We start from the raw sequence: 41622 nt of genomic DNA, 5'->3' as shown, positions 1-41622 counted from the left end.
CCGAGGCCGGGGATGTCAACATATCTGGCGTTGACTTTTGGCACGCTGTTGAGTTCTCAAGGAACGGACACTTCCTTCAGGCGGCTTTCACACCGACCCTCCGGGCGCTTCGTTCTTTCGTGTTTCCAGCTTACCAGACGTTTTCCGCTCCGTTTCCCGGAGTTTCATTCATCCGATTTCCCGAACTGGCCGGGTCCGCTTTTTGCGGCGACCTCCACATTAGCGCATTCCGAGTGTTGCTCGAAATTCACTCCCGCCTCGGCCGGCGGAAAAGCCGACCGACCCAATCGAAATGAGATTCGAGTGGGAGTGGGACTTGCTGAGTGGGGTGGCCGCTCCAGCGACTCGTTCAACACTAGGCCACCTGGAGGACATCGTCAAACATCGAGGGCGGGATCCGGCTGGATCCCGCCCTCGATGGTCGAAGCCGCAGCTCAGCGGCGTCGAGATTCAGTCACGAAGCGGTCAGCTCCGCCGCCGCCAGGTTCCGCTTGCCCCGACGCAGGACCAGCCACCGACCGTGCAGCAGATCGGCCTCGGTCGGGACCGCCTCCTCGTCCGTCACCTTGACGTTGTTGAGGTAGGCGCCGCCTTCCTTGATCGTCCGACGGGCCGCCGACCTGCTGGGCGCCAGACCGACGGCGACCAGCAGGTCGACGATCTGCTGAAGCTCACCGACCTGGGCCTTCGGGACCTCGGCCAGTGCCGCCGCCAGGGTCGGGGCCTCCAGGTCGGCAAGGTCGCCCTGGCCGAACAGCGCCTTGGACGCGGCCACCGCGCGCTCGTACTGCTCGGCACCGTGGACGAGGGTGGTCAGCTCCTCGGCGAGCGCGCGCTGGGCGAGGCGGGCGGCGGGGCGCTCGCCGGTCTCGCGCTCCAGTTCCTCGACCTCCTCCTTCGAGCGGAAGCTGAAGATCCGCAGGAAGTTGGAGACGTCCCGGTCGTCCGCGTTCAGCCAGAACTGGTAGAAGGCGTACGGAGTGGTCAGCTCCGGGTCGAGCCAGACCGTGCCGGACTCCGTCTTGCCGAACTTGGTGCCGTCCGCCTTGACGATCAGCGGCGTGGCCAGCGCGTGCACCGACTTGCCGTCGGCCTTGCGGACCAGGTCCGTGCCGGCGGTGAGGTTGCCCCACTGGTCGCTGCCGCCGGTCTGCAGCGCACAGCCGTAGCGGCGGTTCAGCTCCAGGTAGTCCATGCCCTGGAGGATCTGGTAGCTGAACTCGGTGTAGCTGATACCCGCGTCGGAGTTGAGCCGCCGGGAGACGGCCTCCTTGGCGATCATGTTGTTGACCCGGAAGTACTTGCCCACGTCGCGCAGCAGGCTGATCGCGGACATCCCGGAGGTCCAGTCGAGGTTGTTGACCATGCGCGCCGCGTACGGGCCCTCGAAGTCGAGGAAGCGCGAGATCTGGCCACGCAGGCGCTCCACCCAGCCGGCCACCGTCTCGGGGTCGTTGAGCACGCGCTCGGCGGTGGGCTTCGGGTCGCCGATCAGGCCGGTGGCACCGCCGACCAGGCCCAGCGGGAGGTTCCCCGCCTGCTGGATGCGGCGCATGGTGAGGATCTGCACCAGGTTGCCGAGGTGCAGGCTGGGGGCCGTCGGGTCGAAGCCGCAATAGAACGTGACCGGGCCGTCCGCGAACGCCTTGCGCAGTGCGTCCTCGTCGGTGGACAGGGCGATCAGCCCACGCCACCGCAGCTCGTCGACGATGTCCGTCACGGTCACGCTTCTCCTTCGGTCGGGCGTCCGCCCGGTGTGGGCCCGGTCCGGTCGGGCCCCGGTGCAGGACGGCTCCAGCGTGGTAGAGCCTACGCGGTCGGGGCCAGCGAGTTTCGCCCGGACCGACATGAACACGCTCCCGCCTCGGGCTTCGCGGGAACGGCCCCGGAAGGGCCCGGCCCCTCACCGCCACCGGAAATTCCGTTGTTCGACTGCCTTGAGCCCCTTCACAGTGGTCCCACCGCCGTGCGGCGGCAGTGACGTGTGTAGAGACGGTCGTGCCGCCGTGGCACGCCCGTTGAGAAGGGTGGCCGAGGTGCGCAGCACGCTGGTTCTGAACGCAAGCTACGAGCCGCTGACGACGGTGTCGCTCCAGCGCGCCGTGGTCCTGGTACTCCAGGACAAGGCCGTGGTGGAACAGGCGCATCCCCTGCGCACCATCCGCGGGACGGGGGTCTCCGTGCCGGTACCCCGGGTGATCAGACTCCAGCGGTACGTCCGGGTGCCGTTCCGACAACAGGCTCCGTGGTCACGGCGTGGGGTGCTCGTCCGGGACCAGTACCTGTGCGCCTACTGCGGGCGGCGGGCCACCACCGTGGACCACCTGCACCCCAAGTCGCGGGGTGGTGAGGACAGTTGGCTGAACACCGTGGCCGCCTGCGCCGAGGACAACCAGCGGAAGGCCGCCCGGACGCCCGAGCAGGCGGGGATGAAGCTGCTGCGCAAGCCGTTCGTGCCGACGCCGCAGGCCACCCTGATGATGGCGCTGGGGCTGCGTGGCTCGGACGTCCGGGAGCTGGCCGACTGGCTGCCCGCCCAGGTCGTCCCGGCCACCGTGCACTCCGCGGCCTGAGTCCGGAGCCCGGCCCGACCGCGCCACGCACGAGCGGTCGGGCCGGGCGGGTGAGCTGGCCGGGCGGGCGAACCGACCGGCCCGGTCAGCCCTTGGCCTGGTATCCGGTCGCGGTGCCGAAGTTGGTGGAGTGCTCGGGGACGGCGACGACCCGGCCGCCGCCGATCAGCACCCGGCCGGAGACCAGCAGGGAGCCCGTCCCCGGCGGGAAGTTGCCGCCGACCGTCTCCCGGCCGCCGTCCAGGGCGAAGCGGCTGAGGTGCGCGGGCTGGTCCAGGCGTTCGTCGAAGGCGAGCACCAGCGCGCCGCCGTCGATGCCGACCGCCCTGGCCGCGCCCTTGCCGGAGGCGACCGTCCTCCAGCGCTGCTTGCCGCTGTCCAGGTCGTAGCCGACCACCGCGGCCTGACCGCCGCCGTTCGGCACCGGTGTGACGGTGGTGACCATGGTGCGGTCCCGGAAGTACACCCCCGGGGTGGCCGAGAACGCGCCGTGGGCGACCTCCAACCGGCCCCCGGCGTCGGCGACCGGGATCTCGACCGCCGGGTCGCCGGCCTGGCCCCAGGCGAACACCCGGTCGTCCTCGGGCTTCTCCCCGGTGGTGAGGACGACAGCCGGCTCGGCGGAGAGCACCGTCGCCGTCCTCGGCCGGTTGTTCAGGCCGCGCCACCAGGCGACCGTGCCGTCGACGGTGTTCAGCGCGACGGCCTGGTCGACGGGAGTGGAGTCGGCGCAGGAGCTGGCCACCAGGACGGTCCGGCCGGCCACGCCACCGGACAGCGTGCAGAACTTGCCCTGCCCGGTGTACTGCCAGACGTCCTTGCCGTCGGCCGACTCCCACGCGACGACGTGGTCGTCGCCGACGGCTATCACCTTGTCCTCGGTGACGCCGATCCGGGAGTTGTAGGGGCCCTTGGCCTCGGAGAGCGTCTTGGTCCAGGCGGTCTTCCCGGCCTTGGTGTCGACGGCGGTCACCAGGGCGCAGGGGCTCTTCGGGTCGGCCTGGGCCCGGAACAGCACCGCTCCCACGCCCGCCGCGTTGACGTCCGGGGAGAGCCCGCAGGGCACCGCACCCGCGGCGGGCGGCTCGACCGACCAGACGGGCGTGCCGGCCTCCAGGTCGTACGCGTGCACGCCGGTCGCGTCGGCGCGCACCACCGAGTCGGCGAGCAGCCAGCTGCCGACCAGGGTGTCGTCACCGACCGGCCGGTCGGACCCGGACCGGGCGGACCACGTCTTGGCATGGGCGACGGTGAACCCCGGCTCCCCGCCGGCGGCGGCGCCGGCGGACGCGCGGCCGCCGCCCTCCGAGCCGACCGTCAGTCCGGCCGCGACCAGGACGCCGAGCGCGGCGACCCCGGCTCCGGTCCGGACGGCCAGGGCCCGCCTGCTCGGCGCGTGCTCGGCTGAGACGACGGCGCCGGTGGCGGCCCGGGCCCTGGCCGCGAGGCCGGTCCGGGTGGGCGACGCGGCGGCGGGACCGGCGGCCGGTACCGGCCGCTCCGCCTCCGGGTCGGCGTGGGGGGCCGGCTCGGGATCCGGCTCCGGTTCCGGTTCCGGTTCCCGATCGGGTTCCACGTGCACGTAGCCGTCGGCGGAGTACTCGGCACCGACGGGCGCGTACAGCTCCTCCCCCGCCGGCTGCGGCTGCTGCGGGACGGCGTACGGGGCGTACTGCTGCTGCTCGTGGTCGGTGTACTGGTAGTACGGCTGGTACTGCTGATAGGGCTGGTACGGCCGGTTCTGGTCGTACTGGCTCTGGCCGTACTGGCCGTAGGGCCCCTCGACGTACCCGCCCTGCCCGTAGGCGGCCTCGCCGTACCCCTGTTCCGGGTGCTGCGTGCCGGGACCGTACGCGTACCCGGGCTCGCCAGGCCGGCTCTGGTCGGCGTACTCGCCGTACCCGGCGGGCCACTCCTGCGGCGCGTGCTGCGTCTGCCACTGGTCCTGGTACTGCTGCGGCCGACCGTCACCGAGGGGGTCCTGAGCCATCCGTTCCGTCCCTCCCGACCGCCTGTACTACGGCAGTCAGCATCTCACGGCCCCGGAGCGGACGGTTCCGGTGTGCCCACAGGGGCATCGGACCGCCGGCCGGGGCAGCGGCAGGGGCAGGACCGGGCAGGACGGGACCGGGCTTCGCGCGCGCTAGCGGGCGGACTCCGTCCGCAGGATGGTGTCGATCCGGGCCGCGAGGGCGAGGTCGAGGGCGGTGAGCCCGCCGGCGCTGTGGGTGGAGAGGGCGAAGCGCAGCGTGCGCCAGCGGATGTCGATGTCGGGGTGGTGGTCCATCGCCTCGGCGGCCTCGGCGACGGCGGTCACGGCCCGGATCCCGGCCGGGAAGTCGGGCGCCTCGGCGGTGCGGACCAGGGAGTCCCCGTCGCGCGACCAGTCGGGCAGGCCGGCCAGTCCGGCCTCGATCTCGTCCTCGGTCAGCCGTGCTCGGCTCATCGGCCCGCTCCCATCACCAGAACCAGAAGGAGAAAAGGGGTGTCAGCTCCGCCGGCGCGGACGGGGCACCAGTTCGCCGCCGCAGTTGGGGCAGCCGGCGGCCGTCGCCTCGGTGCACGCCGGACAGAAGGTGCACTCGTAGGAACATATAGAGGCCGGGCCGTCCGGCGTCAGCGACACCTCGCAGCGCTCGCAGATCTCCCGCATCTCCAGGGCCATCGGGGTCCTTCCCGGCTCTAGGTCGCGAGCAGTTTGACGACCGCCACGAGGCCGACGACGACGATCACGGCGCGCAGGGCCTGCGGCGGCAGCTTCCGGCCGACCTTGGCGCCGACCAGGCCGCCGACGAGCGAGCCGACCGCGATCAGTCCGGCGGCCGCCCAGTTCACGGTCGACGTGAAGAGGAAGAACAGGGCGGCGACGCCGTTGACGATCATCGCGAGGGCGTTCTTCACCCCGTTGATCCGCTGCAGGTCATCCTGGAGCATCATCCCCATCAGGGCCAGCAGCAGGACGCCCTGGGCGGCGCCGAAGTAGCCGCCGTAGATGCCGGTGAGGAAGATACCGACGAGCAGCAGCGGGCCGCCGTGCGGGTCGCCGTCGGGCCGGCGGCGCGCGGCGACGGCCTTGGCCACCCTGGGCTGGACGATCACCAGGACCAGGGCGAGCAGGATCAGGACCGGGACGATCGCGTCGAAGGCGCTGCTGGGCAGCTCGATCAGCAGGTAGGCGCCGAGTACGCCGCCGAGCAGGGAGGCCGTGCCGAAGCGGGCGAGCCGGCGGCCCTGGCCCGCCAGCTCCCGGCGGTAGCCGATCACGCCGCTGAGCGAGCCGGGGACCAGACCGAAGGAGTTGGAGACGTTGGCGGTGACCGGGGGGAGCCCGACGGCGAGCAGGACGGGGAAGGTGATCAGGGTGCCCGAACCGACGATCACATTGATCATTCCGGCACCGACACCTGCCACCAGGACGGCGATCGCCTCCCAGGTCGTCATGAGCCACCTCCCGCGCTGGTCCTGTCCCGTCCGCGGCGATCATGCCGGACCACGGGGTGGGCGATCCAGCCTCGCCCACGATTCGGGATGTTCGACACACCCTCGCGGAAAGCGCCCGAGGGCCCGCCCCGTGCGGTACGGGAGGCGGGCCCTCGGGCCTCGGGCGGTCCCCCGGCCACCGGGGCCGGGGGGCGGGGGATCACTCCGGGTCGCTCTTGCGGTACTCGCGGAGCGGGTCGATCCGGGGCCGGGCGGAGCCCTTGGTGTCGGTGTCCAGCGGGCGCGGACCGGCCGCCGGGTCGAGCGGCACCTGGGTGGCGGCCGGCGGCGCGGCCGGGGCACTCGGGGCGGCGACCGCGGCGCCGTTGGCGCCGCCGCCGAGGCCGGACGCACCGGTGAACGCGCCGCCGATGCCCTTGAGCGCGTCGCCGATCTCGCTCGGGATGATCCAGAGCTTGTTGGCGTCGCCCTTGGCCAGCTCGGGCAGCGTCTGCAGGTACTGGTAGGCGAGCAGCTTCTGGTCGGCGTCGCCCTCGTGGATCGCCTCGAAGACGGTCCGGATGGCGGCAGCCTCACCGTCGGCGCGCAGCACCGCGGCCTGGGCCTCACCCTCGGCCTTGAGCACCTCGGCCTGCTTCTCACCCTCGGCGCGCAGGATCTGGGACTGCCGGTTGCCCTCGGCGGTGAGGATCGCGGCGCGCTTGTCACGCTCGGCGCGCATCTGCTTCTCCATCGAGTCCTGGATGGAGGTCGGCGGCTCGATCGCCTTCAGCTCGACGCGGTTGACGCGGATGCCCCACTTGCCGGTGGCCTCGTCCAGCACCCCGCGCAGGCCGGCGTTGATGACCTCGCGCGAGGTGAGGGTGGACTCCAGGTCCATGGAGCCGATGATGTTGCGCAGCGTGGTGACGGTGAGCTGCTCGATGGCCTGGATGTAGCTGGCGACCTCGTAGGTGGCCGCGCGGGCGTCGGTGACCTGGTAATAGATCACCGTGTCGATGTTGACCACCAGGTTGTCCTGGGTGATCACCGGCTGCGGCGGGAACGGCACGACCTGCTCACGCAGGTCGATCCGGTTGCGGACGCGGTCGATGAACGGGACGACAATGTTCAGCCCCGCGTTGAGCGTCCGGGTGTAGCGGCCGAAGCGCTCCACGATCGCGGCGCTGGCCTGCGGGATGACCTGAATCGTCTTGATCAGCGCGATGAAGGCCACCACGACCAGGACGACCAGGACGATAAGGACGGGTTCCACGGACTCTCCCCTAGACGACCAGGGCGGTCGCGCCCTGGATTTCGACGACGTCGACCTGCTGCCCCGGCTGGTAGACCTGCTCGGGGTGGAGCGCGCGGGCCGACCAGATCTCACCGTTGAGCTTGATCCGTCCGCCCTCCCCGTCGACCCTTTCCGCGACGACCGCGGTGGCGCCCTTCAGCGCCTCGATGCCCATTCTGATCTGCGGGCCCTTCCGCAGCGCCCGGTACGCGATGGGGCGGACGACGACCAGCTGCGCGACCGTGGCCGCGACGAAGGCCAGTACCTGCCAGACCGGGTCGGCGCCCAGACCGGCCACGCCGGCCGCGACGAGCGCGCCGACGGCGAACATGGCGAACTCCGGCATCACCGTGATCACCAGCGGTATACCGAGGCCGACGGCGACCAGAAGCCACCAGATCCAGCTGTCCACGTGTCCATCCTAGGGAGGGAAGGGCCTACCAGGCGGTCAGTTCCCGCAGGTGGAGGGGCGGAAACCGGTCGCACGTGCGACCGGTTCCAGTTCAGTGGAGTTCAGTGGGTCCGGTGCCTCCCCGGGGCTGCCCCGGCCCGGCCCCGGGAAACCGCCGTTCGCCGGCCCTTCCCGGACGCCGCCGACCGCCGCCGACCGCCGCCGGTCAGCCGAGCGGCAGGCCCTGGGCGGACCAGCGGTCGCCGTGCCGCTCCAGCATGAGCGGCAGGCCGAAGCACCTGGACAGGTTGCGCGCGGTCAGCTCGGTGTCGATCGGCCCGGCGGTGAGCACCTTGCCCTGGCGGATCATCAGCACGTGGGTGAAGCCCGGGGCGATCTCCTCGACGTGGTGGGTGACCATGGCCATGGCCGGCGCGAACTCGTCCTGGGCCAGGGCGCCGAGGCGGCGGACGAGGTCCTCCCGGCCGCCGAGGTCGAGGCCGGCGGCGGGCTCGTCCAGCAGCAGCAGCTCGGGGTCGGTCATCAGGGCGCGGGCGATCAGGGTGCGCTTGCGCTCGCCCTCGGAGAGGGTGCCGAACTTGCGGCCGGTCAGGGCGGACATGCCGAGGCGGTCGAGCAGCGCCAGCGCCCGGGACTCGTCGGACTGCTCGTAGGTCTCCCGCCAGCTGACCGTCATGCCGTAGGCGGCGGTGAGGACGGTCTGCAGCACGGTCTGCTCGGCGGGCAGCTTGTCGAACATGGCGGCGCCGGCCAGGCCGACCCGGGAGCGCAGCTCGAAGACGTCGACCTCGCCGAGCTTCTCGCCGAGCACGGTGACCTTGCCGGAGGTCGGGAAGAGGTACGTGGAGGCGATCTGCAACAGGGTGGTCTTGCCGGCGCCGTTCGGGCCGAGGATGACCCAGCGCTCGCCCTCGGAGATGGACCACGAGACCTGGTCGACCAGCGCGCGCTCCTCCCGGACCACGGATACGTCCACCAGCTCCAGCACGTCGCTCATGACCTACGCCTTCCCCAAAACAGAAATACGGCCGTCGGTGCGGGCGGGCAGCCTACTCCGGCGGCCGGTGGGCACGGAGGTGGGTGCGCCGCACGCGCATGGGCAAACCTACGCCACGCGGATGACCGCCGATTCCGTAGGCTGGCCGGATGCTCGCGACTCCTGCCGACAATCCGTACGAAGAGCCCCGTTCGGGACGGCTGGCCGCCTGGGGCAACGCCCTGCTGGCCGGTCTGGTGCCGCCCGACAACGCCGCCGCGGCGGTCCTGGGGGACGACGAGAGCCACCGGGTGGCCGGTCTGCCCGGGGACGGCCCGGGCGAGCGGCACGGGCTCACCTGGGCCCTGGGCCGGCTGCGCGTCCTCGGTGTGAAGGGGCTGCGGCTGGCGCTGCCGTCGGCCGGGCACCCGCTGGGCCTGACCGGACCGGCCCCGTTCAACGCGAGCGCGCTGGCCGCCGGCGAGGCGGTGCTGGCCGTCGGGGTGCCGCTGGGGCTGGTGCCCGAGGTCGAGGTGTTCGGCCCGCCCGGGGACCGCTCGGCGACCGTGCTCTGGCGCTGCCTCGACGTGAACGACGCCCCGCCGGCCGACGTGCCGTCGCTGCACGAGGCCGAGTTCGAGCTGACCGACGGGCTGCGCCAGGCGACGCTGCTGCTGACCCGGCTGGACGTGGCCGGAGCGGGGCCGGAGGCGCTGCGGGCGCTGGAGGCGTACCGCCGGCGCGGGCACGCCGAGCTGCTCGCACCGGGTTACCCGCCGCGCGCCGTCCGGGTGCTGGAGTCCGCGCGCCAGGTCGCGGCGTTGTTGTCGATCGCCTCCGGCAGCCACGGCGCGGCGGTCAGCGCCTCCGAGATCGCGGCCCGGCAGGCGGTACTGGCGCCGCTCTGGCGGACCGCCCGCCGTGCGCAGGTGGCGGCGTACAACGCGCTGGTGGACGAGCGCCCGTAGGAGCGGTGCGGCCCCGGGACCGACCCCGCCGAGATCGGCCGGAATCGGTCGGGTCGGTCGGTCGGCCCGGGCTTCGGCCCGCGGGTCTACGGCCGGGACTCACCGTGCCGGACGGCCCAGAGCGCGGCCTGGGTGCGGTCGGCGAGGTCCAGCTTCATCAGGATGTTGGAGACGTGCGTCTTCACCGTCTTCTCGGACAGGTGCAGGCTGCGCGCGATCTCCCGGTTGGAGCGGCCGTCCGCGATGTGCCCGAGCACCTCGCGCTCGCGCTCGGTGAGGGTGCCGCCGCGGCCCTGCGGGGCACGCGGGCCGTCGTCGGCGAGCAGGGCCTCGGCCAGCTCCGGCTGGAGCAGCACGTGGCCCGCGTGGACCGAGCGGATCGCACCGGCCAGCGCCTCCGGGTCGACGTCCTTGTAGACGTACCCGGCGGCGCCGGCCCGCAGGGCGGGAACCATCGTGCGGTGCTCGGTGAAGCTGGTGACGATCAGGATCCGGGCCCGGCTGCCCTCCTCCTTGAGCGTGCGCAGCGCCTCGATGCCGTCCACGCCCGGCATCTTGAGGTCCATCAGCACGACGTCCGGGTCGAGCGCGCGGGCCCGGTCGACGCCCTCCGCGCCGTCGGCGGCCTCGCCGACCACCTCGATGTCGTCCTGCACCTCCAGGAAGGTGCGCAGGCCCCGGCGGACCACCTGGTGGTCGTCGACCAGCAGGACCCGGATCGCGGACACGGTGTCAGGCACCGGGGACCTCCATCTCGACGACCGTTCCCCTGCCGGGGGCCGAGTCCAGGGTGAGCCGGCCGCCGACGGCGGCGGCGCGGTCGCGCATCGAGGCCAGGCCGAGGTGACGGCCGGCCCGGCGCACGGAGTCGGGGTCGAAGCCCCGGCCGTTGTCGCTGACCCGCAGCACGGCGCCGCGACCGGGCGTGCCGGCCAGGGTGACGGTGACGCGGCGGGCCTCGGAGTGGCGCAGCGCGTTGTGCAGGGCCTCCTGGGCGACCCGCAGCATGGCCGCCTCCTGGGCCGCCGGCAGGGCGCGCACGCCGTCGGCGGCGAAGGCGATGTCGGCGCCGTGGGCGCGGTCGAGGACCTGTACCTGGGAGGCGAGGGTGGCGCTGAGGCCGTCCTCCTCCAGGGCCGCGGGGCGCAGCTCGACGACGACGGCGCGCAGTTCGTCGGCGGCCTCGGCGGCGAGCCGGCCGACCTCGGCGAGTTCGGCGCGGGCGCGGACGGGGTCGCGGTCGACGAGCTTGGCGGCGGCCTTGGCGGTGAGGCGCAGCGAGAACAGCTTCTGCGAGACGGCGTCGTGCAGGTCGTGGGCGATCCGGGCGCGTTCGCCGGCGAGGGTGAGCTCGCGGCTGCGCTCGTACAGGCGGGCGTTGTAGAGGGCGAGGGCCGCGTGGGCGGCGAGTATCCGCAGGAGTTCCTCGTCGTGGTCGGTGAAGCCGCCGCCGCCCTGCTTGTTGGCGAGGTAGATGACGCCGAGGACCTCGGGTTCGTCGTCGGCGTGGTCGGTGTCGACGATGGGCATGCCGAGGAAGGCGCCGAGCTCGGGGTGGGCGGAGGGCCAGCCGCCGAAGGAGGGGGCCTGCCGGACGTCGGCGAGCCGGACCGGGCCGCTCTCGTGGAGCATCGCGGCGAGGACGCCGTGCTGGCGGGGCAGCGGGCCGATGGCCTTCCACTGCTCGTCGGTGACGCCGTCGACGACGAACTGGGCGAAGCCGCCGTGGTCGTCGGGGACGCCGAGGGCCGCGTACTCGGCGCCGAGCAGGCGACGGGCGGAGGCGGTGATCCGGCGCAGGACCTCGCGGACCTCCAGGTGGCGGCTCATCCCGAGGAGGGCCTGGCTGACGGCCTCGATGCCGGCGAGGCACGGTTCACAGGCGGGCAGGGAGCCGTCCGGCGGCGGGCCGACCGGGATGCGGTCGACGGGCAGCAGGCCGGCGTGCCGGTGGTTGCTGGGCACGGGGGGCATACGGCCAACCTACCGCCGCCCGCGCGGCGGTCGCGTCGGTCCCCGGCAGGGCGGGGCCCGGGTCCGGAGACCTAGGTCGCACGGCGCGGTCGTGCCCGGGCACTGCCCTGAAACGGCCCGGGCACTGCCCTGAAACGGCCCGGGAACGCCGAGGGGCGGCCCACCCCGGTCGGGGGGGCCGCCCCTCGGCGGAACGTGAAGGGGTCAGCCCTTCTGCATGACCTCGGGCTCGTGCCGGCGCTGGAGGCGGGTCACGATGACGCCGATGACGACCGACATCGCGATCAGCACGCCGGCGTCGAACCAGAACTGGCCCGAGTTGTGGCCCCAGAGCGCGTCGTACTCGGGGTTCTGGAAGTCCTTGTTCCAGGGGCCGAGCAGGTGCGAGAGGTCGAGCGTGGTGGCGACCATGCCGGTGCCCCAGCGGGCGGGCATCAGCCAGGCGAACTGCTCCAGGCCGGGCTTGGAGAAGATCTGGAAGAGGCAGCCGGTGAAGACGACCTGGATGATCGCGAACATGACCAGCAGCGGCATGGTCTTCTCGGCGGTCTTGACCAGGGCCGAGATCGCCAGGCCGAACATCATCGAGGCGAAGCTCAGCAGGATGAGGCCGAAGCTCATCTCGATGATGGGCAGGTCCTTGAAGACCAGGCCGTGCGCGGGCAGCTTGCGCGGCAGGAAGCCGACGGCGGAGATGATCGCGCCCTGGATCACGCTGAAGAACCCCAGCACGATGATCTTGGACATCATGTACGCCGAGCGGGAGAGCCCGGTGGCCCGTTCCCGTTCGTAGATCGCCCGTTCCTTGATCAGCTCGCGGACCGAGTTGGCCGCCCCGGAGAAGCACGCCCCGATCGCCAGGATCAGCATGATCGTCGCCGCGCCGCTGTTGAGGCCGAGCTGCGACTTCGGGTTCGGGGCGAGGCCGGGTTCGTTCGGGATCAGCACGCTGACCGCGCCGAGCACCGCGGGCAGCAGCACCGACAGGGCCAGGAAGCCGCGGTCGGAGGCGAGCACCGAGGCGTAGCGGCGGATCAGCGTCCACAGCTGCGAGCCCCAGCTCTGCGGCTTCGGCGGGCGGACCGCCTCCTGCACGATCTGGGCGGACTGCACGGCACCGGATTCCACGTCGGCCGAGTACTGCTGGTAGTGCACCGAACCGCGGTAGCGGCCGGCCCAGTCGTGGTCCGGGTAGTTCTCGAAGGCCTGGAAGACGTCGGCCCAGGTCTCGTACCCGAAGAAGTGCAGCGCCTCGTCCGGCGGGCCGAAGTAGGCCACCGAACCACCCGGTGCCATCACCAGCAGCCGGTCGCAGAGCGCGAGTTCGGCCACCGAGTGGGTGACGACCAGGATGGTGCGGCCGTCGTCGGCGAGGCCGCGCAGCATCTGCATGACCTCGCGGTCCATGCCCGGGTCGAGGCCCGAGGTGGGCTCGTCCAGGAAGATCAGCGACGGCTTGGTGAGCAGCTCCAGGGCGACCGAGACGCGCTTCTGCTGACCGCCGGAGAGCGCCGTGATCCGGTTGTCCGCGCGCTTGTCCAGGCGCAGCTCGTAGAGCACCTCGTCGATCCGCGCCTCGCGCTCGCGCGCCTCGGTGTCACCGGGGAAGCGCAGCCGGGCCGCGTACTTGAGGCCGTTGCGGACGGTCAGTTCCTTGTGCAGGATCTCCGACTGCGGCACCAGGCCGATGCGCGAACGCAGCTCGGCGAACTGCTTGTAGAGGTTGCGGCCGTCGTAGAGGACGTCGCCGCGGTCGGCCGGGCGGTAACCGGTGAGGGCGCGCAGCAGGGTCGACTTGCCGGAGCCGGACGGGCCGATGACGGCGACCAGGGACTTCTCCGGGACGCCGAAGCTGACGTCGTTGAGCAGGACCTTCTTGCCGCCCTTGAAGTCGACCTCGACGGTCAGGTGGCGGGCGGAGAAGGAGACCGCGCCGGTGTCGACGAACTCCTGGAGCTGGTCCCCGACCAGGACGAAGCTGGAGTGGCCGACGGTCAGGCGGTCCTGCGGGCCGATGAGCTGGCGCTCGACCCGCTGGCCGTTGAGGAAGATGCCGTTGTGGCTGCCGAGGTCGACGATCTCGTACCGGCCGTCGGGCAGCTGGCGCAGTTCGGCGTGGTGGCGGGAGACCTGGAGGTCGGAGACGACGATGTCGTTGTCGAGCGCGCGGCCGATCCGGATGGTGTTCATGCCGGCGGTCAGGTTGCGGATGACCGTCGGCTGCGGGCCGCCGGGGCCCTCGTGCGGCGCGGCGCCCTGCTGCGGGAACCCCTGCTGGTGCGGGAAGCCCTGCTGCGGCGGGTACGGCTGCCGCGCCTGCTGCTGCGGGAACGGCTGCTGCTGACCCGGCCACTGGGGCTGGGCCTGCTGGGCCTGCTGCGGGTACGGCTGCTGGGCCGCCGGGGGCTGCTGGGCCCACGGCTGCTGCGCCTGCTGCTGGGCGGCGTGGGCCTCCGGTGCGGCGCTGCGGCTGGTGGCGGCCTCGTGCCAGGCCGGGGCCTGGGCGGCGGCCTGCGCCGGCGCGGAGAAGGAGAGCCGGGGGCCGTTCTCGGCGTTGCCGAGGTTGACCACGGCTCCCGGGAAGAGCTGGGCCTGCATGGTGCGGGCGCCGGCGGTGTAGGTCCCGTTGGTGCTCCCGTGGTCGTCCAGCTGCCAGCCGGCCCCGTTGAAGGAGATGGTGGCGTGGTGCCACGACACCCGCGCGTCGTCGAACGGGAAGTCCGACTGCGGGTTGCGACCGATGGTGTAGGACCGCCCGGGCTCCAGAGTCCGCTGCTGTCCGTTGATCTCGATGACGAGTTGCGGCACTGCTCGCCTGCCCCGCTCTCTCGGTTCCCCCGATGGTGCGCCCCGTCCCGGGGCGAAATGATCGTCAATCTGACGGGGGAATCATTCCAGCCCCCCGGTCGTCCGTGAAAGTCACCCCCGGTGACTGTGACCAGGCGGCAACGATTCGCGGACGGCCCCCGAACCGTGCGTCCACGGCGCGTACGCGGCACGTCCACCGCATGTCCACGGGCGCGCGCCCGGCGTCGCCCGGTGCGTCCCGGTGCGTCCACGACGCGGACGGGTGCCGTGGCCCCGTCGGGCGGCGGGTAGCGTGGGAGGCACCATGAACGCATCGCCCTTGGCCGCAGAGCCGTTCCCCGCCCCGCAGCCCCGGACCGAGGACGAGCGCACCCTGCTCGTCAAGGTGTTCGGCAAGGACCGCCCCGGCATCACCGCCGGTCTCTTCGCCACCCTGGCCGGGTTCGGCGTCGACGTCATCGACATCGAGCAGGTGGTGACCCGTGGCCGGATAACGCTCTGCGCCCTGGTCACTCCTCCCGGCGCACCCGGCGCCGAGGGCGGGCTGCGGTCCGTCGTGCACCGCTGGGCCGAGGAGCAGAAGCTCCAGGCCGAGATCCTGTCCGGCATCGGCGACAACCGGCCGCGCCGCGAGGGCCGCTCGCACGTCACCGTCCTCGGCCACCCGCTGACCGCCTCCGCCGTCGCCGCGCTCACCTCCCGGATCACCGCCGCCGACGGCAACATCGACCGTGTCTTCCGGCTCGCCAAGTACCCGGTTACCGCCGTCGAGCTGACCGTCTCGGGCGTGGCCACCGACCGGCTGCGCGCCGAGCTGGCGCAGGAGGCGGCCACCCAGCGGGTGGACGTCGCGGTGGTGGCGTCCGGGCTGGAGCGGCGGGCCAAGCGGCTGGTGGTCATGGACGTCGACTCGACCCTGATCCAGGACGAGGTGATCGAGCTGTTCGCCGCCCACGCGGGCTGCGAGCAGGAGGTCGCCGAGGTGACCGCGGCGGCGATGCGCGGCGAGCTGGACTTCGCGGAGTCGCTGCGCGCCCGCGTGGCGCTCCTGGCCGGCCTGGACGCCGGGGTGACGGAGAAGGTGCGCGCGGAGGTCCGGTTCACGCCGGGGGCGCGCACGCTGATCCGGACGCTTCAGCGGCTGGGCTACCAGGTCGCGGTGGTCTCCGGCGGGTTCACCCAGGTCACCGACCACCTGGTGGAGCAGCTGGGGCTGGACTACGCGGCGGCCAACACCCTGGAGGAGAAGGACGGCAAGTTCACCGGCCGGGTGGTGGGCGACATCGTCGACCGGGCGGGCAAGGCGCGCTGGCTGGCCCGGTTCGCCGAGCAGGCCAAGGTGCCGCTGGAGCAGACGGTGGCGATCGGCGACGGCGCCAACGACCTGGACATGCTGAACGCGGCCGGGCTGGGCGTGGCGTTCAACGCCAAGCCGGTGGTGCGGGAGGCCGCGGACACCGCGGTGAACGTGCCGTTCCTGGACACCGTGCTGTACCTGCTCGGGATCACCCGCGAGGAGGTCGAGGCGGCCGACGTGCTGGACGGCCAGCCGGCCGAGTAGCCCGTACCCGGCACGGAAGACGACGAGGGGCGCGCGGACCAGATCCGCGCGCCCCCTTGTGCGTCGGCCGTACGTCAGCGACGCATCAGCTGTTCGTCCGCCGTGCGCGTCCGCCGCGTGTCCGCCGCGCGTCCGCACCGGCGTCCCGGCTCACTCCTGCGGCGTGAAGTACGAGACCAGTGCGGCGACGCCCGGCTCGACGTTCTTCCACGAGCCGCTGAAGCTGAGCACCGCGACGCCCGCGGTGGGGAAGCCCCCGAGCCGCAGCCGCTCCAGCGCTTCGCGGTCCCCCTCGTCGCCGGCCAGGACCTGGGTCAGGCCGAGCACACCCGGGTTGTGGCCGACCAGGACGAGGTCGGCGTGGTCGTCCGGGGTCTCCTGGAGGACGGCGATGATCTCGCCGGGGCTGGCCTCGTACACCCGGTCCTCGTACACCGTCTTGCGGGAGCGCTTGGGCAGCTCGTGGGCGGCGAGCTTCCACGTCTCACGGGTGCGCAGGGCGGTGGAGCAGAGCACGTAGTCGGGGTTGAGGGCGGAGTCGGCGAGCCAGCGTCCGGCCTCCGGTGCCTGGTGTCGGCCCCGATCGGCCAGCGGCCGCTCGTGGTCGTCGACGCCGTTCGGCCAGTCGGCCTTGGCGTGGCGGAGAACGATGATCCTGCGGGGCGTGTCGGCGCTCATACCCAGCAAGCTTGGCAGAAAAGCCGCCCGGGAGCGCGGTGCTGCCCGATGCCACCACTCTCCGGAGTGGGAGCGCCGTCCTGCGTGTTCACCCGGACGTGGGTGCGGGGTTCAGCCCAGGTTCCGGGCGATGATCGCCACGATCACCAGGAGCACGACGATGCCGCCGATCGCGGCGGCGAGCTGGCCCAGCTTCTTGTGGCCGTCGGTGGGGTTCGGGTCGAGTACGGGCATGACCGGATTCTCCCACCCCGGTCGTCCCCGCCCGTCACCGGCCCCGGGCCGGTGACGGGGCCGGACCGGGATCGGACCGGGGCCCGCGCCCGTCCCGTCCCGGCCGCGCGGCGCGGCCTCAGGCCCCCGCCGCCGCCACCGGCAGGACCGCCTCGTCCTCGATGTACCGGGCCCGCGCCGCCCGCAGGCCGAACAGCATCTGCGGCACCAGCAGCACCGCCAGGAAGCCCAGCGGCAGGTACCACTCGCCGGTGGCCTCGTAGAGGCGGCCGATCAGGATCGGCCCCGGGATCGAGATCAGGTAGCCGACGCCCTGGGCGAAGGCCGAGAGCTGGGCCACGCCGCCGGCCGTCCGGGCGCGCAGGCCGATCATGGTCAGCACCAGCGGGAACGCGCAGTTGGAGAGGCCCACCAGGATCGCCCACGCCCACGGCGCGGTGGACGGGGCCAGTGCGAGCCCGGAGTACCCGGCGATGCCGCAGGAGGCCAGGACCACCACGAAGAGCCGCTGGTCGCCCCGGCGGGCGGCCAGGTTGGGCAGGACGAAGGAGACCGGCACGCCGATCACCATGGTCAGCGCCAGCAGCACGCCCGACGTGCCCTCGGAGACGCCGGCGTCCTGGAAGATCTTCGGCAGCCAGCCCATCACCACGTACGCGCCGGTGGCCTGGAAGCCGAAGAAGCAGGCCAGCGCCCACGCGGTCCGGCTGCGGGTGATCGGCAGCTTCCCGGCCCCCCGGCCGTTGGCCTGCCCACCGCTCTCGCGCCGCCGGGACAGCAGGACGGGCAGCCAGAGCAGCAGGGCGACCGCACCGAGCGCGGCCCAGACACCCAGGCCGAACCGCCAGTCCCCGCCGAGCGCGCCGGTCAGCGGCACGGTGACGGCGGCGGCGAGCGCGGTGCCGGCCGACAGTGCCATCGAGTACAGGCCGATCATCGGCCCGACCTTCTCCGGGAAGTACCGCTTGATCACCACCGGGATCAGCACGTTGGCGACCGCGACACCGGCCAGCGCCAGCGCGGTGAGCAGCAGGAAGACGGCCGTGCCACCGGCGAAGGAACGGGCCAGCACGCCCGCGGTGATCGCCCCGAGCCCGGCCGTGACCACCGCGATCGGGCCGAGCCGGCGCGCGAGGCCGGGCGCGGCGAAACCGAAGAGGGCGAAGCAGAGCGAGGGCACGGCGGTGAGCAGCCCGGCCACGGTGGGATTCATCCCGAGGTCGGCCCGGACCTGGTCGAGCAGCGGCCCGAGGCTGGTGACCACCGGGCGGAGGTTGAAGGCCGCGGCGGCGATCGCGACGGCGAACAGCCAGCCGAGGTGGCTGCGGCGGGGCGGGGCGGGCCGCTCGGTCTGCGGTCGGGTCCCGGTACCGGCACCAGTGTCGGTATCGGTATCGGGCGAGGCTGCGGTGTCTGCTGCGGACGACATGCCGGCCATCATAGAATGATGGGATGAATTAGCGCATCCTTGAGTTGGCATGATGGCCCGACCCACTCGACCCCAAGGAGTCCCCCGTGGCGCTGTCCTCGCCGAGGCGCACCCCGCTGTCCGACCAGGTGATCGCCCAGCTGCGCGCCCAGATCACCTCCGGCGAGTGGCCCGTCGGCTCCCGCATCCCCACGGAGGCCGCCCTCGTCGAGCAGCTGGGTGTGGCGCGGAACACCGTCCGCGAGGCCGTCCGCGCCCTCGCCCACAACGGGTTGCTCGACATCCGCCAGGGCTCCGGCACCTACGTCCTCGCCACCAGCGAACTGGCCGGCGTCATGCACCGCCGCTTCGCCGACGCCGACCAGGCCCACGTCGCGGAACTGCGCGTCACCCTGGAGACCTCCGCCGCCGGCCTCGCCGCCGACCGCCGCACCGACCGCGACCTCGCCCTCCTCGACGCCGCCCTGGCGCGCCGCGAGGACGCCTGGCGCTCCGGCGACGCCGAGGACTTCATCCAGGCCGACGCCGCCTTCCACCAGGCCGTCGTCGCCGCCGCGCACAACGACGTCCTCGCCGCCGTCTACGCCGACCTCGGCGAGGTCACCCGCGCCCACCTGCGCCACGACGTCGGCCCCGAGCTCATCGCCGAGCGCTACCTCGGCCACGACAAGATCGTCGACGCCATCCGCGCCCGCGACCCCCGGCGTGCCTCCCACGAGGCCGGCCGCGCCATCGGCACCTGCACCGACGGCCGGCCCTGACCCGCACGGACCCGGCCGGTCCGGACCCCGGCCGGAACGCCCCCGGAACGGCCCGCGAACCCGGCGGGAGGGGGGTTTCGGCGTGCTAACGTCCCGTCACACTTCGTAGACGGCCGGGTTGCGACCCGGGTGCGGGCACGACGGGGAGCAGCGATGGCGGATCCGGACCTGAAGTCGGGCCAGGGCCAGGGCCCGGGCGGCGGAACGCCGACGAAGGTGTCCACGGCGGCGATCGACCGGGCGGCCACCGCGCTCGACGGCATCGCCGGCGACAGCACCGCGGCCGGGAGGACCGCCGACGAGGCGACCGGAGCGGCCGCGGCGGGGCTGAGCGGATGGGACACCGCCGCCGCGTTGCGCGGAGCACTCCGGGAGTGGCACGAGCAGGTGTCCCAGCTGAACGGCCGGCTCAACCAGGAGGCCGGGATGATGCGCCAGACCCACACCAACTACCTGGACGTCGAGCACGGCATCGCCACCTCGTTCACCGGAAAGGCTTGACCGTGCTCGGCTTCGAGGACGTCGTGGAGGCGGACCTCTCCGCCATGGCCAAGGCCGCCGCCGACTGGACCGAGATGGCCCGCAGGTACCGGCTCGTCCAGCACCGGCTGGAGAACGAGGTGCTCTCCGTCACCGGCAACCAGGGCCTCTGGCTCGGCTACACCGCGCTCACCGCCCACCGGCACGTCGGCCACACCCGGCAGCAGACCCTCGACGCGCAGACCGAGGCCGCGGCCGTCGCCTCGATCATCGGCGACGCGCACGACGACTTCGGGTCGGCGCAGCAGAAACTCAGGCGGACCGTCGCGGACGCCCAGGCCGACGGCATGAAGGTGACCGGCACCGGCGCCGTCGTGTTCGACGTCACCACGCTCGACGAGGGGGGCAGGTCCGCCTACCGCCACGAGCCCGACTACCGGCGCGAGCGTGACCGAGCAGCCGCCGCCTGGGCGCAGAAGATCAGGACCTACCTGGAGGAGGCGACGGCCGCCGACTCCCGGGCCGCCCGCGGACTCCGGCGCGCCGCCAAGGTCGGCGACCTGGTGAACGAGTTCAACGGCCGGGCGGTCGGCGGCGGGGACGAGGCCGACGGCCGGCGTGCCGCCTCGCTCGCCCGGAAGCTCAAGGACGGCAGGACCCTCGGCCCGGAGGAGCTCGCCGAGCTCGACAACCTGATGAAGGCCGGCTCCGGCAACCCCGTGTACGGCCGGACCCTGCTCGGCGCGCTCGGCGCCGAGGGCACCCTGCTGCTCGCCGACGAGCTGGACGTGCGGATCAACGACCGGAGCGGCAGGCTCAAGGGCGAGTACGGCGGGTTGCGGGCCAACCTGGCCGACACCGTCGCCGGCGCCACCCGCGACACCGGGTCCACGTTCTACCGGGAGTTCCGCGAGGGCCTGCGGGAAGCGGGCGTCAGGAACATCGACGACCGCCACCTCGGCGGCGGTCCGGCGCCGGTCCACGGCTACCAGGCTCTCGTCACCCTGCTCCGGAACGGCACCGCCGGGTACGGCGCGCAGTTCCTCGACGACCTCGGCACCGACGTCCTCGCGGCCGACCGCAGGGGCAACCACTGGAGGGTCCACCAGTTCAACGGCCCCCGCCCCGACCTGGTGCACGACCCGGTGGACGGCGTGCTCGGGCTGATGGGCCGGAGCCCCGAGGCCGCCACCCGGTTCCTCGACCCGAGGGCGCCCGGGGCCGAGGACCGCCTCAGGTACCTGCTGCGCGAGCGCGACTGGCCCACCTCCTGCACCACCGCCCTCGTCGGCCCGCCGATCCAGGACAGGGGCACCCACCAGGCCGGCCTCGCCGCCGCCCTGGAGGCCGCCGCCACCGGCGACGTCCCCGGCGGGGGCAGCCACCGCGGAGGCCCGCACACCCCGGCGCAGGCACGGGTCATGCAGGGCGTCGTCGACGCGCTGGACGCGGACGGCAGGGGCGCCGAGGTCCACGAGGACCTTCGCGTGCCGCTGGCCAACGCCCTGTCCGACTACGTGGCCGACACCCACCCGGTCCTCGGTCAGCACCACGCCGGCGCGCACCGCACCGGCGCGTGGGAACAGGACGGCGAGGGCCACCTCGGCGGCAGCGCCGACCACCTCGTCCGGGTCATGCGCGGTGCCTCCGAGGAGCCGGAGGCGTACGCCACGCTCTACAACGCCGAACGGGCCGAGGCCGCCGTGGCCCTGGCCGCCGTCCCGCCCGATCCGCAGGCCGGACCGGCGGAGCGGCAGGGGCCGGCACGCAACATCGGGACGGCGCTCGGGGCGTTCGACGCCATCCGGTCGGACATCGTCCTGGACGAGAAGGACGACCGGATGGAGTGGGCCGAGAAGGCCGGCGGGTTCGCCTCCTCGGTGAGCGGCACCGTGACCGGGTTCGTCCCCGAGGTCGGGGGCGTCGCCGGCGCCTTCGTCGACGCGGGGATCAGCGGCTGGGTGGAGGACGTCAGGAAGGACGCCCAGGACGCGGGCAACACCGCGAACTCCCGGGCTCACTTCGCCTCGCTGACCGAGAGCCAGGAGATGGCCGGCGCCTGGGGCAGGGCCAACCACCTGAACGAGGACGAGACCGAGCTGATCTCGACCGAGCTGGGGACCGGCCACACGAGCGGCAACACCAACGCGCTGATCGCCCTCGGACGGAACGTCCAGCAGTGAGGCTGCCCCGACGCACCCGGACGGTCCGCGCCGGCCCCCTCCCGGGCCTGCGCCGCGGCCGCCCGGCGCGGGAGCGAACCGACCGCCCCGCAGTCGTGCCGTGCCGCGGACAGCACACCGCCCGGCCCCTTCCTCGACGGAAGGAGAGCCGGGCGGTGGCGCGGGACGCGGGTGGTCAGGCGCCGATGGCGTGCAGGCCGCCGTCCACGTGGACGATCTCGCCGGTGGTCTTCGGGAACCAGTCCGAGAGCAGGGCGACGACGCCGCGGCCGGCCGGCTCCGGGTCGCTCACGTCCCACTTCAGCGGCGAGCGGTTGTCCCAGGTGGCGGCCAGGTCGCCGAAGCCCGGGATGGACTTGGCGGCCATCGAGCCGATCGGACCGGCCGAGACCAGGTTGACGCGGATGTCGCGCGGGCCGAGGTCACGGGCCAGGTAGCGGGAGGTGGCCTCCAGCGCGGCCTTGGCCGGGCCCATCCAGTCGTACTTCGGCCAGGCGAACTGGGCGTCGAAGGTCAGACCGACGACCGAGCCGCCGTCCTGCATCAGCGGCAGCAGCGCCATGGTCAGCGACTTCAGCGAGAACGCCGAGACCTGCATGGCGGTCGCCACGGACTCCCACGGGGTGTTGAGGAAGTTCCCGCCGAGGGCGTCCTGCGGGGCGAACCCGATCGAGTGGACGATGCCGTCCAGGCTCGGCAGGTGCTCGCGGACCTGGTCGGCGATGCCGGCCAGCTGCTCCTCGCTGGAGACGTCCAGTTCGAGGACCTTCACCGGGTGGGGCAGCTTCTTGGCGATGCGCTCGGTGAGGCTCGGCCGCGGGAAGGCGGTGAGGATGATCTCCGCGCCCTGCTCCTGGGCCAGCCGGGCCGTGTGGAACGCGATGGAGGACTCCATCAGCACACCGGTGACGAGGATCCGCTTGCCCTCAAGGATTCCGCTCATGTCAGTGACCCATGCCCAATCCGCCGTCGACGGGAATGACGGCTCCGGTGATGTACGCGGCCTCGTCCGAACCGAGGAACCGCACGGTGGAAGCGACCTCGGCGGGCGCCGCGTAGCGGCCCAGGGGCACGCCGGCGACGATCTCCGCGCGGCGCTCGTCACTGAGCACCGCGGTCATGTCGGTGTCCACGAAGCCGGGGGCGACCACGTTGACGGTGATGTTGCGCGGGCCGAGCTCGCGCGCCAGCGAGCGGGCGAAGCCGACCAGACCGGCCTTGGAGGCGGCGTAGTTGGACTGGCCCGGCGAACCGGAGAGGCCGACCACCGAGGAGATCAGCACGATGCGGCCCTTGCGGGCGCGCATCATCAGCCGGGAGGCGCGCTTGATGACGCGGAACGTACCGGTGAGGTTGGTGTCCAGGACGGAGGTGAAGTCCTCCTCCGACATGCGCAGCAGCAGCGTGTCGTGGGTGATCCCGGCGTTGGCGACCAGCACCTCGACCGCGCCGTGCGCGCCCTCGACCTCGGTCAGTGCCGCGTCGACCTGGGCGCTGTCGGTGATGTCGCAGCGAACCGCGAGCACGTCGTACTTGGCCAGCTGCTCGGGCACCTCGCCCGACCGGCTGGTGATGGCGACCTTGTCGCCCGCCTCGGCGAAGGCCAGGGCGATCGCGAGGCCGATGCCCCGGTTACCTCCGGTGACGAGAACCGAGCGGCTCAACGATCCACCTCTCTCCGTAGTGTGCGTACGCCGTGATGTCCGCGTACGTCGCAATCATGTACGCGGTGTGACGCTATCGGTCGGCCCGGCGCGGCGGCGAATCGAGCTCCCACAGCGCCGCACCAAAGGAACTGTCGGTATCCGACAATCCGTGCCCATGCCATTTTCGCCCGATCCGCCGGACCGCCGGCGCGGCGTTGTGGTGTCCGCTGCGTGCCGGATCGGGAACCCGGCGGCGGGGTGCACCCGTTGCCCCCGTGGTGCGGTACGAGTCGGGGCCGCCGCACAGCAACGCCGGACCAGGCCCCGGCGACGAGCGGAGGCAGAGCGCGGATGAGCGAGGCACAGCCGGGGACCACCCACCGGCGCGGACGACTGCTGGCCCTGGCCGCGCTGGCGGCCGGTGCGGGAACGGTCGCCTGGGCGCTGCGCGACCTGCCGGCGGCGTTCGGTCGGCGGCCGGACGGGGAGCGGGAGGAGCGGCTGCGCAACTCGCCGCAGTACCGCGACGGCGTCTTCCACAACGCGCCCTCCGAGCTGGCCCGGCCGGCCGGCGCTCCGTCCTTCGACGGGGACACGGTGCGCCGGATGCTGTTCCAGCGCGAGGGCCGGACGCCGCGCCTCCCGGTGCCGACCGTCCGGCCGGCCGGCGGGGCGGGCCCGGCCGCCGAGGGTGTCGCGATCACCTGGTACGGGCACGCCTCGGCGCTGGTCGAGATCGAGGGCTCCCGCGTGCTGCTCGACCCGATCTGGAGCGAGCGCTGCTCCCCCGCCACGCAGGTCGGCCCGCGCCGGCTGCACCCGGTACCGGTGGAGCTGGAAGAGCTGCCGCAGGTCGACGCGGTGCTGATCTCGCACGACCACTACGACCACCTGGACATGGCGACCGTCCGCCGGCTGGTGCGCAGCCAGTCGGCACCGTTCGCGGTGCCGCTCGGCATCGGCGCCCACCTGCGCCGCTGGGGGGTGCCGGAGCACCGGATCATCGAGCTGGACTGGGACGAGACCTGCACGCTCGGCGAGCTGGCGCTCACGCTGACCGCCGCCCACCACTTCTCCGGCCGCGGTCTGACCCGCAACACGACGCTCTGGGGTTCGTGGGTGGTCGCGGGGGCGACCCGCAAGGTCTTCTACACCGGCGACTCCGGCTACTTCGAGGGCTACGGGCGGATCGGCGCCGAGCACGGCCCGTTCGACGCCGCGCTGGTCCAGGTCGGCGCCTACGACCCGGCCTGGGCGGACATCCACATGACGCCGGAGGACGCCGTGCTCGCCCACCGCGAGCTGGGCGCGGACCTGCTGGTGCCGGTCCACTGGTGCACCTTCAACCTCGGCCTGCACCCGTGGGCCGAGCCGGTCGAGCGGCTGCTGGTCGAGGCCAAGGAGCAGGGCGTACGGCTGGCGGTGCCGCGCCCCGGTGAGCGCGTGGACGTCGACAACCCGCCGGAGCTGGACGGCTGGTGGGAGGCGGTCGGGTAGCGGAACCGCGGAGCTGCGCGTGTCACCGGGGAAATGCGCTGGCCCAAAGCCCTTTGACGGGAAATGATGCCGTGCGGGTACCCCTGCATCCCGGGTGCCCGCACCGCCATTCCGCCCGACCAGGGAGCCCGATTGCCTCCGCTGCCCCCGACCAGCAGCGCCGGCGCCCCGCGCGCCGTCGACCCGCTCTTCCTCGGCTTTCCGCTGCGCGCCCTCGCCGACGCCGCCCTGGACCGCGCGCGCCGGCTCGGCGCCGAGCACGCCGACTTCCGCCTGGAGCGGGTCCGCAGCGCCTCGTGGCGGCTGCGCGACGCCCGGCCGTCCGGCACCTCCGACAGCCTCCAGCTCGGTTTCGCCGTCCGGGTGCTGCTGGACGGCGCCTGGGGCTTCGCCGCCGGGGTCGACCTCACCCCGGAGGCGGCGGCGGGCGTCGCCGAGCAGGCCGTCGCGGTGGCCCGGCTCTCCGGCGGGATCAGCCGTGCGGCCGGGTCGACCGACCGGGTGGAGCTGGCCGACGAGCCGGTCTACCCGGACGCCACCTGGGTCTCCGCCTACGACGTGAACCCGTTCGAGGTGCCGGACGCCGAGAAGACGGCGCTGCTGGCCGACTGGAGCTCGCGGCTGCTGGCCGCCGGGGGCGTCTCGCACGTCCAGGCCACCCTGCTGACCGTCCAGGAGAACAAGTTCTACGCGGACACCGCCGGCACCGTCACCACCCAGCAGCGGATCCGGCTGCACCCGGTGCTGGAGGCCACCTCGGTGGACGAGCGCACCGGCGCCTTCGACTCGATGCGGACGCTGGCCCCGCCGGTCGGGCGCGGATTCGAGTACCTGACGGGCACCGGCTGGGACTGGGACGCCGAGCTGGCCGAGCTGCCGGTCCTGCTGGCCGAGAAGATGAAGGCGCCGGGCGTCCGGCCGGGCCGCTACGACCTGGTCATCGACCCGTCCAACCTCTGGCTGACCATCCACGAGTCGATCGGCCACGCCACCGAACTGGACCGCGCGCTCGGCTACGAGGCGGCCTACGCCGGGACGTCCTTCGCCACCTTCGACAAGCTCGGCTCGCTGAAGTACGGCTCCGAGCTGATGCACGTCACCGGCGACCGCACCGCCGAGCACGGCCTGTCCACCATCGGCTTCGACGACGAGGGTGTCGCCACCCGGTCGTGGGACCTCGTGAAGGACGGCGTCCTGACCGGTTACCAGCTCGACCGCGGCATGGCGAAGCTGAAGGGTTTCGAGCGTTCCAACGGCTGCGCCTTCGCCGACTCGCCGGCGCACGTCCCGGTCCAGCGGATGGCCAACGTCTCGCTCCGGCCGGCCGCCGACGGCCCGTCCACCGAGGGCCTGTTCGAGGGCGTCGAGAACGGCCTGTACATCGTCGGGGACCGCTCCTGGTCGATCGACATGCAGCGGTACAACTTCCAGTTCACCGGGCAGCGCGCCTACGCCATCCGGAACGGCGAACTCGCCGGCCAGGTCAAGGACTTCGCCTACCAGGCCACCACCACCGACTTCTGGGGCTCGATGACGGCCGTCGGCGGGCCGCAGACCTACGTGCTGGGCGGCGCCTTCAACTGCGGCAAGGCGCAGCCCGGCCAGGTCGCGGCGGTCAGCCACGGCTGCCCCTCGGCGCTGTTCCGCAACGTCAACGTGCTCAACACCCAGCAGGAGGCGGGTCACTGATGACCGCGATGCAGCCCCACGAACTCGTCGAGCTGGCACTCGGCCTCTCCCGCGCCGACGGCTGCGTGGTGATCGCCGACGAGGAGTCGACCGCCAACCTCCGCTGGGCGGGCAACGCGCTGACCACCAACGGCGTCACCCGGGGCCGCCGGCTCACCGTGATCGCCACGGTGGCCGGCGCCGAGGGCACCGCCTCCGGCGTGGTCTCCCGCGAGGCCGTCACGTCCGACGACGTGGCGGACCTGGTCCGGGCCGCCGAGGAGGCCGCCCGCGCGGCCGGGCCGGCCGAGGACGCCCAGCCCCTGGTCACGGTCGCCGACCAGCCGGCCTCTCCGCACTTCACCGAGCCCCCGGCGGAGACGTCGGTCGCGGTCTTCGAGGAGTTCGCGCCGGCCCTCGGCACCGCCTTCGCCCGGGCCGCCGCCCAGGGCGAACTGCTGTACGGCTTCGCCCGGCACGAGCTGGTCTCCAGCTACCTGGGCACCTCCACCGGCCTGCGGCTGCGCCACGACCAGCCGACCGGCACGGTCGAGCTGAACGCCAAGACCGCCGACCTGTCCGGCTCGGCCTGGGCCGGCGCCGCCACCCGGGACTTCTCCGACGTGGACGTCACCGCCCTGCACGCCGGGCTGACCACCCGGCTCGGCTGGGGCTCCCGGCGGATCGACCTGCCGGCCGGCCGGTACGAGACGCTGCTGCCGCCCTCCGCCGTCGCCGACCTCATGGTCTACCTGAACTGGTCCGCCGGCGGCCGGGACGCCTTCGAGGGCCGGACGGTCTTCTCCCGGCCCGGCGGCGGCACCCGGATCGGCGACAAGCTCAGCGGGCTGCCGCTGACGCTGCGCTCCGACCCGGACGAGCCCGGCCTGGAGGCGGCGCCGTTCGTGCTGGCGCACGCCACCGAGGGCGACGCCTCGGTCTTCGACAACGGCCTGCCGCTGTCGAGGACCGACTGGATCCGGGACGGCGAGCTGGCCGGGCTGGTCACCAGCCGCCACTCGGCCGGCCTGACGTCGCTCGCCCTGCGCCCGGCGGTCGACAACCTGGTCCTGGAGACGGCCGACCAGGCGGCGGCGCCGACCCTGGAGGAGATGATCGCCCGGACCGAGCGGGGGCTGCTGCTCACCTGCCTCTGGTACATCCGCGAGGTGGACCCGGCGACGCTGCTGCTCACCGGTCTGACCCGGGACGGCGTCTACCTGGTGGAGAACGGCCGGGTGGTCGGTGCGGTGAACAACTTCCGGTTCAACGAGTCGCCGGTGGAGCTGCTCGGCCGGATCACCGAGGTGGGCCGCACCGAGCGCTGCCTGCCGCGCGAGTGGAGCGACTGGTTCACCCGGACCGCGATGCCGCCGGTGCGGGTCGAGGGCTTCAACATGAGTTCGGTCAGCCAGGCGTCGTAGCCGGGCCGGCCGGGGGGAGGGAACGAGGAACGTGGACGAGAAGCGCACGGTCAGGACCAGCAAGATGCTGTCCCGCATCCTGCGGCACGAGCCCGAGCGGGTGGGGGTGACGCTGGACGGGGCCGGCTGGGTCCGGGTGGACGTCCTGCTGGCCGCCCTGGCGGCCCGGGGCACCCGGCTCACCCGGGTCGAGCTGGACCACGTGGTGGCGACCAACAACAAACGCCGCTTCGCCTACTCGGAGGACGGCCTCTCGATCCGGGCCAGCCAGGGGCACACGGTGGCGGTCGACCTCGGTCTGGCCGCCGCCGCGCCCCCGGCGGTGCTGTTCCACGGCACCGCCGCCCGGAGCCTGGACGCGATATTCCGCGAGGGCCTGCGGCCGATGGCCCGGCAGGACGTCCACCTGTCCGCCGACACCGGGACGGCCACCCGGGTGGGCGCCCGGCACGGCCGTCCGGTGGTGCTGGAGGTCGACGCCGCCGCGATGGCGGCGGCCGGCCACGAGTTCCGGATCAGCGCCAACGGCGTCTGGCTGACCGACGCGGTGCCGCCGGAGTACCTCTCCCAGCCGTAGGGGCGCGTGTCCGTCCGCCCCGGTCTCGTCGCCGGTCACCCTGCGGCGTACCGTGGGAAGGCCGCGCGGCGAGGCGCGCGGGTGCGCGGACGAGGGCGGTTGGACATGGGAAAGAGCGCCGGCGACGACGAGGTCTTCCGGATCACGGGGGCCCGCAGCAGCCTGACCGAGGACGTCCGCGGGCGGCAGCGCCGCTACGTGGCCTCGATGCTGCTGCGCACGGTCTGCGTGCTGCTCGCGGTGGTGCTGTGGGACGTCCAGCGCTGGGTGGCGGTCGCGGCGCTGGCGGGCGGGGTGCTGCTGCCGTACTTCGCGGTGCTGATCGCCAACGCGGGCCGGGAACGGGCGCCGGGTCTGCCCTCCACCTTCGACGTGCCGCCGACCACTCCGCTGATGCTCGGCCCCGGCGGGAGGGGCGGGTCCGGTGTGACGCACGGTACCGATGTGGCCGAGCGCATGCCCACCGATTCTTCACAGACGTCGAACTGACTGCCCGTTTTGAGCTGTTTTCCGCCGTTGCATTCCACAGAAAGCTCAGAAGAAGCTCAGATTAATCATGCAAGACCTCCCCATGCCCGGGTCGGACCGTGACATACTGCGTACGCGCTCCGCATCCCCCGTCGGAGCGACGGACCGACGCCGGGCGGCTCCCCCCGTGGCTGCCCGGCGTCGCCATGCCCGCGCGCACCGCGGGGCCGCAGGCCCGCCGGACGGCGGACGGACCCCCTCCGGGCGCGTGACAGACTGGCGGTGACGACCCACCCGCCGACCGCCTGAGGACGACGCCATGCTGTTCCCGGACACCCAGCCGCAGACCCCGATCTGCTCCGCCAAGGGCTGCCGGTCCGACGCCGCGTGGGTCCTGGTCTGGAACAACCCCAAGCTGCACACCCCGGACCGCCGCAAGACCTGGCTCGCCTGCCCGGAGCACCGCGAGCACCTCTCCGAGTTCCTGGGCGTGCGCGGCTTCCTCAAGGAGGTCGTCGCCTTCACCGACCGGAGCGCCGAAGAGGGCGCCCCCACGGACGGCACCCCCGCAGAGGGCTGAGCCCGGGCCCGGCACGGTCCGGCCGGCGACCAGGGCCGGACCCTAGCCGCCGATCGCCGACATCGGGCGGTCGGGCTGGTGGAACTCCGGGTCGTCGATCCCGGCACCGGCCTTCTTGCCCCACATCGCCTGGCGCCAGAGCGCCCCCAGCTCGGCGTCGTCGGCCCCCGAGCGCAGCGCCGTCCGCAGGTCGGTCTCGCCACTCGCGAAGAGGCAGTTGCGCACCTGCCCGTCGGCGGTCAGCCGGGTCCGGTCGCAGGCGCGGCAGAACGGGCGGGTCACCGAGGCGATCACCCCGACCCGGGCCGGACCCCCGTCCACGACCCAGCGCTCCGCGGGAGCGGCGCCCCGGCCGGCGGACGACTCGGGGGTGAGCGTGAACCTGGTGGTCAGCCGGTCCAGGATCTCCTCCGCGGTGACCATGGCCGAGCGGTCCCAGCCGTGCTGGGCGTCCAGCGGCATCTGCTCGATGAACCGCAGCTCGTAGCCGCGCTCCAGGCACCAGGCGAGCAGCTCGGGCGCCTCGTGGTCGTTGACCCCGCGCATCAGCACCGCGTTGAGCTTGACCGGCGTCAGCCCGGCGTCCTCGGCGGCGGCCAGTCCGTCCAGCACGTCCTGGTGGCGGCGGCGCCGGGTGAGGGTGTGGAAGGTGTCCGGGTCCAGCGTGTCGAGCGAGACGTTGACCCGGTCGAGGCCGGCGGCGCGCAGCGCCCCCGCGGTCCGCGCCAGGCCGATGCCGTTGGTGGTGAGCGAGAGCTCGGGGCGCGGCGTCAGCTCGGCGCAGGCGGCGACGACGGCCACCAGGCCGGGCCGCAGCAGCGGCTCCCCGCCGGTGAAGCGGACCTCCTGGACGCCGAGGTCGCGGACGGCGACGGTCACCAGCCGGACGATCTCCTCGTCGGTGAGCAGCTCCGGCTTGGCCAACCACTGCAGGCCCTCCTCCGGCATGCAGTAGGTGCAGCGCAGGTTGCACCGGTCGGTGAGGGAGACCCGCAGGTCGACGGCGCGGCGGCCGAAGGTGTCGAGCAGCACGGCGATCCCTTCCCGAGAGTGGCGGCCCTGGACAGCGACCGGCCCGGCCCGCCGTCGCGGCGGGCCGGGCCAGCTTAGCCATCGGCCGTTCGTCAGTGGGCGCCCAGTCCGGTCAGCGAGCGGACCTCCAGTTCAGCGTACTTCGCCGGGTCGGCCGGCTCGCGCGAGAGCACGGTGCCGATCCAGCCCGCCAGGAAGCCGACCGGGATGGAGACCAGGCCGGGGTTCTCCAGGGGGAACCACTGGAAGTCGGAGTGCGGGAAGAGCGAGTTCTTGCCACCCGAGACCACCGGGGAGAACGCCACCAGCACCACCGAGCTGATCAGACCGGCGTAGACCGAGCTGACCGCGCCCGCGGTGTTGAAGCGCTTCCAGAACAGCGAGAAGAGCAGCGTGGGCAGGTTGGCCGAGGCGGCCACCGCGAAGGCCAGTGCGACCAGGGCGGCGGTGTTGAGCTTGTCCGCGAAGAGGCTCAGCACGATCGCCACCGCGCCGATCGCGGCGGCGGCCCACTTGGCCGCGTTGACCTCCTCCCGCTCGGTGACCTTGCCCCGCCGGATGACGTTGGCGTAGAGGTCGTGCGCGAAGGAGGCCGAGGAGGCCAGGGTGAGGCCGGCCACCACGGCGAGGATGGTGGCGAAGGCGACCGCGGAGATCACCGCCAGCAGGACGGCCCCGCCGGTGGTGCCCGAGCCGCCGCCGAGCGTCTCGGCGAGCTGCGGGGCCGCGGTGTTGCCGGCCGCGTTGGCCGCCTTGATCGCCTTGGGTCCGACCAGGGCCGCCGCGCCGAAGCCGAGCGCCAGGGTCATCAGGTAGAAGCCGCCGATGATCCCGATGGCCCAGAGCACCGACTTCCGGGCCGCCTTGGCGGTGGGCACGGTGTAGAAGCGGACCAGGATGTGCGGCAGGCCCGCGGTGCCCAGCACGAGCGCCAGGCCGAGGCTGATGAAGTCGAGTTTGCTGGTCCCGGTGGCGCCGTACTTCAGCCCGGGTTCGAGGAAGGCGTTGGCCTTGCCGCTGGCGTCGGCGGCGGCGCCGAGCAGTGCGGAGATGTTGAAGTTGTACTTGGCCAGCACCAGGACGGTCATCAGGGCGGTGCCGGCGATCAGCAGCACGGCCTTGACGATCTGCACCCAGGTGGTGCCCTTCATGCCCCCTATGGCGACGTAGACGACCATCAGGGCGCCGACGGCGACGATCGTCCACCGCTTGGCGCTGTCCCCGCTGACGCCGAGCAGCAGGGCGACCAGGGTGCCCGCGCCGACCATCTGGGCGAGCAGGTAGAAGATCGACACCACGATGGTGGAGATGCCCGCGGCGGTGCGGACGGGCCGCTGGCGCATCCGGAAGGCCAGCACGTCGGCCATGGTGTAGCGGCCGGCGTTGCGCAGCGGCTCGGCGACCAGCAGCAGCGCGACCAGCCAGGCGACCAGGAAGCCGATCGAGTAGAGGAAGCCGTCGTAGCCGAAGAGCGCGATGGCTCCGGCGATACCGAGGAAGGACGCGGCCGACATGTAGTCGCCGGAGATGGCCAGACCGTTCTGGAAGCCGGAGAAGCTGCGGCCGCCGGCGTAGAAGTCGGCGGCGTCCTTGGTCTGCCGCCCGGCCCAGACGGTGATGCCGAGGGTGGCGAGCACGAAGAGGCCGAACAGGGTCATCGTCAGACCGCGGTGCTCGGTGGCGCCCGCGGCGAGGGTGAGGGGGTCGGCGAGGGTGAGGGGGTCGGCGAGCGCGACGGCGCTCGCGGTATGGCTGGCGAGCAGGGTCATTCGGCGGCCTCCCGGGGGGCGTGGACCACCGCGCCGCGCGCCTCGCGGATGGCGGCGGCAGGTGGGTCGAGCCTCCGGTCCGCGTAGCGCGCGTACCAGGCCGCGATGGCGAAAGTGGTGACGAACTGCAGCAGTCCGAGGACCAGGGCGATGTTGATGTGCCCGACGACCTTGGTGCCCATCAGGCCGGGGGCGTAACTGGAGAGCAGCACGTAGAGCAGGTACCAGAGGACGAAGCCGATGGTGACCGGGAACGCGAAGTTCCGGAACGAGCGCCGGAGGGCGCGGAACTCCGCGCCCTCCTCGATGAGTTGGGTTTCCTTGGCGGTGGTGGTGATCGGCGGCGATTCCACTCTGACTCCTCACTCCTTCGGCGTAGTGGTCGCACCAGTGGAACGATCGGACGTGAGCGGCGTCACAGTCCGGATGCGCGCCGCGCAATGCTAGGAGGGTGGCGCGCGGGCCGAAAGAGGTTGACCGTGATCAGCCAGACGTTCACTCCGTTGCACTAGCCGATTGGCCGAAAACAGACGTATCCGGACATGCCGAAGGGCGGCACCGGACTGCGGTGCCGCCCTTCGAAAAGCGTCAACTTGGAGGCGTCAGAACGTGATCCGCACCTTCAGCGCCGAGCGGTCGTCCATCGCCCGGTAGCCGTCCGGCACGCCCTCCAGGTCCACCGTGCGGTCGAACACGAGGCCCGGCTCGATGGCCCCGGAGAGGACGTCCGGCAGCAGCTCGGGGATGTAGGCGCGGGCCGGCGCGACCCCGCCGTTCAGCGAAACGTTTCGGCCGAACATCTGCCCGATGTCGACGCCGGCGCTGCCGCCGTGCGGCACCCCGACGTAACCGACCGCGCCGCCGTCCCGGGCGATCGAGACGGCGGTGCGCATCGACTCCTCGGTGCCGACCGCCTCCAGCACGGAGTGCGCGCCCTGGCCGCCGGTCAGCTCCCGGACCGCCTCGATCGCCGCGTCGCCGCGCTCCGCGACCACGTCGGTGGCCCCGAACCGCCGGGCCAGGTCGGTCCGGGCGGTGTGCCGGCCGAGCGCGATGATCCGCCCGGCGCCGAGCCGGTGCGCGGCCAGCACGCCGCACAGGCCCACCGCGCCGTCACCGACCACCGCCACGGTGGATCCCGGCCGGACCCGCGCGGAGACCGCGGCGTGGTGCCCGGTCGCCATCACGTCCGAGAGCGCCAGCAGGCCCGGCAGCAGCTTCTCGTCGCCCTGGGCCTCCTTGGGCAGCTTCACCAGCGTGCCGTCCGCCCACGGGACGCGCACCGCCTCGCCCTGCCCGCCGTCCGAGCCGACCTGACCCCAGAAGCCGCCGTGCGGGCAGGAGGTCTGCAGCCCCTCGCGACAGAAGTCACACCTGCCGTCCGACCAGACGAACGGCGCGACCACCAGATCGCCGACCTCGAAGTCACGCACCTCGGCGCCCGTCTCCTCGATCACACCGAGAAATTCGTGCCCGATCCGTTGCCCGGCGACCCGGGCCGCGACACCGCGGTACGCCCACAGGTCGCTGCCGCAGATGCAGGCGTTCACCACCCGCACCACCGCGTCGGTCGGCTGCTGCACGACCGGGTCCGGCACCTGCTCGATCCGGATGTCACTGGGGCCGTGGATCACGGTGGCGCGCATGAGGGTTCGTCCTTCGGAGAGGCGCCCGCGGGGTGCGGCGGGCGGCCGGCAGATATTCGACCAGGTGTACGACGAATACTCCGCCCACTCTATTCCGGCCCGCCCCGTCCAACATTCCGAGCGGCACCGGTCCCACCCGTATCGCGGCGGCGCACCGCCCGCGGGCCTTATTCTGTTGGACCATGTACGCGATCCAGCCCGAGACGCCCGGCGCGGTACCGCGGACGGCTCCCGTCCCGGCCCAGCGCTCCGCCGCCCCCGCCGAGGGCTTCGCGGTGGTGGACGTCGAGACCACCGGCCTCGGCCGCTCGGACCGCGTCATCTCGGCGGGCGTCTACCAACTGGACGAGGACGGCACCGTCACCGACCACTGGTACACGCTGGTGAACCCCGAGCGCGACCCCGGACCGGTCTGGATCCACGGCCTCACCAGCGACCTGCTGGTGGGCGCGCCCACCTTCCCGGAGATCGCCGGCGAGTTCGCCGAGCGGCTGCGCGGCCGGGTGATGGTCGCCCACAACGCGCTCTTCGACTGGAACATGATCTCCCGCGAGTTCTCCCGGGCCGGCCTGCGCGCCCCGGTCGACCAGCGGATCTGCACCATGGTGCTGGCCCGCGACCTCCGGCTGCCGCTGCCCAACGGCAAGCTCTCGTCGCTCGCCCGGCACTTCGGCGTCCACCAGCAGCAGGCGCACAACGCGCTGGACGACGCCCGGGTGCTCGCCGAGGCGTTCCGGCCCAGCCTGCACCTGGCCCGCCAGGGGGGCGTCCCGCTGCCGCTGCAGACCTGCGTGGCCGTCACCGACCTCGGCGACGACCAGCCGGCCTCGCCCGCCCGGGGCAACTGGACCGGTGCCGCCTACCGCCAGGCCCGCAAGCGCCCCGCCTGCCCGTACCCGAACCCCGGGCGCTGGGAGGACGGCGAGCCGCTGGTCCAGGGCATGCGCGTGGCGTTCACCGGCGACACCTCCACCGACCGCGAGCTGTTGGAGGACCGCGCCGTCGAGGCGGGCCTGCACATCGCCTCGTCGGTGAGCCGGCTCACCAGCCTGCTGGTCACCAACGAACCGGGCAGCTGGAGCGGCAAGGCCCGCAAGGCCCGCGAGGTCGGCACCCCGGTGATCGGCGAGGACGCCTTCCTCCAGCTGCTGCGCGAGGTCGCCCCGCACCCCGGTGCGTGAGCCGGTTGTGAGGTGGGCGTACCGTGCCCATGTGTACCGTTTTCTGCTCTCCCGGCGCTGGCTGATCACCCTGTTGGTCGCCGTGCTGCTGATCCCCACCACCATCCGGCTGGGGTTCTGGCAACTGCACCGCCACGAGGCGCGGGTGGACCGCAACGAGCTGATCGCCCGGGCCCTCACCGACCGGCCCGTCCCGTACGAGACCCTTTCGGCGGAACCCGGCTTCGCCGTCCCCAAGGGGCTCACCTGGCGCGCGGTGACCACCACCGGGCAGTACGACCCGGAGCACGAGTTCGTGGTCCGCAAGCGGACCGACTCCAGCGGTGACAAGATCGGCTACTTCGTGATCACCCCGCTGGTGCTCGACGGCGGCAGGGGCACCGTCCTGGTCAACCGCGGCTGGGTGGCCTCCGGCACCTCCGCCGTCACCTACCCGGACGTCCCGGCCGCGCCGTCCGGCCAGGTCACCCTGACCGGACGGCTGCGCGCCGACGAGGCCGCCGGCAACGGCCTCAAGGACCGCGCCGGCCTGCCGGACCGGCAGTTCAACCTGATCAGCTCCACCCAGCAGGCCAGGGAGACCGGTGCCGCCCTCCTCGGCGGCTACCTGGAGCTCACCGCGACCGTGCCGGCACCGGCCGACGAGCCCGAGCTGCTGCCCGAGCCCAACCACTCCGACATCGGCCCGCACATGGCGTACGCGATCCAGTGGTGGCTGTTCACCGCGATGATCCCGGTCGGGTTCTGGGTGATGGCGCGGCGCGAGGCCAAGGACCGGCGCAAGGAGGCCGGCGAGGCCGAGGTCGCCCCGGTCGCCGTCCCCGCCTGAGCCCGCCCGCTCCCGTTACAGGACGTCCGCGAGGTCGCGGAGCAGCCGGGCCTTGGCCCGGGCACCGACCACCGACTTCACCGGCTCCCCGCCCCTGAACACCATGAGCGTCGGCATCGAGAGCACCCCGTACGCGGCCTGGGTCTCCGGATTGCGGTCGACGTCCAGGCTGACCACGGTCAGCCGGTGCGCCTCCTCCCTCGCGATGTCCGCCAGCACCGGCACCATCTGCCGGCAGGGCGGGCACCAGTCCGCCGTGAAGTCCACCAGCACCGGCCCCTCGGCCGCCAGGACCTCCGCGGCGAAGGTCTCGTCCGTGACCTCCGCGACCCCTGCGATCTGCACCATGGTCTACTTCTCCTCCCACTCGACTGCCGGCTGCGCGGCCCATTCGCACTGCGGCGGCTCTCCGGCGGTGCCGACCGCCAGCTCGTCCCGCTCCCGCTCGGCCCGGGCGAACTGCCCGGCCACCTGGGTACGGACCTCCTGGAGCCGGTCGATGCACTCGTCCAGTTCGGCCAGCTTCCTCCGGTAGACCTCCAGCGAGGCCGGGCAGGAGTCCCCGTGCGGGTGACCGGCCTGCAGGCACTCCACGAACGGCCTGGTCTCCTCCAGGCCGAACCCGAAGTCCTGCAGCGTGCGGATCTGCCGGAGCAGCCGCAGGTCCTCCTCGCCGTACGCGCGGTAGCCGTTGCCGGCCCGCCGGGCCGGGAGCAGCCCGAGCTGCTCGTAGTACCGCAGTGCCCGGGTGGTCGTCCCCGCCCGCCTCGCCAGTTCACCGATCCGCATGACCGCATCCTCGCCCTTCCGGCCGCTGTCCGAAGGTCGCTGTCCGAAGGCCGCCGGGAACGACGGTAGACCTTGACGCCGACGTCAACGCCAGGGGCGGCGCGGGCCCGGGCCCCGCCGCGTCCGCACTACCTTCCGCCCGCCCTCACCCGGCAGGATGGCCCCATGGATCTTGGACTGCAGGACAAGGTGTACGTGGTCACCGGCGCCACCCGGGGCCTGGGCCTCGCGACCGCCCGCGAGCTGGCCGCCGACGGTGCGCGGGTGCTGGTGAGCGGCCGGAGCCGGGAGTCGGTGGACGCGGCGGTCGCCGAACTCGCCGGACTCGGCGGCGGAGCGGACGCGGTGCACGGGCTGGTGGCCGACAACGCCGCCCCGGAGACCGCCGAGCGGCTGGTCCGCGAGGCCGTCGAGCGGTTCGGCCGGCTGGACGGCGTGCTGATCAGCGTCGGCGGTCCGCAGGCGGGCCCGGTGGGCACCGTCCCCGAGGAGGCCTGGCGCGACGCGTTCGAGTCGGTGTTCCTCGGCGCGCTGCGGATCGCCCGGACCGCCGCGGGGACGCTCGGCGAGGGCGGGGTGATCGGGTTCGTGCTCTCCGGCTCGGTCCGCCAGCCCATCCCGGGTCTCGGCATCTCGAACGGTCTGCGCCCCGGCCTGGCGATGGCCGCCAAGTCGCTGGCCGCCGAGCTCGGTCCGCGCGGCATCCGGGTGGTCGGCCTGCTCCCGGCCCGGATCGACACCGACCGGGTGCGCGAGCTCGACGCGCTCGGCGGCGACGCGGAGGCCTCCCGCGTCCACCACAGCGCCGCCATCCCGCTCGGCCGCTACGGCACCCCGGAGGAGTTCGGGAAGGTCGCCGCGTTCCTGCTCTCCCCCGCCGCGTCCTACCTCACCGGTGTGATGATCCCGGTCGACGGCGGCGCACTGCCCGGACTGTAGGACGGCGTTCGCCGGCCGCGCGTGGAGGCATCCGCCCGGCGCGCGGCAGGCGGATGCGCCGGGCGGTCAGAGCACGCGCGGGTGCTTGTCGCGCCGTCCGCCGCGCCGCGCGGCGGTCTCGTGCCTCGCCGGCACCACCCGGATCCGCAGGTCGGCCGGAAGGTCCGACAGCCCGAGACTGACCAGCGCGTCGGTGCGCGGGCCGGTCTCGAAGTGCTCGGCGAGCGCCGCCGGATCGCCGCCGGACGTCATCCGGACGGCCGCCCGCAACCGGGGGTGCCGGGCTCCGCGCAGCAGCCGGACACCCACCCGCTCGACCTCGGGGAGCGCCACGGTGCCGGTCTCCAGAGCGTCCTCCAGCGCCCCGGTGCGCAGCCGCAGCCGCAGCCCCGGTGTGCCGGGGGTCGGCACCGGCACGGTCGCCGGCCCGCTCCGCCGCAGCTGGGCGAGCAGCCACCAGGCGGTCCCGACGACCACCACGGCCAGCCCGGCGATCACCGCAGGCCACCACCAGGCCTCGGCCACCCAGCGGGTCCGCGCCCGCCCACCGATCACCGGCCGGTCCGGCGAGGCCTGCGGCCACCGGTCCGGCAGATCCACGCCCAGCCTCCGGTACAGGTCGAGGCCCCCGGCCAGGACCAGCAGCCCGGCCACCAGCAGGACCACCCCGACCGCACCCACCAGCACCCGGTTGACGGTGCTCCGGCTCACCCGCTCCCACCACCCTCCACGACGGCGCCCTGCACTCCCCCGCCGGACCCGCGCCGGCGCCCGCGCCGGGTCCTGACGTCCAGCCGCAGCGGTCTCGCCAACCCGACGACCGCCAGCTCGTCCCGCAGCTGCCGCTGCACCGAGGCCGGATCGGCCGGGCCGGTGAGGGTGATCCGGACCCGGCGGCGGCCGGTCCGCACGCGCAGGTGCTCGACGCCCGGCAGGTCGGCGGCCCGGTGGACCAGCAGCGCGGTCACGCCGGACCGGTCGATGGCCGCGGAGGTGCCGCCGACCGGGCGGAGCGGGAGCCAGCGGCTCAGGCCGGGGGCGAGGGCGAGCCAGAGCAGCCAGCCGCCGAGCAGGGTGGCCGCGCCCGCTCCGAGCAGCACCCAGGTGTCGTCGAGGTGCCGGGTGGCCAGTTCGTCGGCGATCTCGGCACGCCAGCGCCGGGCGGCGTGCCCGGTGCGGACGGCGACCACGTCGTAGAGCAGCGCCACCGCGGCCACCAGGACCACCGTCGCGACCACCACGGCGGCCGTGGTCCGCGGTGCCCGCAGCCGCGGCACCCGGACCGCGGCGGGCCCGGGCTCCGGAGCCGGTTCCCCGGCCGCACCGACCGCACCGGCCGCACCGACCTCCGCCGGCACGGTGGGCCCCGCAGGCCCCTCAGGACCCCCAAGCCCCTCATGCGCTCCGGACTCCGCCGCCCCGGCAGCCTCCGCCGGTACGGCGGGCTCCACGGGCGGCGTCCCCGGCTCCCCCTCCGCCGGCCCGGTCATCCCGTGCCCTCGGTGACGAGCCGTTCCACCACGACCACCACCTCGGCCACCCGGGTCCCGGTCAGCGCACCGACCTGGGCGGCCACCCGGTCGCGGACGGCCCGGGCGAGGGCGGCGAGGTCGGCGGGGAACGGCAGGTCGACGGCGACCCTGACGGTGACGGCGGCGGAGGGCGAAGCGGGGCCGGTGACGGAGACCTTCGGCGGCCCGCCCGGTCCGCTCCGGCCCGGCCGGACCTCGGCGAGCGCCTCACCGGCCGCCCGGGCGGCGATCCGCGCGTAGACGCGGTCGGCGATGCGCAGCCGGCCGCGCGCGCCGGGTTCGCGGGTGGCGGGCGCCGGGACGAGGGCCGCCATCAGCGGCGCCGGTCGCGGCCGCGCAGGAGGTCGCCGAGGTCACCGAGTTCGAGGTCGCCCTCCAGTAGGCGGCCGACCACGAAGCCGACCACCCCGAGGGCCGCCACCAGCAGGAACGCCGCGAACCCGCCGAAGTAGCCGGCGAAGCCGAGGGCCATTCCCACCACCAGGCCGATGAGGGCCAGGTTCATCCGTTCCACCTCGTCTTCCGCCGCCCGCCGCTCCGGGCGTGCTGCCGCACAGGGACTACTTCAGCTTGGGCCGCTGGCCGGAGGAGGGGAGCTCCTCTTCCTCCTCCTCGATGTCCGGCTCGTCGGGCAGGTGGACGTCGTTGACGGCGATGTTGACCTCGACGACTTCCAGCCCGGTCATCCGCTCGACCGCGTCGACGATGTTCTCCCGTACCTGCCGGGCGAGTTCGGGGATGACGACGCCGTACTCGACGACCAGCGCGATGTCGATGGCGGTCTGCTTCTCCCCCACCTCCGCCTTGATGCCGCGCCCGATGTTGCCGCGCCCGCCGGGGACCCGGTCGCGCATCGCGGCGAAGGTGCGGGCGAGCCCGGAGCCGAGGGAGTGGATGCCGGTCACCTCGCGGGCCGCCATCCCGGCGATCTTCTCGACCACGCCGACGGCGAGCGCGGTGCGACCGCGTTCACCGGCGGCCCCGCCGAGGCCGGCGGTCGAGGAGCCACCGGTGGAGGCACCGGTGGAGAGGTTCTTGTGCAGGGTGGCGGGCGTCGGAGTGTCAGGCATGGGCTCATCTCCCGTCGTACGGCTCCAGCTATATCGCAAATCGCTCCAACTCTGGCATTTCGCCACGAATCCCGCCCCCGGAACCGGCCGGTACGGCGAAGGCCCTGCCCCCGAGGTCACCTCGGGGGCAGGGCCTTCGCCGGCCGGGGAGGCCGGTCAGTCCCCGATGCCGGCCAGGTCGCGCAGACGGCGGGCCTGGGCCGCCCGTTCGGCCGAGCGCTGCTCGTCGTAGGAGCGGCCACCGGCGCCCTGGAGCAGGGCCTTGGTCTCGATCACGGCGTTGCGCGGTGCGGCCAGCAGAGCGGCGGCGAGGTCGCGGGCGGCGGCGTCCAGCTCGCCCGCGGGGACGGCCAGGTTGGCCAGGCCGATCGCCGCGGCCTCCTCGGCGCCGACCCAGCGCCCGGTCGCGCAGATCTCCAGCGCCCGGGCGTAACCGACGAGTTCGGTGAGCGGCTTGGTGCCGGCGAGGTCGGGGACGAGGCCCAGTGAGGTCTCCTTCATGGAGAACTGCACGTCGTCGGCGACCACCCGCAGGTCACAGCCGAGGGCGAGCTGGAAGCCGGCGCCGACCGCGTGGCCCTGGACGACGGCGATGGTGACCAGGTCGGGGCGGCGCCACCAGCTGAAGGCCTCCTGGTAACCGGCGATGATCCCGTCGAGCTCCTCGGGCTCGGCGGCGGCGAGCTGGAGGAAGCTGGGCTCGCCGGGGATGCCCTCGGGGGTGAACATCGCACGGTCGAGGCCCGCCGAGAAGGAGACGCCCTCGGCGCGGAGCAGCACCACCCGGACGGTGCCGGGCAGGTCGCGGCCGACGGCGGACAGGGCGCGCCACAGGGCGGGCGACTGGGCGTTGCGCCGCTCGGGCTGACAGAGGGTGACGACGGCGAGTGCGCCGTCGATCTCCAGGCGGACGCCGTCCCGCTCCCGGCTCTGGGTCTGCGGATCGGTGGCGGGAGCGGTCATGAGGGGACCTCCGGTGGCGAGGATGCTTGGCTACCGGAGAGTAACAAAACTGGTGGAGCGACGGCAGGGGGCAGCACGGAGCGGCGGACGGCCCGCCCGCGCGCCGGTCGCGGATATGACGATCGGCGGCCGGTTCACTCGGACCGGGGAGTGGACGACGCTCGGTCGCCTCCCCGGCCGGCGCCCTGCCGCCGAGTCATCCGCCCGTTGACCGACGGAGCGTCAGGAACCTGCCCCGGCAGTAGCTTTGTTCTTGCC

At 73.3% G+C, this 41622-nt stretch carries 44 protein-coding genes (1 of these 44 only partly in view); 15 read left to right on the top strand and 29 right to left on the bottom strand.

Translation table 11 applies throughout. The features are described 5' to 3' along the window. Positions 1 to 454: 454 nt before the first annotated feature. The gene (tyrS, locus tag ACFWIC_RS22385) at positions 455 to 1720 is read right to left on the bottom strand and encodes a tyrosine--tRNA ligase (RefSeq protein ID WP_329949167.1); all 1266 of its coding nucleotides are present in this window, start codon (positions 1718 to 1720) and stop codon (positions 455 to 457) included. Positions 1721 to 2036: 316 nt separating this feature from the next. Here tyrS and ACFWIC_RS22380 point away from each other — a divergent pair, with 316 nt between their 5' ends. Then, positions 2037 to 2573 (top strand): HNH endonuclease, encoded by a 537-nt coding sequence (locus ACFWIC_RS22380; RefSeq protein WP_329949166.1) that lies wholly within the window; start codon positions 2037 to 2039, stop codon positions 2571 to 2573. Positions 2574 to 2658: 85 nt separating this feature from the next. On the opposite strand, the gene ACFWIC_RS22375 is transcribed toward ACFWIC_RS22380, so the two are convergent. From ACFWIC_RS22375 to ACFWIC_RS22345, 7 genes are all read right to left on the bottom strand, one after another. Further along, complete coding sequence (locus ACFWIC_RS22375; protein WP_380519841.1) at positions 2659 to 4563, bottom strand: PQQ-binding-like beta-propeller repeat protein; 1905 nt, start codon at positions 4561 to 4563, stop codon at positions 2659 to 2661. A gap of 153 nt (positions 4564 to 4716) precedes the next feature. Further along, a complete protein-coding gene (locus ACFWIC_RS22370; protein ID WP_329883459.1) occupies positions 4717 to 5019 on the bottom strand; it encodes a 4a-hydroxytetrahydrobiopterin dehydratase in 303 nt (100 codons plus the stop codon). A gap of 42 nt (positions 5020 to 5061) precedes the next feature. After that, positions 5062 to 5238, bottom strand: coding sequence for a DUF1272 domain-containing protein (locus ACFWIC_RS22365; RefSeq protein ID WP_329949600.1), 177 nt, complete (start codon positions 5236 to 5238; stop codon positions 5062 to 5064). Between the two features lie 17 nt (positions 5239 to 5255). After that, complete coding sequence (locus ACFWIC_RS22360) at positions 5256 to 6014, bottom strand: sulfite exporter TauE/SafE family protein (RefSeq protein ID WP_329949599.1); 759 nt, start codon at positions 6012 to 6014, stop codon at positions 5256 to 5258. Between the two features lie 199 nt (positions 6015 to 6213). After that, positions 6214 to 7269, bottom strand: coding sequence for an SPFH domain-containing protein (locus ACFWIC_RS22355; protein WP_327682004.1), 1056 nt, complete (start codon positions 7267 to 7269; stop codon positions 6214 to 6216). A gap of 10 nt (positions 7270 to 7279) precedes the next feature. Continuing rightward, positions 7280 to 7702 carry an NfeD family protein gene (locus tag ACFWIC_RS22350; RefSeq protein ID WP_329883456.1) on the bottom strand — a complete coding sequence of 141 codons (423 nt, stop codon included), beginning with the start codon at positions 7700 to 7702 and terminating at the stop codon, positions 7280 to 7282. Positions 7703 to 7907: 205 nt separating this feature from the next. Next, positions 7908 to 8699, bottom strand: coding sequence for an ABC transporter ATP-binding protein (locus ACFWIC_RS22345; RefSeq protein WP_329883455.1), 792 nt, complete (start codon positions 8697 to 8699; stop codon positions 7908 to 7910). Between the two features lie 149 nt (positions 8700 to 8848). On the opposite strand from ACFWIC_RS22345, the gene ACFWIC_RS22340 reads away from it, so the two are divergent. Next, positions 8849 to 9646, top strand: coding sequence for a hypothetical protein (locus tag ACFWIC_RS22340; protein ID WP_355401698.1), 798 nt, complete (start codon positions 8849 to 8851; stop codon positions 9644 to 9646). 86 nt (positions 9647 to 9732) lie between these two features. On the opposite strand, the gene ACFWIC_RS22335 is transcribed toward ACFWIC_RS22340, so the two are convergent. The 3 genes from ACFWIC_RS22335 to ACFWIC_RS22325 form a co-directional block, all read right to left on the bottom strand. Further along, positions 9733 to 10386, bottom strand: a complete 654-nt coding sequence (locus ACFWIC_RS22335) for a response regulator transcription factor (protein ID WP_329883453.1) — start codon at positions 10384 to 10386, stop codon at positions 9733 to 9735. Continuing rightward, positions 10379 to 11476 carry a GAF domain-containing sensor histidine kinase gene (locus tag ACFWIC_RS22330; protein WP_329883465.1) on the bottom strand — a complete coding sequence of 366 codons (1098 nt, stop codon included), beginning with the start codon at positions 11474 to 11476 and terminating at the stop codon, positions 10379 to 10381. The genes ACFWIC_RS22335 and ACFWIC_RS22330 overlap by 8 nt, the downstream gene beginning before the upstream one ends. 348 nt (positions 11477 to 11824) lie before the next feature. Further along, positions 11825 to 14428 (bottom strand): FHA domain-containing protein, encoded by a 2604-nt coding sequence (locus ACFWIC_RS22325; protein ID WP_380519840.1) that lies wholly within the window; start codon positions 14426 to 14428, stop codon positions 11825 to 11827. A gap of 304 nt (positions 14429 to 14732) precedes the next feature. Here ACFWIC_RS22325 and serB point away from each other — a divergent pair, with 304 nt between their 5' ends. Further along, on the top strand, positions 14733 to 15989 hold the full coding sequence (gene serB, locus ACFWIC_RS22320) for a phosphoserine phosphatase SerB (RefSeq protein ID WP_329883451.1): 1257 nt from the start codon (positions 14733 to 14735) through the stop codon (positions 15987 to 15989). A gap of 150 nt (positions 15990 to 16139) precedes the next feature. Here the strand turns inward: serB and ACFWIC_RS22315 are convergent, their stop codons facing one another. The 3 genes from ACFWIC_RS22315 to ACFWIC_RS22305 form a co-directional block, all read right to left on the bottom strand. After that, positions 16140 to 16667 (bottom strand): histidine phosphatase family protein, encoded by a 528-nt coding sequence (locus tag ACFWIC_RS22315; protein ID WP_329883450.1) that lies wholly within the window; start codon positions 16665 to 16667, stop codon positions 16140 to 16142. Between the two features lie 111 nt (positions 16668 to 16778). After that, positions 16779 to 16901, bottom strand: a complete 123-nt coding sequence (locus ACFWIC_RS22310; RefSeq protein ID WP_329883449.1) for an SGM_5486 family transporter-associated protein — start codon at positions 16899 to 16901, stop codon at positions 16779 to 16781. Positions 16902 to 17019: 118 nt separating this feature from the next. Next, positions 17020 to 18330, bottom strand: coding sequence for an MFS transporter (locus ACFWIC_RS22305; RefSeq protein WP_329949596.1), 1311 nt, complete (start codon positions 18328 to 18330; stop codon positions 17020 to 17022). A gap of 86 nt (positions 18331 to 18416) precedes the next feature. Between ACFWIC_RS22305 and ACFWIC_RS22300 the strand changes: the two genes are divergently transcribed. The 3 genes from ACFWIC_RS22300 to ACFWIC_RS22290 all read left to right on the top strand — a co-directional run bounded on the left by ACFWIC_RS22300 (position 18417) and on the right by ACFWIC_RS22290 (position 21754). Further along, positions 18417 to 19091 carry a FadR/GntR family transcriptional regulator gene (locus ACFWIC_RS22300; RefSeq protein WP_329883447.1) on the top strand — a complete coding sequence of 225 codons (675 nt, stop codon included), beginning with the start codon at positions 18417 to 18419 and terminating at the stop codon, positions 19089 to 19091. 153 nt (positions 19092 to 19244) lie between these two features. Beyond that, positions 19245 to 19592, top strand: coding sequence for a hypothetical protein (locus ACFWIC_RS22295; protein ID WP_329883446.1), 348 nt, complete (start codon positions 19245 to 19247; stop codon positions 19590 to 19592). A 2-nt stretch (positions 19593 to 19594) separates the two neighbouring features. Then, on the top strand, positions 19595 to 21754 hold the full coding sequence (locus tag ACFWIC_RS22290; protein ID WP_380519839.1) for a hypothetical protein: 2160 nt from the start codon (positions 19595 to 19597) through the stop codon (positions 21752 to 21754). 175 nt (positions 21755 to 21929) lie between these two features. Here the strand turns inward: ACFWIC_RS22290 and fabI are convergent, their stop codons facing one another. Both fabI and fabG read right to left on the bottom strand, forming a co-directional pair. Then, positions 21930 to 22697, bottom strand: a complete 768-nt coding sequence (gene fabI / locus ACFWIC_RS22285; RefSeq protein ID WP_329883444.1) for an enoyl-ACP reductase FabI — start codon at positions 22695 to 22697, stop codon at positions 21930 to 21932. A 1-nt stretch (position 22698) separates the two neighbouring features. Beyond that, positions 22699 to 23418 carry a 3-oxoacyl-[acyl-carrier-protein] reductase gene (gene fabG, locus ACFWIC_RS22280; RefSeq protein ID WP_329883443.1) on the bottom strand — a complete coding sequence of 240 codons (720 nt, stop codon included), beginning with the start codon at positions 23416 to 23418 and terminating at the stop codon, positions 22699 to 22701. 333 nt (positions 23419 to 23751) lie between these two features. Between fabG and ACFWIC_RS22275 the strand changes: the two genes are divergently transcribed. From ACFWIC_RS22275 to ACFWIC_RS22250, 6 genes are all read left to right on the top strand, one after another. Continuing rightward, positions 23752 to 24897 (top strand): MBL fold metallo-hydrolase, encoded by a 1146-nt coding sequence (locus ACFWIC_RS22275; protein ID WP_329949594.1) that lies wholly within the window; start codon positions 23752 to 23754, stop codon positions 24895 to 24897. A gap of 141 nt (positions 24898 to 25038) precedes the next feature. Next, complete coding sequence (locus tag ACFWIC_RS22270) at positions 25039 to 26586, top strand: TldD/PmbA family protein (RefSeq protein ID WP_329949603.1); 1548 nt, start codon at positions 25039 to 25041, stop codon at positions 26584 to 26586. After that, positions 26586 to 27989: a metallopeptidase TldD-related protein gene (locus ACFWIC_RS22265; RefSeq protein WP_329883441.1), complete on the top strand. Its 1404-nt coding sequence runs from the start codon at positions 26586 to 26588 to the stop codon at positions 27987 to 27989. The genes ACFWIC_RS22270 and ACFWIC_RS22265 overlap by 1 nt, the downstream gene beginning before the upstream one ends. A gap of 31 nt (positions 27990 to 28020) precedes the next feature. Further along, positions 28021 to 28566: an RNA 2'-phosphotransferase gene (locus tag ACFWIC_RS22260; RefSeq protein WP_329883440.1), complete on the top strand. Its 546-nt coding sequence runs from the start codon at positions 28021 to 28023 to the stop codon at positions 28564 to 28566. A 105-nt stretch (positions 28567 to 28671) separates the two neighbouring features. Further along, entirely contained in the window at positions 28672 to 29055 is a 384-nt protein-coding gene (locus tag ACFWIC_RS22255; protein WP_329883439.1) for a DUF3099 domain-containing protein, read from the top strand. 298 nt (positions 29056 to 29353) lie between these two features. Continuing rightward, the gene (locus ACFWIC_RS22250; RefSeq protein WP_380353825.1) at positions 29354 to 29614 is read left to right on the top strand and encodes a hypothetical protein; all 261 of its coding nucleotides are present in this window, start codon (positions 29354 to 29356) and stop codon (positions 29612 to 29614) included. A 42-nt stretch (positions 29615 to 29656) separates the two neighbouring features. On the opposite strand, the gene moaA is transcribed toward ACFWIC_RS22250, so the two are convergent. From moaA to ACFWIC_RS22230, 4 genes are all read right to left on the bottom strand, one after another. Then, entirely contained in the window at positions 29657 to 30646 is a 990-nt protein-coding gene (gene moaA / locus ACFWIC_RS22245; protein WP_380353828.1) for a GTP 3',8-cyclase MoaA, read from the bottom strand. Positions 30647 to 30738: 92 nt separating this feature from the next. After that, positions 30739 to 32304, bottom strand: a complete 1566-nt coding sequence (locus ACFWIC_RS22240; RefSeq protein WP_329949602.1) for a cation acetate symporter — start codon at positions 32302 to 32304, stop codon at positions 30739 to 30741. 107 nt (positions 32305 to 32411) lie between these two features. Beyond that, positions 32412 to 32768 (bottom strand): DUF485 domain-containing protein, encoded by a 357-nt coding sequence (locus ACFWIC_RS22235; protein ID WP_329883435.1) that lies wholly within the window; start codon positions 32766 to 32768, stop codon positions 32412 to 32414. Positions 32769 to 33017: 249 nt separating this feature from the next. Beyond that, complete coding sequence (locus tag ACFWIC_RS22230; protein ID WP_329883434.1) at positions 33018 to 34061, bottom strand: zinc-dependent alcohol dehydrogenase family protein; 1044 nt, start codon at positions 34059 to 34061, stop codon at positions 33018 to 33020. Between the two features lie 182 nt (positions 34062 to 34243). Here ACFWIC_RS22230 and ACFWIC_RS22225 point away from each other — a divergent pair, with 182 nt between their 5' ends. Together ACFWIC_RS22225 and ACFWIC_RS22220 are read left to right on the top strand one after the other, a co-directional pair. Next, on the top strand, positions 34244 to 35242 hold the full coding sequence (locus ACFWIC_RS22225; protein ID WP_329949591.1) for a DEDDh family exonuclease: 999 nt from the start codon (positions 34244 to 34246) through the stop codon (positions 35240 to 35242). 31 nt (positions 35243 to 35273) lie between these two features. Further along, positions 35274 to 36071 carry an SURF1 family protein gene (locus ACFWIC_RS22220; RefSeq protein WP_329883432.1) on the top strand — a complete coding sequence of 266 codons (798 nt, stop codon included), beginning with the start codon at positions 35274 to 35276 and terminating at the stop codon, positions 36069 to 36071. A gap of 15 nt (positions 36072 to 36086) precedes the next feature. Here ACFWIC_RS22220 and trxA read toward each other — a convergent pair whose 3' ends face one another. Then, entirely contained in the window at positions 36087 to 36419 is a 333-nt protein-coding gene (trxA, locus tag ACFWIC_RS22215; protein WP_329949590.1) for a thioredoxin, read from the bottom strand. Positions 36420 to 36422: 3 nt separating this feature from the next. Then, a complete protein-coding gene (locus tag ACFWIC_RS22210) occupies positions 36423 to 36860 on the bottom strand; it encodes a MerR family transcriptional regulator (protein ID WP_329883430.1) in 438 nt (145 codons plus the stop codon). Between the two features lie 165 nt (positions 36861 to 37025). Between ACFWIC_RS22210 and ACFWIC_RS22205 the strand changes: the two genes are divergently transcribed. After that, a complete protein-coding gene (locus ACFWIC_RS22205) occupies positions 37026 to 37799 on the top strand; it encodes an SDR family oxidoreductase (protein ID WP_329949588.1) in 774 nt (257 codons plus the stop codon). A gap of 66 nt (positions 37800 to 37865) precedes the next feature. Here the strand turns inward: ACFWIC_RS22205 and ACFWIC_RS22200 are convergent, their stop codons facing one another. The 7 genes from ACFWIC_RS22200 to ACFWIC_RS22170 form a co-directional block, all read right to left on the bottom strand. After that, positions 37866 to 38510 carry an alkaline shock response membrane anchor protein AmaP gene (locus ACFWIC_RS22200; protein WP_380519838.1) on the bottom strand — a complete coding sequence of 215 codons (645 nt, stop codon included), beginning with the start codon at positions 38508 to 38510 and terminating at the stop codon, positions 37866 to 37868. Then, positions 38507 to 39157 carry a DUF6286 domain-containing protein gene (locus ACFWIC_RS22195; protein ID WP_380519837.1) on the bottom strand — a complete coding sequence of 217 codons (651 nt, stop codon included), beginning with the start codon at positions 39155 to 39157 and terminating at the stop codon, positions 38507 to 38509. The genes ACFWIC_RS22200 and ACFWIC_RS22195 overlap by 4 nt, the downstream gene beginning before the upstream one ends. Positions 39158 to 39285: 128 nt before the next feature. After that, on the bottom strand, positions 39286 to 39645 hold the full coding sequence (locus ACFWIC_RS22190) for a hypothetical protein (protein WP_329883426.1): 360 nt from the start codon (positions 39643 to 39645) through the stop codon (positions 39286 to 39288). Then, the gene (locus ACFWIC_RS22185) at positions 39645 to 39836 is read right to left on the bottom strand and encodes a hypothetical protein (RefSeq protein ID WP_329883425.1); all 192 of its coding nucleotides are present in this window, start codon (positions 39834 to 39836) and stop codon (positions 39645 to 39647) included. Before ACFWIC_RS22185 ends, ACFWIC_RS22190 begins: the two co-directional genes overlap by 1 nt. Positions 39837 to 39891: 55 nt before the next feature. Further along, positions 39892 to 40401: an Asp23/Gls24 family envelope stress response protein gene (locus ACFWIC_RS22180; protein ID WP_329949586.1), complete on the bottom strand. Its 510-nt coding sequence runs from the start codon at positions 40399 to 40401 to the stop codon at positions 39892 to 39894. Between the two features lie 156 nt (positions 40402 to 40557). Next, a complete protein-coding gene (locus ACFWIC_RS22175) occupies positions 40558 to 41364 on the bottom strand; it encodes an enoyl-CoA hydratase/isomerase family protein (protein ID WP_380519836.1) in 807 nt (268 codons plus the stop codon). A gap of 222 nt (positions 41365 to 41586) precedes the next feature. Continuing rightward, positions 41587 to 41622, bottom strand: the final stretch of a protein-coding gene (locus tag ACFWIC_RS22170; RefSeq protein ID WP_030059940.1) for a helix-turn-helix domain-containing protein. 198 nt of this gene lie beyond the right edge of the window; 36 of the gene's 234 nt are visible here — the last part of the coding sequence; its start codon lies beyond the right edge, outside the window; its stop codon occupies positions 41587 to 41589.

It is taken from the genome of Kitasatospora sp. NPDC127035, from assembly GCF_042726075.1.
Classification (GTDB): Bacteria; Actinomycetota; Actinomycetes; order Streptomycetales; family Streptomycetaceae; genus Kitasatospora.
This window is presented reverse-complemented; position numbering and strand designations above follow the sequence as displayed.

Bases quoted from the DNA above. Each gene is read 5' to 3' on its own strand.
- ACFWIC_RS22375 (WP_380519841.1), bottom strand. From the start codon at position 4,563: ATGGCTCAGGACCCCCTCGGTGACGGTCGGCCGCAGCAGTACCAGGAC.
- ACFWIC_RS22370 (WP_329883459.1), bottom strand. From the start codon at position 5,019: ATGAGCCGAGCACGGCTGACCGAGGACGAGATCGAGGCCGGACTGGCC.
- ACFWIC_RS22365 (WP_329949600.1), bottom strand. From the start codon at position 5,238: ATGGCCCTGGAGATGCGGGAGATCTGCGAGCGCTGCGAGGTGTCGCTG.
- ACFWIC_RS22360 (WP_329949599.1), bottom strand. From the start codon at position 6,014: ATGACGACCTGGGAGGCGATCGCCGTCCTGGTGGCAGGTGTCGGTGCC.
- ACFWIC_RS22345 (WP_329883455.1), bottom strand. From the start codon at position 8,699: ATGAGCGACGTGCTGGAGCTGGTGGACGTATCCGTGGTCCGGGAGGAG.
- ACFWIC_RS22340 (WP_355401698.1), top strand. From the start codon at position 8,849: ATGCTCGCGACTCCTGCCGACAATCCGTACGAAGAGCCCCGTTCGGGA.
- ACFWIC_RS22330 (WP_329883465.1), bottom strand. From the start codon at position 11,476: ATGAGCCGCCACCTGGAGGTCCGCGAGGTCCTGCGCCGGATCACCGCC.
- serB (WP_329883451.1), top strand. From the start codon at position 14,733: ATGAACGCATCGCCCTTGGCCGCAGAGCCGTTCCCCGCCCCGCAGCCC.
- ACFWIC_RS22315 (WP_329883450.1), bottom strand. From the start codon at position 16,667: ATGAGCGCCGACACGCCCCGCAGGATCATCGTTCTCCGCCACGCCAAG.
- ACFWIC_RS22310 (WP_329883449.1), bottom strand. From the start codon at position 16,901: ATGCCCGTACTCGACCCGAACCCCACCGACGGCCACAAGAAGCTGGGC.
- ACFWIC_RS22305 (WP_329949596.1), bottom strand. From the start codon at position 18,330: ATGTCGTCCGCAGCAGACACCGCAGCCTCGCCCGATACCGATACCGAC.
- ACFWIC_RS22295 (WP_329883446.1), top strand. From the start codon at position 19,245: ATGGCGGATCCGGACCTGAAGTCGGGCCAGGGCCAGGGCCCGGGCGGC.
- fabI (WP_329883444.1), bottom strand. From the start codon at position 22,697: ATGAGCGGAATCCTTGAGGGCAAGCGGATCCTCGTCACCGGTGTGCTG.
- ACFWIC_RS22275 (WP_329949594.1), top strand. From the start codon at position 23,752: ATGAGCGAGGCACAGCCGGGGACCACCCACCGGCGCGGACGACTGCTG.
- ACFWIC_RS22265 (WP_329883441.1), top strand. From the start codon at position 26,586: ATGACCGCGATGCAGCCCCACGAACTCGTCGAGCTGGCACTCGGCCTC.
- ACFWIC_RS22255 (WP_329883439.1), top strand. From the start codon at position 28,672: ATGGGAAAGAGCGCCGGCGACGACGAGGTCTTCCGGATCACGGGGGCC.
- ACFWIC_RS22250 (WP_380353825.1), top strand. From the start codon at position 29,354: ATGCTGTTCCCGGACACCCAGCCGCAGACCCCGATCTGCTCCGCCAAG.
- ACFWIC_RS22240 (WP_329949602.1), bottom strand. From the start codon at position 32,304: ATGACCCTGTTCGGCCTCTTCGTGCTCGCCACCCTCGGCATCACCGTC.
- ACFWIC_RS22230 (WP_329883434.1), bottom strand. From the start codon at position 34,061: ATGCGCGCCACCGTGATCCACGGCCCCAGTGACATCCGGATCGAGCAG.
- ACFWIC_RS22225 (WP_329949591.1), top strand. From the start codon at position 34,244: ATGTACGCGATCCAGCCCGAGACGCCCGGCGCGGTACCGCGGACGGCT.
- trxA (WP_329949590.1), bottom strand. From the start codon at position 36,419: ATGGTGCAGATCGCAGGGGTCGCGGAGGTCACGGACGAGACCTTCGCC.
- ACFWIC_RS22210 (WP_329883430.1), bottom strand. From the start codon at position 36,860: ATGCGGATCGGTGAACTGGCGAGGCGGGCGGGGACGACCACCCGGGCA.
- ACFWIC_RS22205 (WP_329949588.1), top strand. From the start codon at position 37,026: ATGGATCTTGGACTGCAGGACAAGGTGTACGTGGTCACCGGCGCCACC.
- ACFWIC_RS22190 (WP_329883426.1), bottom strand. From the start codon at position 39,645: ATGGCGGCCCTCGTCCCGGCGCCCGCCACCCGCGAACCCGGCGCGCGC.
- ACFWIC_RS22185 (WP_329883425.1), bottom strand. From the start codon at position 39,836: ATGAACCTGGCCCTCATCGGCCTGGTGGTGGGAATGGCCCTCGGCTTC.
- ACFWIC_RS22180 (WP_329949586.1), bottom strand. From the start codon at position 40,401: ATGCCTGACACTCCGACGCCCGCCACCCTGCACAAGAACCTCTCCACC.
- ACFWIC_RS22175 (WP_380519836.1), bottom strand. From the start codon at position 41,364: ATGACCGCTCCCGCCACCGATCCGCAGACCCAGAGCCGGGAGCGGGAC.